Origin of the sequence: Nitrosospira briensis, assembly GCF_900115125.1 — a bacterium.
GTDB classification, from domain to species: Bacteria; Pseudomonadota; Gammaproteobacteria; order Burkholderiales; family Nitrosomonadaceae; genus Nitrosospira; species Nitrosospira briensis_A.
In genome coordinates, this window is record NZ_FOVJ01000008.1 from 1 (window position 1) to 55,520 (window position 55,520).

Here is a 55,520-nt window from a genome sequence, read left to right on the forward strand (position 1 = left end):
GAGCAAGCCCGACCTGCTGGGCCCGCCGACGGTGCCTCCGCACATGGAATTCCTGGTGGACCGCTTCGGCTATCTGCGCGCACGCTGGATTCCCAGCGCGGACGGCCCCGGATGGTCCAGCGCCGATATGCTGATGCAGCAGGTCGCACAGCTCAATCGGGAGGGGGAAATACTCCCGCCCCCGGGGGATCATGTGCATTGAACGGGCAGGAGCGAGCAGATTATTAAACAGGCAGCAGGCAGCAGGAAGCAAGAGCAGCAAAAGCAATATGGGGTGGGATCGGATGCCCCATTACAACAGTTTGTTCAATGAGTTTTACAAGGAGAAGATAGAAATGATTAAATCGATGGCCGTGGTCTTGGTTAGTGCTACGCTGGCCGTGTCATTGTCCGCTTCAGCTCATACCGAAGAATATTTCGATTCCCATGCCGCACCACACGGCGGGCAGATGCGGATGGCTGGACCCTACCATCTCGAGCTTGTTTCAAAAGAAAAAGAAATTGTGCTCTACGTATCGGATCACGCGGATAACAACATCAGTACTGAGGGAGGCGTGGGTAAGGCAACCTTTCAGGATGGCAAGGCCAAGCCCAAAACGACGATCCAGCTGGAACCGGCAGGCGACAATATGTTTAGTGGTACCGGAGATTTCACGATCACTCCCGAAACAGTAATTGTCGTGTTCATAAAGCTACCGGAACAGGAAGCGCAATCCGTCCGTTTTGCACCACTCAAGCCCAAGGCAAAACCCGGCAAGCAGGATGGCAAAAAGCCAGCGGACGATCATAGCGGGCATCATATGCATCAGGATGACAAAAAACCGGCAGCGGATGAGGCCGGGCATAACCATCACATGCATCATTAATTCCAGATCAAAAACAGCATCGAAAATAGCAAACAGCGGAGTCGCCAGGATAGGCAAGGCCAATCGAAACCTGTTTTTATAGCCTGGCTTCAGCGGCTCCGCTAATCGTCCCGCCTCGCAGCGCAGCTTCACGACCTCTGGCCACATTTATGCCCATTAATATTGCCAACCCGATAATAAAATAAATGCCCGTGATCAGCATGGCTAATCGATGATCGCCTCCCGATATCCAGCTTACCAATCCGTACGTCACCGGCCCTAATATGGATGACAGATTAACTGCCAGTCCCCATAATCCAAAAAACTCAGCGCGTCTGGTGTCCGGGCTGAAATAGCCGATCAGCGCACGCCCTGCCGATTGAGAAGCCCCCAGGCACAGGCCGGCCAAGTTGGCGGCAAGCCAGAACAAGGGCCTGTCTTCAGCCATCCAGGCCAGCAACACCATAACAATCCAACCGCCAAGAGTCAGTGCTATCGTCGGGATATGGCCAATTCGGTCCTGTATGCTGCCGAACGCAAAGGCTCCCGCCGACGCAGTGACATTAACCACCAGAACCAGAAACATCGTATCCCCCGTATCGAACCCCATCGCCTGCTGCGCATATATCGCCGCTAGCGTAATGACCGTTTGAATGCCTGCCTGATAAAACACGATACAGCTGAGAAACCGCGCAAGATCGCGGTAGTCTCGAACATGAGCAATCGTTTCCCCCAGCCGCCCAAATGCCTCCCGTATTACCGTACGTCCTGAAACATGCGGCTGAGGAACTGCACGCTCCTTCAAAAAAAGAAAGGTGGGAATGCTAGATAGCGCAAACAAACTTGCGGTAATCAGCATCGTCACGGGAACGAACTGCTCGGCCGGTTTCCCTTGCCCCTGTGCCCACGTCACATACGCGAGTGATAAGCCCAGACTTAACAACCCGCCAATGTATCCGAAGCTCCAGCCCCAACCCGATACTTTTCCAAGTGCCCTGCCCCGCGCCAATTCCGGTAAAAAGGCGGAAATAAGATTTCCACCGCAAGTAAAGAAGAAATTGGAGAGCACTATTAGCACAACCGCCAGCCATAGATCACCCGGGCCTACAAAGTAAAGCAGGGCGGTAAACAATACACAGCCTATTGTGCTCAGAAGCAGCAAGCGCTTTTTAACCGCGTATGCATCGGCATAAGCTCCGAGTACAGGTGCTGTAAGAATTATGAGCGCATAGGAAACAGCAAGCGATGCTGTCCAGGCGAACGTTCCCCACTCCTCATTTCTCGCTACCACCGCGACGAAATACGCATTAAAAATAGCCGTGACTACAACGGTGGTATAGCCTGAATTGGCAAAATCGAACATCGCCCAAGACCAGACTTCCCGCCGGCTCACGCCGGGGGCGAGGTACTGAGGCTGGTCTTCTATGGGCATGAGGACATGAATGAATCCAGGCAATCAGCTATCACATCTTTGCTACCCAATCTGATCCTACGCCACATAAACCAGTCCCAAATTGTCCATCCTGCCTGTAGCAGTAAGCGTTCACTTTTGAAGTCCGACGGTACCGGGGCTATATCAGCTCAAGCAAAGCAGCGATTGCAGAACGGCAATTATGCTCAATGTTTTGTCTGGATCACACCGCCGCTAACATTCACGAGGACACCTATCAGATTAAGCATGCCTTCCATCAACAAGTTGAAATGTTCCTCGCTCCGCTCGAATGAACGCAGTAAAGCCAAGGTCTGGTCCACCGGTATTTCCCCCTGTTTAATCTGATGATGCGCAAGATTCAAGGCCAGCAATCGCGCGCACTCCGCGAGTTGAGCCTTCGTAGCTTTATTAATCAGCATATCCGTCAGTTCATACGCCTGATCGAACGTTAACCGATCCACCATGATAACTACCTATTATGAAGTATTTTATTATTAATCTTACGCCCTCGGATAATCCCCCCGTGAAAGTCGTATTCCATATTCAGTTAGCGAACATCCAGCAGGACGGTGGTTAGCCTCTCGCATGTTAACCGTGTTGCCTACGTTTATACCATTGGACTTAAGTACCAATTCGCAGCAAAAGCCCTAAGCTCAATCAGTCGGCTCAAGAATGATTTGACAGGAGACGGGGCAAGAAAGCGAAGGACAGCAATGCTTCAGAGCAACTTCAGAAGGAAAACGAACGTCTAAAGAACCAAGACCCTCGCGAAACCGAGCCGGGACAAGGTGATAATCTCTGAAAACGCCATAAAAAACATAAAATACCGCGCCCAAGCACCGTTGCGGGCAACATCAAAACCCACGCGACGTCCGAGGGCAAGGGTGCCGTTCAACCGGTTTTTGCCCTGATCTCTACGGCTTAAGAGTTGCAGGAACCGGCAAGCGTCCGGGAGCTGGGCGTGAAGGAGCTGCCCCGGCGCGAATGCTACCCGGTTCAGCTACGCTGAGATGTAGCTACCTAATAGTAAACTGGTGATTATGGTGCTGTTGAGAGGAGTCGAACCTCCGACCTACTGATTACGAATCAGTTGCTCTACCAACTGAGCTACAACAGCCCGAGGGGAATTGAACACCAGAATTATAGAGGTTTGGGATACATCGGGCAAATTCCGAAGTGAAGTAAATATGCTTCAGTCCCGCCTATCCGTTAAGGCCACGTGCTTCGAAAAATATGAGACGTGGAGGGAGTAAAGGTTAGCGCTCCAGATTCGTCTAATTCTATATTGCCAAAGCTCATTTTTTCCTGCCGAAGTGCCGATGGATGACCACTTGGTATCGACTCTATCGCCAAACTCTTAATTCCACGCAATGTTCCTTATTTTCGCCGATAACCATCAATAACTGGACTTTTGGCCTGGATTCAGTCAAACTCGCGCCGATGAAAATTGATGTAACTCATACCGGAAAAATTCTAGTCCTGCATGGTCCCAACCTGAATTTGCTGGGAACCAGAGAACCAGAAACTTATGGAAGGACGACGTTAGCCGAAATTAACGACAATTTGACCGACTTGGCGCATAATGATGGGATAAAGCTAACTCACTTTCAAAGCAATGGGGAATCGGAGCTGATAGAGCGCATTCAACGGGCAATTGGCGAAAATGTTCAATTTATTATCATTAATCCCGCTGCCTACACTCATACCAGTATTGCCTTACGTGATGCCCTCGCCGCAACAGGAATTCCCTTTATTGAGGTTCACCTTTCAAATATTTTCGCTCGCGAATCTTTTCGGCAAAAGTCCTATTTTTCCGATCTGGCGCGAGGCGTCATTTGTGGGTTAGGTGCAAAAGGATATGAACTGGCGTTGGAATATGCGCTGGCAGCCCTATCAGGCGGGAGTTCTCAGAATTCGGAAAATACGGGCGTTACCGCTAAATGACGATATTTGAAAGATGGAGTTAACTTTGCCAACCAACGTCAACGGCAACAGGATAATTCGAGGATACTATGGCTGAGAAGCGTCAGTCGGCTGAACGAAGGCCGCGCCGTAATAATGGCAACGTCGGTAAAAACACCAAAAGGGGAGCCGCCCCGGGAGACCTAATATGGATCTGAGAAAGCTGAAGAAATTGATCGATCTGGTCGAGGAATCTGGCATTGCTGAACTGGAAATTACCGAAGGTGAGGAGAAGGTGCGTATCAGTCGATCCACATCTTCAATGCAGAGCCCGGTAACGCTAGCACCGCCCTCGCAACAACTCGTGCAACCCGCCGTTTCCCAATCCTCGGTCCCTGGGCCCGCAGCCGCCGCGGCGGCTGAGGTGCTGCCGGAAGGCCATGTTGTGAAATCGCCCATGGTGGGCACATTTTACCGTAGCTCCACGCCCGGCTCGAACCCATTCGTCGAGGTGGGCCAGACTGTCAAGGAGGGCGAAACCCTCTGCATTGTTGAGGCAATGAAGCTGCTCAACGAAATCGAATCGGACAAAAGCGGGGTGGTAAAGGCAATTCTGGTAGAAAACGGTCAGCCGGTAGAGTACGGCGAGCCTTTATTCGTGATCGAATGATCTGCATCCAGCAAAGTTTTGCGCACACCGGCGCCTTCGCAGCGCGAAGACGCAACGGCAAATTCTCTCCCGCCTGTAAAAATAACTGGTTCCGCCAAGCATGTTTGAAAAAATTCTAATAGCCAACCGTGGGGAAATCGCTCTGCGGATACAACGCGCATGCCGTGAAATGGGTATCAAAACCGTCGCTGTGCACTCTCAGGCGGACGCAGAGGCCAAATACGTAAAACTTGCAGATGAGTCCGTCTGTATCGGGCCGGCACCATCGGCTCAAAGTTATCTTAACATCCCTGCAATCATCAGCGCTGCGGAAGTGACCGATGCGGAAGCAATACATCCCGGTTACGGGTTTCTGTCTGAAAACGCTGATTTTGCGGAGCGAGTGGAAAAAAGCGGCTTTGTCTTTATCGGTCCGCGTTCCGATACGATCCGTCTCATGGGCGACAAGGTCAGCGCGAAAAACGCCATGAAAAAGGCGGGCGTGCCCTGTGTTCCGGGATCGAATGGGAGCCTGCCGGATTCACCTGAAGAAGTCAGGGCTATTGTTCGTGCCATTGGATATCCTATTATCATCAAGGCGGCTGCAGGCGGCGGGGGCCGCGGGATGCGTGTGGTACATACCGAAGCTGCTTTGTCGAACGCGGTGATAATAACCCAGAACGAGGCTCAGGCAGCATTCGGCAACCCCACCGTTTACGCGGAAAAATACCTGGAAAACCCTCGTCATATCGAGTTCCAGGTTCTGGCAGACGAGCACCGGAATGCCATTTATCTGGGCGAACGGGATTGTTCCATGCAGCGCCGGCACCAGAAAATTATCGAGGAAGCGCCTGCTCTGGGCATCCCCCCCCGGCTGCGAGACAAAATGGGCTCCCGCTGCGCCGACGCCTGCCGCCGCATTGGCTATCGGGGGGCAGGCACGTTCGAATTCCTGTTCGAGAAAAATGAATTTTTTTTCATTGAAATGAATACACGCCTGCAAGTGGAACATCCCGTTACTGAATTAATTACCGGAATTGATCTTGTGCAAGCGCAAATTCGTATTGCCGCCGGTGAAAAGCTCGGTATTCGCCAGCGAGACATTGTAATGAGAGGGCATGCCATCGAATGCCGTATCAACGCGGAGGATCCTTATAAGCTTACGCCGTCCGCAGGCCGCATTACCCAGTACCACGCTCCGGGTGGCCCCGGCATTCGTGTCGACTCTCACATCTATCATAACTATATGGTGCCGCCGTATTACGATTCCATGATCGGTAAAGTTATTGCTTATGGCGATAACCGCGACCAGGCAATTGCCAGGATGCGAATCGCGCTGTCCGAAATGGTGATTGAAGGCATCAAGACCAACACGCCGCTACATCTTGATCTGTTGTCCGACGCCGCTTTTTTGAATGGGGGCACCAGTATCCATTACCTGGAGCAAAAGCTGGCCAATTATCATAAATGAGTGCAAGGCATGCCATAAAAGGAAATTAATACACCAATTGTGGAGAGGCCATCGGATCGAAGTCCAGCCACTCCCCGTTACCCCACTTGCCTTTTGCGATTTCGATGTCTGCAGCTCCGTGTCGCCTTAAGCGATCGATTATCTCTTGCTTGTTATCAGCATTCGCGACGCGTATCGCAAGCATCATCCCGGCCAGCCGCGAACGCGGAGCTTTCTTGGCCTCACCTTCGGTTAAACCGCCTGCAGTCCCCGCGAGTGAACCGGTATATCCACCAACAGCAGCCGCGACTGCACCGGCAGCAGGTCCTCCAGCCACCGTGCCGGCGGCGCCGGCGGCAATCGCTCCAGAAGCCGCGCCTGTTGCAGCCCCTTTTGCGCCGCTTTCCGCAGCACGTTCGTCGCCGGGGCTCCTGTCGGAATCATGGGCGCCGGGCTGATTGTTAAAAAAGATGAACATATCGCTCTCGCTTACTAAATCAGTAAGCGATGCCGCCGCTGATCGGGCTTCATCGTCCGTTTCAAATCGTCCTGCGATAATATCTTCCATGCTTTCCCCTCGGAATAATGAATAGTCATTTCATCATCATTCGTCAAGCACTTCTGTACGGTACCTTACATCAAGCGCGAATCGTTCGGCCACCGGTCCAACTTTCTTGAAAGGGTTTCTTGAGAGAGAGAAATACTTGATCGTGTATTTTCTGCTTCAGTGAGAGGATTATCACTTTCGCGATAACGTTTTATCAATGGCGTGTGATAGCCTGTCCATGCGCTGAAGCCGTTTTATAGTTCACGGGTCTTGATAATGTCCTGGATTTCGCTCACCATAAAAACCGATAACGTGCGCGCCGAAATTTTGAGCGACGCGATGCTCGAATTGGGCGCGTTGTCAACGGATATACATGATGCCGGCACGGGAACCGAACAGGAGCAGGCCTTGTTTGACGAGCCCGGGGAACCCTCGGGCGGACTCTGGTTCGCATCGGAACTCACGGCCCTATTCCCTCCGAACGTTGACATTCCTTCTATTGTAGAGGCTGCGGCGCAAGCGGCCCAGCTTCCCACCCTGCCGGGCTACACCATCACCTACGTGGAAGAGCAGGATTGGGTGCGATTGACTCAATCTCAATTCAATCCGATCCAGATATCGCACCGGTTGTGGATTGTACCCAGCTGGCATCAAATACCCGATCCCGCCGGCGTCAACCTGATACTCGACCCCGGACTGGCTTTCGGTACAGGTAGCCATCCTTCTACCCAATTGTGCCTGGCCTGGCTTGACGAAAACCTCGTGGGCGGCGAAGATGTTCTGGATTATGGTTGCGGTTCAGGCATACTTGCCATAGCCGCCTTGAAGCTGGGCGCACGCCATGTGGTCGGTATTGACATAGATCCCCAGGCGGTTGCGGCAAGCCGGCAAAATGCGGTGCTTAATCGATGCAATGAAACGGAACTGGAGTTCTTTACGATTCCTGACGCGGCTCAGCCTGATGCGGAAAAAGGTGCGGTGGACCTCGTTGTAGCCAATATTCTCGCCAATCCTTTGATCATGCTGGCGCCTATATTATCGAACGCAACCCGCCGGGGCGGGCATATTGTGCTTTCCGGCATACTCGCCGAACAGGCGGAAGATGTGATAAAAATCTATCGGCAATGGTTCGATATGCGTATCGCACAAGAGGAAGGAGGTTGGACTTTGCTCACCGGAAGGAGGCACTGACTTGGACATATTTCAAAAACCACAACCATGGCGCTTGTAACCCGCTGTCCTGATTGCGCGACCGCCTTCCGCATCACGCCTTTGCATCTGCAGGCGCACGGTGGGAATGTGCGCTGCGGAAATTGCGCACGAGTATTTAACGGCTTTACCGCCCTGGCAACGATGCAGGAGCCAGAAGCCGGAAATTTGGCAGAAACAAAAGCTGAGGAAACGCAGAGCGAGCCTGAAATTCCGCATGGCGATGATTCCGCCGGCCCGAACGCATCAGCTCTACCCGATCAGCAAGGTTCACCTTCTGCTCCCGGCAGTAAAGTTACCCAGGATGAGACCGTTCCAGGCAGCATAATCCAGGACGAGGCAATTCAGGACGAGGCAATTCAGGACGACGTAAGCCGGGAGGGGGCGGCGCAGGAAGAAACAACCTGGGAGACGTCGGCGTCCGCCTCCCTGATTGTAGAAGAACCCCTTCCTGAAACTGCAACTGACACCAGCAACAATTCCACTACTGCGAACCTGGACAGGAAAAAATCTCCTTCGAAATTTTCCGACACACTCCCCCCGGGGTCTGAAAACCATGCCTTCGAAAATTATCCGCCGGAGAATTACGCATTCGACGAGGCGCAACCGCCCGCAATGTCCCTTGCCGCATCGTTCGCCTGGGGTTTCGCCAATCTGCTTTTGCTTGTCTTGCTGGCAGCGCAGGTTGTTTATGCCCTTCGCAGCGAGATTTCCGTTATGATGCCAGACGCCAAGCCCTACCTCGAGCGATATTGTGAATTACTGCAGTGTTCTCTTCCCGCGCCTCAGTACGCGAAATTGCTGAATATCGAATCATCCGAAATGCAAGCGGATGCGCAGCGACCCGGCGTCATTACGCTTAATGCCACTGTACGTAATTATGCTTCGTACTCCCAGGCGCTGCCGTCATTCCAGCTTACGCTCATCGATACGAAGAACCAGCCTCTTGCCAGCCGTACCTTTCCTCCCGATGCATACCTTGAAGAAAATTCAAACCTCGAAAGGGTGGTTGCGCCCGAGGCGGAATTCAACGTGAAACTCCACCTCGATAGCGGCGACCTGAACGCGGCCGGATATCGGCTGCTGCTACTTTATCCCAGCTCCTAGTTTCTTGCAGCCTGTGTATTAAGCCTTCTGCGCACAGCAGTTGGGGACCCGTTATGCCGCGAATTCATGGGAGAAGTTCATTAGACAGATACCTGCGGAATAAGGACATTGTCCCCAGCTCACGGTACAATTATGGTCTTTGCTGAAAGTGCATTTGGATTCAACCTAGATCCGGCAGTTGACCGCTTATTTTTCAGTTTAGCGTAATGATGCAGGAAGATTCTTTGCATCACATGGCTTTCATCTTTCTGGTGAGTTCCCTACAGATTGGATTGAACAGTTTTTGTGGCACATGGCTGCGTTGCAACTCCTTGGAATGAGGCGCCTCGAAGCGTTGCACGAGGCGCCCTGCGAAGCAAGGATCGGGCAGCGTAGGGGATGCGGCGACTGCGTTTTGGGCGCCCGCATTCCGCTACAGGGTCGCACTTTCCTTCGGAAGGCACTGCTCCACCCTGCGCGATCGCGCCATTCCGCGTCGTTGCGCCTTGCCCTGCAGCCCCCAAACCGCTCACTCCACTCCGTCCAACTACCGGATTTAGGTTAAAATCGACATCCCAGTCAAATCACGCTTTGACCCAGCAGAATGGCGCATGAATTAATAGAAATCAAGGACTTGCATTTTTCCTACGGGGACCGTGCAATTCTGAAGGGAATCAACATGACCATGTCTCGCGGCAAAGTCATCGCCATCATGGGTGGCAGTGGCAGCGGCAAGACCACGCTGTTGCGCCTCATCGGCGGAGCGGTGCGGCCATCCTCGGGTTATGTCAAAGTGGCTGGCAAGGTAGTGCATGACCTGAAAAGGGACGAACTGTTCCAGATGCGCCGGAAAATGAGCATGTTATTCCAGTTTGGCGCGCTCTTTACTGATCTGTCGGTATTCGATAACGTAGCCTTCCAAATGCGCGAGCATACCGATTTGCCCGAATCCATGATTCGCGACCTTGTATTGATGAAGCTGGAAGCTGTCGGCCTGCGCGGCGCCCAGGACCTGATGCCGGCGGCACTTTCCGGAGGCATGGCGCGTCGCGTCGCCTTGGCGCGTTCCATCGCGCTTGATCCGCTACTCATCATGTATGACGAGCCCTTTACCGGCCTTGATCCCATTTCACTCACCGTAATCGGAAATCTGATACGCCGGCTTACCGATGCGTTAGGCATGACCTCCATTGTCGTCACGCACGATGTGCAGGAATCCCTTAAGATTGTTGACCATGTATATTTCGTTGCCGATGGCGTGATTGCAGCATACGGCACGCCTGACGAAGTGCGTGGATCAGTCGCGCCTTTCGTCCATCAGTTCGTGCATGGCGAAGAAGACGGACCGGTTTCCTTCCATTATCCGGCGAATGCCTATGCAAATGACCTGAAACTGGAGGGCCGTTTTGCCTAGGCGTATCGTTAGCGGGATTCAGGGCGTCGGTCATCGGGTGATAGACAGTATTTGGCGGCTGGGCTATGCAAGTCGCTTTTTTCTGTTGACATTGCTGAAGTCCGGCACAAGCTTGCGTCGTTTCGGCCTCGTTATCCGTGAGCTTTATTTTACCGGCGTCCTGTCTCTGATTATTATCGTTGTATCGGGCTTGTTCGTCGGTATGGTGCTCGGTTTGCAAGGATACGAGACCTTGCAGCGATATGGGGCCGAATCCGCAGTCGGGACCATGGTGGCGTTATCGCTACTGCGGGAACTGGGGCCTGTGGTGGCGGCCCTGCTGTTCGCCAGCCGCGCGGGTTCGGCCATTACCGCGGAAATCGGCTTGATGAAGGCTACGGAGCAATTGGCGGCGATGGAAATGATGGCGGTGGATCCCATTGCACGTGTGGTAGCTCCACGATTCTGGGCGGGCGTGATTTCAATGCCCCTGCTGGCCGCTCTATTCTCCGCCGTCGGCATTTTTGGCGGCTACCTGGTAGCGGTGGTACTTATCGGTGTAGACGAGGGCTCTTTCTGGTCCCAAATGCAGGGTGCGGTGGATTTCCATTACGACATTGTCAACGGCGTCATAAAAACCTTTGTTTTTGGCATAGCGGTAACGGCCATAGCGGTGTTCGAAGGTTATGACGCCTCCCCCACTGCCGAGGGCGTGTCCGGCGCCACTACCCGTACCGTCGTAACCTCGGCGTTGGCGATTTTGGGCCTCGATTTTGTTTTGACCTCGTTCATGTTCAGGGGAATGGGCTGATGCAGCGAACAACAATGGATTTGTGGGTAGGACTGTTCATCATGGCGGGAATCGGCGCTTTGCTTGTTCTGGCACTGAAAGTCGGAAATCTTGGCACCTACAGTGCGGGTGACAGCTATACGCTGGTAGGAAATTTCGAAAACATCGGTGGTTTGAAGGTCAGAGCGCCAGTAAAAAGCGCGGGCGTGGTAGTGGGGCGGGTGACAGATATCCAATTGAGCACCGAGACATTCGACGCACTGGTGATCATGAGCATAGACAGCCGTTACAAATTTCCCAAGGATACTTTTGCCAGCATTCTTACATCGGGCCTTATCGGAGAGCAGTATATCGGTCTTGCGGCTGGCGGTGACGAGGCCGTGCTGAAGAGTGGCGACAAAATCATGAAAACCAATTCAGCGCTCGTTCTGGAAGAGATGATCGGGCGATTCCTGTTCGACAAGGCGTCCGAGAGAAAAGAGGATGGAAATGCGGACAGCGACTGAGCAATTCCCGAACCTGTCCCGTGGGCATGGCAGCATCCCTTGCACCACGCATGCGGGGCATTGAAAGGCGAGGACGTGGATAGCCGTATTTCGAGGCACGGCGAGCGTCCGGTTTGTCAAGCAGCAGTTTAAATAATTTTTAGCGAGGAAATCATGAAGAAATATCTAGGTATCACAGTATTGCTGGCGGCGTGGGGACTTGTACTTCCCGCATGGGCAGTGGCTAGCAGTCCCGATACTCTGGTGGACAATACCGCGCAGGAGGTGCTGACCATCGTCCGGCAGGATAAAGACCTGCAGTCGGGCAATACCGCGAAGATTCTCGCTCTGGTTGAAGCCAAGATACTGCCGCATTTCAATTTTACCCGGATGACCCGGTTGGCAATGGGCAAGAACTGGGGCAAGGCGACGCCTGAGCAACAGCAGGAATTGGTGAACGAGTTCCGCACTTTGCTGGTCCGTACTTACTCCAATGCGCTGACCACCTATAAGGACCATACGATCAAGGTAGAACCGTTGAAAAATAACGCGACCGATACTGATACCACAGTCAGGACAAAGGTAATAGATGGCGGTCAACAGCCCGTACCCATCGATTACAGCATGGAAAAAACCAGTGACGGCTGGAAAGTCTACGATGTGACCGTGGCCGGGGTAAGTCTGGTAACCAATTACCGCAGCACTTTCAATAGCCAGGTGCGTGACGGTGGCGTGGATAAGTTGATTAAAACCCTGGTAGAGAAAAATCGCTCCCTGGTCGCCGCCGATAAAAAAGCATCAACCAATTGATGATTGCCGGAAGCGTCCAGCGTGGCTGAGGTAGTGCGGAATGAGGACGGACAACTGGGCGTCGAGGGATCAATAACCATCGATAAAGTTGTCACCGTGGCTGCGCAGGGCGTTGCGTTGTTCAATAGCGGTGATCTGGTAATCGATCTGGCGTGTGTCGCTGAAGTGGATTCTACGGCTGTCAGCATGTTGCTTGAGTGGAGACGCGAGGCTAACCGCCGCAACTGCCAGTTGTCTTTTATCAACATACCGCAAAAGCTGCAAAGCCTCGCCCAGCTTTATGGTGTCTCAGATTTGATGCGTTTCGCATAACTCGAACCGGTAGGCATCATCCCGGCCATACTGCTTAATTCGATCGGCTTTTTCCCATTACCCGCGGCGGCCACTTCAACATCAAGACCGATGTACCGCGTAGTGGATCAGGAGCATCTTATCTTATTTTCTCCATGACCCCGGCAATCGAAGTCAAACAGGTGTACAAGTGCTTCGGTAGGCTGCAAGCCCTGGGCGGCGTCGATCTTGAAATACGGGTTGGCGAATTTTTTGCCTTGCTCGGCCCAAACGGGGCGGGAAAAACTACCCTTATCAACATAATTGCCGGGCTGACTCGTGCCAGTCGTGGCAGTGTCAGGGTAATGGGGCACGATGTCGTCATGGACTACCGCGACGCCCGGCGGGTCCTGGGTGTGGTACCGCAAGAGCTTGTGTACGATCCATTCTTTACTGTTCGTGAAACGCTTGAAATTCAGTCGGGATATTACGGCCTGAAGAATAACGGGGCCTGGATAGACGAGATAATTCACCACCTCGATCTTGCGGACAAGGCTCACGTCAATATGCGCGCGCTATCCGGTGGCATGAAGCGGCGCGTGCTTGTGGCTCAGGCACTGGTGCATAAGCCCCCGGTGATCGTGCTTGACGAACCCACTGCGGGCGTTGACGTGGAGTTGCGCCAGGGGCTATGGCGTTTCGTCAAGCAATTGAATCGAGAGGGCCACACCATTGTGCTTACGACTCATTATCTTGAGGAAGCAGAAGCCTTGTGCAGTCGTGTGGCAATGCTGAAGAAGGGTAATATCGTCGCGCTCGACAGCATCAGAAACCTCGTTAACAGCGTTACGGGATGCAGGGTGCGGCTGCGCCTGTCGCCAGACGTGCTACCTTCGACGTTACAGCCACTGTTGAGCAGTGCCGAGGAGGGATACTATATTCTGGCGCTCGAAGGATACTTTCTGCTTGAGCATGTGATGGAGGCATTGCGTGCTGCGGGTTCCCAAGTGCTGGAAATGCAGATATTGCAACCTGATCTGGAAGAGGTCTTTATTAAAACAATGGCCGGAACTGAAATCGCAAAATCCGCGAGGATTGCGGAAACTACCGCCCTCCCTACATGACGGGTTTTCTTACGCTACTTTACAAGGAATTGCTGCGATTCTGGAAGGTGGGATTTCAAACCGTATTTGCGCCGATGGTGTCCACCCTGCTTTATCTCATGATTTTTTCCCATGTGCTGGAAGACCATGTCGAGGCATATCCGGGGGTCGCATACACCGTTTTTCTGATTCCCGGCCTGATAATGATGGCGATGCTGCAAAACGCTTTCGCAAATTCCTCATCAAGCCTGATTCAATCGAAAATTACAGGAAACCTCGTTTTTGTCCTGTTAGCGCCGCTTTCCTACCAGGAAATATTTTTGGCCTACGTCCTGGCTTCGGTAGTACGCGGACTGGCCGTGGGGCTGGGCGTGTATTTGGTGACACTATGGTTCTTCGATGTGCCGGTGACGTCCTTTCTGTGGGTGTTCATGTTCGCCTTGATGGGTAGCGCCTTGCTTGCTGCGTTAGGTATCATCGCCGGCATCTGGGCGGAAAAATTCGATCAGCTTGCCGCATTCCAGAACTTCATCATTCTGCCGCTGACGTTTTTGTCCGGCGTATTCTATTCAATCCACTCCTTGCCACCCTTCTGGCAGGGCCTGTCTCACCTGAACCCGTTTTTCTACGTAATTGATGGTTTCCGCTACGGTTTCTTCAGCGCGTCCGATATCTCTCCCTACCTCAGCCTCGGGATTGTAGCGAGCTGCTTCTTGGCGGTATCATGGCTGACGTTGCAAATGCTGAAGATGGGTTACAAGATCCGCCATTAAGTAAGTAGCGGGTAGAATCCAGCCTTTGGCAAAGATTATTCATAAAAGGACGGGAAGTATGGTTACAGCAGACAGCATTAAAACCCATATCGAAGCTTCCATGCCGTGCGAACTGGTGCACGTGGAAGGTGATGATGGCTACCATTTCAACGCCATCATTGTCAGCCCTGAATTCCGCGGAAAGAACATGGTGCAACAACACCAGCTGGTTTACCGCGCCCTCGGCGACAGGATGAAGCAGGAGATTCATGCTTTATCCATGAAAACCCTCACACCGGAACAATGGGCGGAAAGTAACCAGAGCTAATGTGCGGCTGCAACCTGATTGAGCGGGCAAAGAAATAAGGAAGATCAGTTAATAAAACTGTCCCGGTATTCATAATACTTCGGGAGAAGTCTTCGCCGCGTTCATTCAAGCAAGGTTATGCGGGCTCCGGCGCCATGGCTGTTCGCATCTTCTGCATTGCTTTCGCTTCAATTTGCCTGATCCGCTCGGCCGAGACGCCAAGCTCGTCAGCAAGATCATGCAGCGTTGCGGAATCTTTTTCACGTAACCAGCGAGCCTCGATGATGCGGCGGCTACGGGCATCCAGGATAGATAACGCCTGTTGTAATCCTTCGCCCCGCAGGCGGCTGGTTTGTTCGGTCTCCAGCACCTGCGAAGGTTCGGAACCGTCTGTCAGATAAGCGATGGGGCTGAATGCCTCATCATCATCGTCGTCCGACAGGGGCTCGAGTGAAATGTCCCGTCCACTGAAGCGCGTTTCCATTTCCACCACTTCTTCGGCTTTAACGCCCAATTGCGTTGCTATGGCGTTCACTTCTTCCGGATTCATGGTGTCAAGCACCGGCTTCATGCTGCGCAGATTAAAGAACAGTTTACGTTGCGCCTTGGTCGTGGCAATTTTTACCAGTCGCCAATTGCGCAGTATGAATTCGTGGATTTCCGCCTTGATCCAGTGCACTGCAAACGATACCAGCCTGACGCCCCGCTCGGGATCATAACGCTTGACGGCTTTCATCAAACCGATGTTTCCCTCCTGGATAAGGTCTGCCTGGGGCAGCCCGTAGCCCTTGTAGCCGCGAGCAATGGCGACAACTACACGCAAGTGTGACAGCACCAGTTGGCGGGCGGCATCAATGTCACCTTCATTTCGGAGGGACCGCGCCAGGCGGATTTCTTCCTCCTGAGAAAGAATGCGAAAGCGATTGACCGATTGAATATAGCTTTCGATGCTACCGCTGGTTGAAGGTATCGCTAAAGCGAAATTCATGTGTCCTCCTGGATTTTCCACCAAAGTTAACCTTTTTCGATAAGAGCGTCAACAGTCCAGAAAGTTCCTGGTACCGCTGAGTAAGCCGCTGAATTATCAAGGTTCTATTCGCCACAGGTGATTTGTCACCGATAACCATGCTCCTGCCCAGCCGAGCAGCGCCGAAAATAGCAGCAGGCTCAGGCTGTCTTCCATTGAAAGGTGATAGGCCTTGAAATTCACCTCGTATAGTTCCATGAGGTCCTTCAATTGTTCTTCCGTCAGATGGATGCCCAGAGAAATGATGAGCCATGCCGCCGCGCCTCCAACCATGCCCTGTATTGCTCCAAAATACAGAAAAGGCCGGCGAATGAAGCCCTTGGTCGCACCGATCAATTTTGCTACTTCTATTTCTTCCCGCATGGTCAGGATTTGAAGACGTATTGTGTTGAACGCCACGGCTATCAGCGAAAAGCTCAGCAGGGCGCCAAGCATAAACACTGCCAGCCGGCCCAGTTTGAGTATGGAGTCAAGCCGCTTGGCCCAGGCTGAGTCCAGTTGGATATGTTCTACCTGGGGCAATTGCCCCAGCTCCGCATGTAACGTATCCAACGCTTCCGGCGAGAGGTCTCTCGCGACGATCACAAAAGCATCAGGCAAGGGGTTTCGCTCAAGTCCGTCTATCACGTCCGAGAGCCCACTGCCCTGCTTGAACTGTTCAAGCGCGCTGTCGCTGGAAATGAACCTGAAGCTCGCCACCTGCGGGTCTTGCTTCAAGCGGGCTTCGATTTCAGCAACCTCGTCCTCGTTTGTGTTCAGTTTTAGAAAAAGGCTAAACTCGGGTGCTCCCGAGAATTGCCCGGAGAGAGCCTGGAGGTTTTCCAGAAATACATAAATACCGGCAGGCAGGCTGAAAGCAATTCCGATCACGGCAATGCTGAGCAGGCTGCCGAGCGGAGCGCTGCCCAGGCGCTTGAGCGCCAGGACAAAAGCGTGCAGATGATGGGCAAACCACACCGTCATGCGGTCAATTTACCATGGCTCAGCGTGAAAATACGCTGCTGCATATTGCCGAGCAGTTCGACGTCATGGGTTGCTATCAGTACCGTAACGCCAACCTGATTAAACGACTTGAACATATCCATGATATCTCTTGCATAGTCGGCGTCCAGATTGCTGGTCGGCTCATCCGCGATCAGTATGGAGGGCCGGTTTACTATTGCCCTGGCGATGCACAGGCGCTGCTGCTCTCCCCCTGAGAGCGTGATCGGCTGCGCCTTTTCCCTGCTCAGCAACCCCACTTTGTCGAGTGCGGCGCGAACTCGTCCGATTGCGGCCCTGCGACTGAAGCCGCTGATTTGCAAAGGCAGCAGCACATTCTGGAACACGGTGCGATCGAACAGGATCTTCTGATCCTGGAACACCAGGCCGAGATTCCGCCGCAGGAAAGGAATTGCACCCCCTTTAAGCGTGCCGACATTCTGGCCGTTAACGATAATGCTGCCGGTAGTGGGACGCTCAATGGCGGCAATAAGTCGAAGCAGCGTACTCTTTCCCGCTCCCGAATGCCCGTTGATCAGGGCCATTTCGCCCGCCTCAAGGATGAAACTGACATCCCTGAGCGCTTCAAAGCCGTTAGGATAACGCTTGCAAACCTGGCTAAAGCTGATCATTGGAGTGCCACGACTTCAACAAAAATCAATATTCTGCTCTTGCTCTGTTCTTTCAATCAAACAACGCCTCGACAAATTCACTTGCGACAAATGGCCTCAAATCATCCAGATCCTCGCCTACGCCGATAAAGCGTATTGGTAATGGCGATTTTTGCTGGCGTTGTCGCGCAATGGCGGCGATGACGCCGCCCTTCGCCGTTCCATCCAGCTTGGTAACGATGAGACCTGTGAGACCGAGCGCGTCGTCGAAGGCCTGCACCTGGTTAACCGCGTTCTGGCCGGTATTGGCGTCGAGCACCAGTAGTGTCTCATGAGGTGCACCGGGCTCGGCCTTGGCGATGACGCGCTTCACTTTTTTTATTTCTTCCATGAGATGTAGCTGTGTGGCAAGCCGTCCCGCTGTATCGGCCAGCACAATGTCTGTTCCACGCGCCTTCGCTGCGTTGATTGCGTCAAATATGACCGCTGCGGGATCTCCTTTTTGCTGCCCGTTACTCTCATGGGCAATGACGGCGATATTGTTACGCTCGCCCCAGGCCACGAGTTGCTCGCGCGCCGCGGCACGAAAAGTATCGCCGGCAGCGAGCAGCACCGTTTTGCCCTGCAGCTGAAAATGATGCGCAAGCTTGCCGATAGAGGTGGTTTTTCCCGCGCCGTTCACGCCAGCCAGCATAATGATAAAGGGCTTGTTTTTCTCTGTGTCGAGGAGCTGCGCCAGTGGGTCAAGCAGCGCGGTCAAGGCCTTCTGCAAGGCCTCCTTGAGTTGCGCCGCGTCGGTCAACCCGTTACGCTTGACCTGCCTGCGCAGTTCATCAAGCAGCCAGGCTGTTGCGCTTACGCCGGTGTCGGCGGTCAGCAGTACGGTTTCCAGTTCCTCGTAGAGGTCTTCATCTATCTTGCCCCCACCGAACAAACCGGATAGTTGCTTACCCAGGTTGTTCCTGGTGCGGGAGAGGCCCTGCCTGACCCTTGCTGCCCAATTCGTGTTTGGCAATGGTGACGGTTCGTCCGTGTCAGGGCTTTTTTTGGATTTGAAGAAACTTGGCATTCTGGTAGGCTGTCACATTGTCGAAATTCACGACTGAAATCGAAAATCAGAATCTTATTCCCGATTTTAGCTGTTTACTCAAATTAGGTTGCTAAAAAAAATGATGCCTTATCGTCGTGTTACCGCCCTTTCACCCGATCTTCCAACAGTTGCGATGATACTGGTTTCGCTGGCTTCGCTGTTCTCGGCATCTGCCTTTGCCACTACGCATGAGTATACGCTTGGCAACGGCCTTAAGCTGGTCGTCAAGGAAGATCATCGCTCCCCCGTGGTCATCTCGCAAATCTGGTACAAGGCAGGAAGCACCGACGAGGTGAATGGCCGCACAGGGGTAGCCCATGTGCTGGAGCATATGATGTTCAAGGGCACGGAGAGAGTGCCCGGAGACGAGTTTTCACGGCGTATTGCTGCGGCGGGTGGGCGCGAAAACGCTTTCACCAGCCGTGACTACACCGCTTATTATCAGCAATTGCATAAATCCAGGTTACCGCTGGCGATGGAACTGGAGTCCGACCGGATGCGCAATCTCGTGCTGACGGAAGAAGATTTCGGCAAGGAAATCAGAGTGGTGATGGAAGAACGCCGCTTACGAACCGATGATCAACCCCGGGCGCTCGTGCATGAGAAAATGATCGCCACATCTTACCAGTCACATCCGTACCGTCACCCAGTGGTAGGCTGGATGAACGATCTGGAGAACATGACTTTCAGCGACGCGAAGGCATGGTATGACACTTGGTACGCGCCCAACAACGCTATCCTGGTCGTGGTTGGTGACGTAAATCCCGACCAGGTCTTCGTTTTGGCACGAAAATATTATGGTCATGTCGAACCTCGAGCGGTGTTGCAACTGGATGAGCGCAAGCCGCAGATTGAACCGAAGCAACTCGGCATCAAGCGCCTTATCGTAAAGGCCCCCGCACAGTTGCCATACCTCGCGATGGGCTACCACGCGCCGGCATTGCGCAAGCCCGACACGGACTGGGAACCTTACGCCCTGGAAATGTTGGCGGGCGTGCTGGATGGCAACGAATCCGCCCGGCTCAACAAGTCGCTGGTGCGCGAACAGCGTATTGCCAGTTCCGCAGGCGCGGGCTACGATTCCACCGCGCGGGGTCCAGGCATGTTCTATCTCGACGGCACGCCAAGCGAAGGCAAAACAGCGGCTGACCTGGAAGCGGCTTTGCGTGAGGAAGTAAAGAAGCTCGTGCGTGATGGCGTGACCGAAGAGGAACTGGCTCGCGTCAAGGCCCAGGTCGTGGCCAGCCATGTTTTTCAGCTCGACTCGATGTCTTTCCAGGCGATGCAGATCGGTCAGCTGGAGAGTATCGGGCTTTCATATCGTGACGAGCAAACGATACTAAAAAAACTTCAGACGGTGACCGCCGAGCAGGTACGCGACGTGGCAAAAAAATATCTGAACGATGACAGCCTGACAGTGGCGGTACTCGACCCGCAACCGCTGGAGCAGAAAGCACCGGCAGCCCCACCCACAGGTTTACGGCATTGAGCAATACCAGAGAGGTTCCGATGCATGTGATGCGCTACGTATTTTTCCTGCTCCTGGGCATGTATTCCCAGTGGGCTTTAGCTACTCTGCCAATTCAGCACTGGCAGGCTTCCTCGGGTGCGCAAGTCTATTTCGTCGAAAGCCGGGAGTTACCGATACTCGATGTCAGCGTGGATTTCAGCGCCGGCAGCAGTACTGACACACCCGATAAATCCGGGCGCGCCGGCCTGACTCTATATCTGCTGACCCTTGGCGCGGGTGGGCTGACCGAAGACCAGATCTCCAGATCGATAGCCGATGTGGGCGCTCAGCTCGGTGCACACTTCGATGAGGACCGCGCGGGTGTCACGCTACGCACGTTGAGCAGCGAGCGGGAGCGCAGCCAGGCCCTGGATATACTTGCTCGCGTCATACAGCAACCGGCCTTCGATATAAATGTGCTGGAGCGGGAAAAGGCGCGGATCGTGTCCGGGTTAAGGGAAGCCGACACCAAACCGGGTACTATTGCCGACCGCACCCTCATGAAAATGCTCTATGGCAGCCATCCGTATGGTTTGCGCGGCTCGGGTGAAGTTGATACCGTCAGTGCGTTACAGCGCAAAGACCTGGTGGATTTACACCGGTCGCGCTATTCCGGTACCGATGCGGTGGTGTCTATCATGGGAAATGTGAGCCGGGCCGAAGCGGCGGCCATTGCTGAATCGCTCACCCGGGAATTGACGCGGGAAAAGGCCGGACATGATGTGCCGGAAGTGACGCCACCGGTTGCCGACACTAAAAGAATCTCCCATCCCGCCACGCAAAGCCATATTCTTCTGGCCTATCCGGGGCTTCGCCGCGACGATCCCGATTATTTTCCGCTGCTTGTTGGCAACCATATACTTGGCGGGGGTGGATTCACCTCGCGTCTGATGGAAGAAATCCGCCAGAAGCGGGGATTGGCCTACAGTGTTCACAGCCATTTTTCACCGCTCAAGGAACAGGGGCCATTCGAAATCGGCCTACAGACCAGAAAAGAGCAGTCGGAAGAAGCGCTCACACTGACACGCAAAGTCCTGTCCGATTTTGTCGCCGGCGGGCCGACAGAAAAAGAACTTGTAGAAGCCCGGCAAAACATCATCGGCAGTTTTCCGTTGCGCATAGACAGTAACAAGAAAATTATCGGTTATCTTGCGATGATTGGATTTTACAAACTGCCGCTGAGTTACCTGGATGACTATGTGAAGGCAGTGGCAAAAGTAACTGTCGCCCAGGTCAAGGAAGCTTTTCAACAGCGAATCAATCCCGCGGGGATGGTTGCCGTTGTCGTGGGAGCCGAGAGCAAAAAATAGAAAAGTTTCGAAATAACGGTCATCGTTCCCCGCAGCGCTTTTCCATTTCTCGTCACTGGCCGGATGAGAAATAAGATCCGTATCATAGGCGGGCAATGGCGTAGCCGCATACTGACCTTCCCGGACGGCGCAGACCTCCGGCCGACGTCTGATCGGATTCGGGAGACAGTATTCAACTGGCTGGGGCAGGACATGAGCGGCAGAAGCTGCCTGGATCTGTTCGCGGGTAGCGGAGCGATGGGTTTTGAGGCTGCGTCACGCGGGGCAGAGAGCGTAGTAATGGTCGAATCCAACGCCGCCGTGCTACAGGCGCTGAAGTTCAACCTGGGCAAACTCGGAGCGGAGCGCATCGAGCTGGTGGCAATGGACGCGTTGAAGTTCGTTGATTCCGACCGGCGGCGCTTCAATGTGATTTTCCTTGATCCGCCCTATCGGCTGAACCTGTTACCTAAGCTGCTACCCAGGCTGGATTCGAATCTTGCCGAGGAAGGATTGGTTTATCTGGAGAGTGACAGCTTTCGGGAGCCCGATGAGGACTGGCTCGTATGGCGCAAGGGTCGCGCAGGCACGGTACATTACGAACTCTTGAAATCTAAAAAAAATGGATAAAGCGATATATCCTGGTACCTTTGACCCCATCACCCGCGGTCATGAAGATCTGGTCCGGCGGGCGTCGGGTTTGTTTGATCGCGTAGTGGTAGCGGTGGCTGTGAGCAGCGGGAAAAAACCCTTCTTTACTCAGGACGAGCGGGTGAAAATGGCAGGTCAGGTACTGGCCGATTGCGGCAACGTCGAGGTCACGGCGTTCTCGGGCCTGTTAATGGAATTCGCGCAGCAGCAGAACGCACGAGTCATTTTACGCGGACTGCGCGCGGTCTCCGATTTTGAATATGAATTTCAAATGGCGGGGATGAACCGCAGTATATATCCCGGGGTCGAAACCATGTTCCTGACGCCATCGGAGCAATACATGTTTATTTCCGCCACTATCGTGCGGGAAATCGCGCTGCTCGGTGGAAACATAGAAAAATTTGTACATCCGCTGATTGCGGAGCAGCTTCGGATCAGAATCGAAGCGTAATTCTTGAGGTTGAAATGGCTTTAATCATCACTGATGAATGTATCAATTGCGACGTGTGCCAGCCGGAGTGCCCCAATGATGCCATTTCGCAGGGCGAAGAGTTCTACGTGATAGACCCGGGCCTCTGTACGGAGTGCGTAGGCCATCACGAAGAGTCTCAATGCGTGGAAGTATGTCCCGTGGATTGCATCATCCTCGACCCGGACATCGTCGAGACAGAAGAGCAGTTGTACGAAAAATACCTTACCCTTGCCGGGCAGCAAGCTCCTCGGGGATAGCGTACCGCCTCGGGCCGAAAATTGCCGTACCGACACGAACCATGGTAGCGCCTTCTTCAATGGCGATATCCAGATCTTCCGACATACCCATCGAAATTGTGTCAAGCTCATAGCCCGCCCGCTTCAGCTCGTCGTAGGCAGCTTTGAGCATCTGGAACTGGCTGCGCTGCAGTGCGGTTGCTTTCGTAAGCTCGGGAATGGCCATTACGCCCCTGAGCTTTAGCCGGGGCAGCCCGGCGACATGCGCCGCCAGATCAGAAACCTCCTCGGGCGCTACCCCGCTCTTGCTGTCCTCTCCGCTTACGTTTACCTGCAGGCATATCTGGAGGGGGGGCAATGACTCAGGTCTGTCTTTCGACAAGCGATCGGCGATTTTTTTGCGGTCTACACCGTGCACCCAGGCAAAATTCTCCGCGATGCGTTTTGTTTTATTGCTCTGTATGGGGCCGATGAAGTGCCATTCGATCGGCAGATCATGAAGTGCGGCGATTTTAACCAGCGCTTCCTGAAGATAATTTTCGCCGAAAATAGTTTGCCCGGCATCAAAGGCCTCACGTAACCGCTCGTGTGGGTTGGTCTTGCTGGCAGCCAGCAACGTGATGGATTCAGCTTGCCGCCCTGCTTTTTCAGCAACCTCCTTGATACGGGCTTTCACCGTCTGCAAACCCGACTCAATGGTTGTCGTATTGGGTTCCATTTTCTATGCCTTGTCTTTATTTACTTGTTACTCGGGCCGCTTGACCGATGAGATAAAATAGCTCGCCGGCGCGCGGACATAGTAGAGCTACTCATCTGTGCGGTCAAGAAACGGACTTCTAAAATATCGAATTTCATCAAGCTGTAAATCCTGTCTACAGACCTTCACGGCTTTCACCGGTAATCCCTGTAATCAACAGACGAATCAGTAGACGACTCTGACATTTTCCTCTTTGAAATGCGCATACAAGGATTCCAGCAAGTTCTCTTCAAGGCTGACCCGCCAGGCATCACCCAATTCAAGTTTGCAGGCAGCGTCCTGATTGCGATAAAACAGCAGCACGGGGCAAGACCAATTGTTGTTGCTTTTGGCTTTACCGGCATTGCCGGCATGATTATCAGCACGGTGGGGTGCGAGCAATTCCTTCAATCGTGTTGCATTGGATGTGCCGTTGCAGTGGAGTTCCACATATTTTGCGTAGCGTGAGCGGGCGGTTCCCAGATTATATAGCTGGTCGGCAGTAATGCGCAGCCCGTTGCCATATTCGTCGTCACCGCCCCTGTTGTTCACCCTGGCTTCTACGATGAGCAACTGGTCCTCTTTCAGCCAGCTACGGGCAGACTCGAATAATTCGCTGTACACCACCAGTTCCACCCGCGCGCCGCTCCCGTCATCCAGTACGACCACTGCCATTCTGCCGCGTCGCGTCACTTGCATGCGTACAGCATAGACAATGCCTGCGAGGAGCTGTGGTTCCCGCTGGGGATTCAGGCGATCGAGGCGGGTGCGTACGAAATGTTTCAGTTCTTCTGCATATGCATTGAATGGGTGCCCGCTCAGGTAGAACCCCAGCGCCATCTTTTCGTTTTTCAGCTTTTCCTTCTCCGGCCATGAAGGAACGTTTATCAAGCTTGCTGGCTGGATAGAGCTGTCACCTTCGCCGAACAAACTTACCTGATTGACGGCACGTCCCGCCTGCTCGGCGGACTCCAGTGCGATGCCCACCGATGCCAGCAGGCCGGCTCGATGACTGTTGACAGAATCAAAGGCCCCTGCCCGGATGAGCGATTCAATCACGCGCCGGTTGACGATGCGTTTGTCCACGCGGTGGCAGAAATCGAACAAGTCCGTATAAGGCCCATCCCCGTCCCGCGCCCTGATAATTGCCGCAATGGCGGATTCTCCCGTTCCCTTTATCGCACCCAAGCCATACCGTACGGTTTTTTCGTCTACCGGAACAAAGCGATAACCCGACAGGTTGATATCAGGCGGCAGCATGCCGAGCCCTTGGGAAACGCTGTCCTCAAAAAATGTGTGGACCTTGTCCGTATCATCCATATCGGCCGATAAAGTGGCAGCCATGAATTCAGCCGGATAATGCGCCTTCAGGTAGGCAGTCTGGAAAGCAATCAGGGCATAAGCCGCGGCGTGCGACTTGTTGAATCCGTAACCCGCGAACCTCTCCATCAAATCGAAGAGTTCAGCTGCATCGCGTTCGGTCAAACCGTTCTTGACCGCCCCTGCAACGAAAATGTCGCGCTGCAAGGCCATTTCCTCGGGCTTTTTCTTACCCATTGCACGCCTAAGCAGATCGGCGCTACCGAGGCTGTACCCACCTATCACCTGGGCAATTTGCATCACCTGCTCTTGATAAACCATCACGCCATAAGTCGGTTCGAGTATGGGTTGCAAACGGGGATCAAGATATTCCACCCTTTTTCCGTGCTTGCGCTCGGTAAACTCGGGAATGAGCGACATCGGCCCTGGCCGGTACAACGCCACCAATGCAATGATGTCTTCAAAACGGTCTGGCTTGGCCTTTTGCAGAAGATCCTTCATGCCGCGCGATTCGAACTGGAACACACCTACAGCGTTACCCCGCCTCAACAGTGCGTAGGTAGCCAGATCATCCAAAGGAAGATTTTCCAGGGAAAAGGATGCAGATGGTTGCATATCCGACTTGGCACTTTTACTGCGCTGCCTGATGTATCTCACAGTCCAGTCGAGTATGGTCAAAGTGCGCAAACCCAGAAAATCGAACTTCACCAGGCCGATTTTCTCCACATCATCTTTATCCAACTGGCTTACTACGGAATCCCCGCCATCGGTGCAATAGACCGGGCAAAAATCGGTGATCTTTCCAGACGCGATCAGTACGCCACCCGCATGCATGCCAACGTTGCGCGTAAGCCCTTCGAGGCGCTCCGCCAGTTCGAGCAGGGTGCGCACCTCTTCTTCCGCTTCCGCGCGTTCATTCAGCTGAGGCTCTTCCACACGGGCTTTTTTCAAGGTCATGCCCAGTTCAAAGGGCACCAGCTTCGCCAACTGATCGACAAAGTTATAAGGCAGGTCCAGCACGCGGCCCACGTCACGCACCACCGCTTTCGCCGCCATCGTGCCGAAAGTCGCGATCTGGGAAACGCTTTCCGCGCCGTATTTCTGCTTCACGTATTCGATGACATGCTCGCGCCCATCCTGACAGAAATCGATATCGAAGTCGGGCATGGAAACGCGTTCCGGATTGAGGAAACGCTCGAACAGCAAGTCGTAGCGGAGGGGGTCGAGATCGGTAATGCCGAGCGAATAAGCGACCAGTGAACCCGCGCCGGAACCCCGGCCCGGCCCTACCGGGACACCGTTGTGCTTGGCCCAGTTAATGAAATCGGCGACAATCAGAAAATAACCGGCGAACCCCATCTGCACGATGATGTCAGTCTCGAACTCCAGCCGCGCGCGATATTTCGGCATCTCGGTGGCGCGCTCCGCCTTGTCTGGAAAAAGCGCTTGCATGCGCGCCTCCAGCCCCGCCTCTGCCTGCTTGCGCAAGTAGAGCTCCAGACTCTCGTTATTCGGGGTGGGAAATAATGGCAGCCGGTTAACGTTCAATTCCAGCGGGAGATTACAGCGTTTGGCGAGCTCGGCAGTGTTGGCAATTGCTGCCGGTATGTCGGCGAACAATGTAGACATTTCGGCCTGCGTTTTGAAATACTGCTCCTCGGTGCAATTCTTCGGGCGGCGGCGATCGCCCAGCACGTAACCTTCCGCGATGCATACCCGCGCCTCATGCGCGCGGTAGTCTTCGGGGTTCAGGAACTGCACCGGTTGTGTCGCTACCACAGGCAAACGCAGGGTGGAGGCCAGCATCAACGAGCGCTGGACGAGAGTCTCCGCATTGACATGGCCCGCCCGCTGCACTTCGATATAAAAACGGCCAGGGAAGAGGTTGGCCCACTCCTGCGCGAGCATATTCGCCTGGGCCGGGTCGTCCTGCATGAGCGCCAGGGCGATATCCCCAAGACCCGCGCCCGAAAGCGCAATCAGCCCACCGGTGCCCATTTCGCTGTCTTTTAACCAGGATTTCCGGATTTCCGCCCGCCCCCGGTGCTGGTTTTCCCGATAGGCGCGTGACAGCAGGCGGCACAGCAGCAGATAGCCCGGATAGGACTGGCACAGCAGCAGGACGCGCACCGGCTTGTCGCGGTCGGTCTCGTTACTGATCCATACATCGCAGCCGATAATCGGCTTTATGCCCTTCTCGCGCGCCTCCTGGTAAAACTTGACCAACCCGAACAGATTGGAAAGATCAGTCAGCGCCAGCGCCGGCATCCCGTCGCCCACGGCCTTTGCGACCGCCTCGTCGATACGCACGATGCCGTCCACGATGGAATACTCGCTGTGCAAGCGCAGATGGACAAAAGTTGGAGATGTGGGCATGTTGTTGCAAGACTGACTGAGGCGGGGATCAGTATTTCATTTCGGTCAAACCAATGCGTGGGAGCAATCGGCTCAATCGCGATGAGTATGAAAATCAGCCTTCCATTTTACCATCAATCACACCCCGCCAAGTCTTCCCTGGCCAGCCGTCAGTCTATACTGCAAGCGGACACAAAGTTCAATCCGCGTATATCAGGAAGCCTCCAGGGTGCGCAGTTCATCTGTGGATTGCGCCGCCGCCCGGCCTCCCAGTTCAGCAAAAAAACCGATAATCCTTTCCGGCAGCCATGTCAGTCTGCCGGGAAACGGCGAATCCAGAAATCCCACATGCCCACCTTCCTCCGAAAATTCCAGAACGACGGCGGACGAAACATCGGATAGTCCGGGCAGTGCTTGCGCCGGCATGAAAGGGTCATTGAAGGCATTGATGAGGAGCGTAGGCACTCCGATATGTTTGAGCCACGGTTTGCTGCTTGACCGCTTCCAGTAGTCTTCGGTATCGCGAAAGCCATGCAGCGGCGCAGTGACCAGATTATCGAACTCATATAACGTGGTGCATCCAGCCAACGCAACCGGATCGAACAGGCCGGGAAAGAGGTCGAGTTTTCCCAATGCCTTCCGCTTCAGCGTATCGAGAAAATGGCGCGTGTAGAGCAAATTGAAGCCCGAAGCCAACGCCTTCCCCGCCGCCGCCAAATCCAGGGGCACGGAAACTGCTACGGCGCCGTCGAGCAGCTGACTTGCCTGGTCGCCGCGCTCGCCCAGCCATTTCAATAATGCATTGCCACCCAGCGATATCCCTACCGCATAAAGTGGCGCATCGCACCCCAGCCGTTTATTTTCTTCGCCTAAGCGGCGTAGTATCCCATCGATCTCGGTTGAGTCGCCTGCGTGATAGGCTCGCGGCAGCCGGTTGGGCGAGCCGGAACAGCCGCGAAAATGCACTACCGCTCCACGCCAGCCCAGTTCGCGCACCATAGTCATCAGGCTCACGACATAATGGCTGCATGAGCTGCCCTCAAGCCCGTGAAACATCACCACCAGCGGTGCTTCGGGAGCATTATCCATCCAGTCGGTATCGATAAAATCCCCATCGTCCAGCTCCCACCGCTCGCGCCGGTAGGGGATCAGGGGGCGGGACAGAAGGTAGGGATAAATGGTTTGGGCATGGCCGCCTCGCAGCCATGCAGGCGCTACATAGGGTCTGCTGCGCAAAGGGAAAGGAGCGATTTTCACGCCAGCTTTGGGCACGTCATGCCATTTAAACTGGCAACCGGAGAATTAGGGCACGCTACCATAAAGTGGCAATTTGGTTGATCGATCAGTGGGCGTGATTGCCAAATACTCATGTGGTCCGGCGGTTAGTACGGGAACGCGGTTTGCGTGTTATTATAAACTACTCGACTTTGCGTAGTTAGCCGCGTTCGCTGATAGAACCGGTGCCCACTCCTGCATCAAGCAGGGGCTATTCAAGTAAATCTCTGGTCATCCATCATTACCTGGCTCGTTCGCGCCTTATAGCAATCAGGGTGTTTGTGAGCAAGAGCGCCCCCTCTGCCAGTTTACTTGTTTGCCAACTCGAAAAACCTCGGTCGAGGAGGACAGCACTATTTCCTGTCATTAATACGACTTTTGATTTACTCCGTAAAAATTGCGGAAGAAACCAGGAGGAAGAATCGTAGCCAATAACTCGCCTCGCTGGGTTTTTCATTATTGTTATGCTGACGCCAACGACTGACGGGCCTGGAATTCTTCCCGTTACTTTAGCTATGATTGAAATCAAACATTGATATTAAGGATCATCATGAGAATTAATTGCTTAGTAGTTATGTTTTTTATGGGCTTCGCGGGCCCTGGTGTTGCGAGCGAAGAGGATTATAAATTTTGTACCGTAGGTGGCTATTTTTCCGGGACCAACGACAAATTCTTGAGTGGATTGGCTGGCCATGTCGCGGAGAAGAAAAATGTTTTCGGGACTCCCATATGCAAGGCCGCGTGGGAAAATGGCTACAGAATAGGAGAAAAATTATCCAGAACAGGAAAGATCGAAGGATCGGCAGAGAGGGAAATCATTCACCAGGCAACCGCATTCAGCGCAAAGATATATGAGACGATCAGTTCTCGTATCAACTTTTCACTTCCATGAGTTTTTACGTCGCCTATTTTCATCTGTGCTGTGCAGAATAATGGCAACTAGAAGACATCAATTGTAAGCAAGAACACAAGCGGCGCAACGGGATCATCCTCTGTATTTTTTGGAAGGTGCCGATGGTAAAACTTACGGCGGGAGATGAAGTATTGCGCGAACCCTTAGCCTAGCTGGAAGCCGCCGGAACTTCCGTCAGTAGCAATCGTGTCCGACGCTCCGAAATGCCCTTCTTCTCGCTCGACTAGGAGAGATAAACACAATTAAGAAGTCTCGGGTTCGGAGAGCGGAACCGGTGCGGGCTTTCCGGTAATCTTTGTTTTCTTGGTAGGCCGTGCCAGATTCGAACTGGCGACCAACGGATTAAAAGTCCGCTGCTCTACCGGCTGAGCTAACGACCCATTGATATCCAAGGGACGTGCATTATACCGGCTCATCCCTTCGATATAAAGTTTTTTAGGATCAGGCTCGGCTGCAGGGACGTTGTCCTGCTGCTCGCACGTTTCGCTGCAGTTGCTTTAAACTGCCCGCATGAGGGAGGGTTATTTTTGAGCAGCGACGTTGTTGTCATAGGCGGCGGGATTGCGGGACTTGCCACGGCGTCTGAATTGTTGCGGATGGGGGCGAGCGTTACCGTACTGGAGCGTAATCGCTGTGGCAAGGAAGCGTCCTGGGCTGGGGCGGGCATATTGTCGCCACTGCTGCCATGGGATTACTCCGATTCGGTGACGCAACTGACGCAGTTCAGCAACAGGCTGTTTCCACAATTCATCGAAGGGCTGCGAACGAAGACCGGTATCGACCCGGAATATCAGGCTAGCGGCATGCTGGTGCTGTCCGATTTTCCCGCTGAGCCGCAAGAAGAGACGCGCGGAGAGAGTGAAGACGAGCTCGATCCTGCGGTGGAAGCCTGGTGTATACGCCGCGGTTTTCCCATGAAGAGAGTTCGCTCTCATGAAATTGCGCCCATGCTGGCACGTGACGAAGCCGCGCTTTGGTTGCCGGAGGTCTGCCAGGTGCGCAATCCCCGTTTGTTGCAGGCACTCGTAAAGGATGTGGAGGGCTCCGGTGGCGTTATTGTCGAGCATGCCGAAGTTACAAGCTGGAAGATCGAGCGAGGTCGAGTTCAATCTATCAGCACGAGCCGAGGCGAGGAATATTCCGCAGCCAATTTTATCGTTACGGCTGGAGCATGGAGCCGTCAACTTCTGGGTCAGCATGCGCTAAAGCTCAATATCTGGCCCGTGCGGGGCCAGATCCTGCTGTTCAAGGCACAGGCCGGTCTGCTCGGCACGATTGTGCTACAGGGGCAGGATAATTTTTATCTGATACCGCGTCGAGACGGACATATTCTTGCCGGCAGCACGATAGAGGAAGCCGGCTTCGACCATCGCCCGTCTGCCACGGCGCGCAACGCACTACTGGCCAGGGCGCATACGCTCGTGCCTGTATTGACCGAAGAACTTCTCGCCGGTCATTGGGCGGGGCTGCGTCCAGGTTCGCCTCACAACATACCCATAATCGATCGCCACCCCGACATCTCCAACCTTTATCTCAACAGCGGTCATTACCGTTACGGCGTTACCATGGCGCCGGGAAGCGCGCGGCTTGTGTCCAACATGATCCTGAACAAGGTTCAGCCACTGGATATAGCGCCTTACCGATGGCCGGTATGAACAGCGGCGAGACACGGCCTCTGCCGGGGCTGCGCTGTTTCCGCTGAGTCTGGCAGCCTCTCGCTTTATCCTGGAGTTGGGGGGTGATAACATTGCACCACTTCAACACAGGGACAGGGCAAACGCATTATGGCTGGTCACAGCAAGTGGGCTAACATCAAACACAAGAAAGCTGCGCAGGATGCCAAGCGCGGCAAGATTTTCACACGCCTCATCAAGGAAATTACCGTCGCCGCCCGGCTCGGTGGAGGCGATCCCAACAGCAATCCTCGGCTGCGTCTGGCCGTTGACAAGGCTTATGAGCAGAACATGCCCAAGGACAACGTCGAACGCGCGATCAAGCGCGGCAGTGGCGATCTGGAAGGTGTGAATTATGAGGAAATACGTTACGAGGGTTATGGCATCGCAGGCGCGGCCGTATTGGTCGATTGCATGACGGATAACCGCGTGCGTACCGTCGCGGATGTGCGCCATGCTTTCACCAAGTACGGCGGCAATCTCGGCACGGACGGCTCGGTTGCGTTCCTGTTCAAGCATTGCGGGCAGCTGCTTTTCGCGCCTGGCACGGATGAAGACAAGCTGATGGAAGTGGCTTTGGAAGCGGGCGCGGAGGATATCGTCAGTAACGATGACGGCAGCATTGAAGTCATCACTGCACCATACGAATTTGTCGCGGTCAGGGAAGCGCTGGAAAAAGCCGGGTTCAAGGCAGAGCTGGCCGAGGTGACGATGAAGCCGGTCAATGAGACGGAGTTGGCTGCGGATGATTCGGTAAAAATGCAGAAACTGCTCGATGCGCTGGAAAATATTGACGATGTGCAAGAGGTTTACACGACTGCATTAATCGACTGAGTAGCTGTGTATCCAGCAAGAAAAGGTAAAAAAATCCGTATCCTTGGCATAGACCCCGGCTTGCGCATCACGGGTTTCGGGGTCATCGAAAAAATTGGCGGCAAATTGGTGTACGTCAGCAGCGGCTGTATCAAAACTCTGGATGGCGAGTTGCCGTCGCGCCTGAAGTCCATCATGGACCATCTCAACGAAGTCATCGCGGAACATCGCCCCGATCAGGTCGCGGTGGAGCAGGTGTTCGTCAACATCAATCCAAAATCCACGCTGATGCTCGGGCAGGCCCGGGGCGCCGCCATTTGCACGGCGGTGCTTAACAATCTTGTTGTTGCCGAGTACACCGCGCTACAGATCAAGCAGGCGGTCGTTGGCCAGGGGCACGCAAAAAAGGAGCAGGTGCAGGAAATGGTCAAGCGGCTGCTGCAGCTCGCCGGAAGCCCCGGCGCGGATGCCGCCGACGCCCTCGCCTGCGCAATATGCCATGCCCACGGCGGACTCGGCCTGGGCGGGATTTCGACAGCGGGGTACCGCATGAAGCGGGGGCGGCTAGTATGATCGGCAGAATAACGGGCCTGCTGCTGGAAAAGTTTCCGCCGCTGGTGCTCGTCGACGTGCAAGGCGTCGGTTATGAGATTGACGTGCCGATGAGCACGTTCTACAACTTGCCCGCCATCGGTGGACAAATCACGCTCCATACCCACCTCGTCGTGCGCGAGGACGTGCATCTGCTTTTCGGGTTCGGCACTGAAGCGGAGCGGCAAGCCTTTCGTCAGCTTGTGAAGATTTCCGGCGTGGGTGCGCGCACCGCCCTGGCTTTGCTGTCCGGCATGAGCGTAGCCGATTTGCATCACGCGGTTGCGGCTCAGGACAGCGGCAGGCTGATCAAAATCCCCGGCATCGGCAAAAAAAGCGCCGAACGTTTACTGCTGGAATTGCGAGACAAGCTCGGGCCCGGCATTGCTGGCGTCCCGGACGCAACGGGCGCCGCGCGTTCGTCGACAAACGAAGGCGACGTGCTCAATGCCCTGTTGTCACTAGGGTATAATGATCGGGAAGCCAATTGGGCAGTCAAGCAATTATCCCCAGACCTTTCCGTGTCGGACGGCATACGGCAAGCGTTGAAACTCTTGTCAAAAGAAAAGTAGCCAGGATAATGCAGCACGAAAGGCTACGCTCAAGAGCCATTAATCTACCGCCTACGAGATCCTGCAATCGCACCGCCACTGAGCCACGCTTGCCTTGATGATTGAAACCGACCGATTAATTACCTCCGCGCCCGTTTCTCCCAAGGAAGAGGAGATGGAGCGGGCGCTGCGCCCGAAGCATCTGTCCGAATACGTCGGCCAGGAAAAAATTCGCGGCCAGTTGCAGATATTCATCGAAGCGGCAAGGCGGCGCAGGGAAGCACTCGACCATGTACTGCTGTTTGGTCCGCCGGGTTTGGGCAAAACCACCCTTGCTCATATTATTGCCCGGGAGATGGGCGTGAGCCTGCGCCAGACTTCCGGCCCGGTGCTGGAGCGTCCGGGCGACCTGGCAGCCCTGCTGACCAACCTTGAGCCCAACGACGTACTGTTTATAGACGAGATTCACCGCCTGTCACCCGTAGTGGAAGAGATCCTCTACCCCGCGCTGGAGGATTATCAGCTCGATATCATGATCGGCGAAGGCCCGGCGGCAAGATCGGTCAAGCTCGATTTGCCGCCCTTCACCCTTGTGGGCGCAACGACTCGGGCGGGCATGCTGACCAACCCGTTGCGTGATCGCTTCGGCATCATTTCGCGCCTCGAATTTTATTCAGTTGAAGAGCTGACCAAAATCGTGACCCGCTCGGCGGCTTTGCTGAACGCCGAGATTTCCGCTGATGGAGCGATAGAAATTGCGCGGCGTTCGCGTGGCACGCCCCGTATCGTCAACCGCCTGCTGCGGCGGGTGCGCGATTTCGCGGAGGTCAAGGCGGACGGCCATATTACCCGGCCTGTGGCGGATGCGGCACTGGTCATGCTGGATGTGGACATCATCGGCCTCGATGTGATGGACAGAAAGTTGCTGCTCGCCGTGATGGAAAAATTCGGCGGGGGGCCGGTTGGAGTGGATAACCTTGCCGCCGCCATCAGCGAAGAGCGGGGCACCATCGAAGATGTGCTGGAACCCTACCTGATCCAGCAAGGCTACATGAAGCGCACGCCCCGCGGCCGCATGGCTACGACTATTGCCTATCAGCATTTCGGCATGGCGCTGCCGAAGAACGGGTTGAGCGGCGATTTATGGGGAGATGATTAGTTGCGGTGAATACGCGGCGCTGGCGCGAGCCTGCCAGTAATCCGGACGCCGGCGCGTCGCTCAACAATGCGCAGAAGCGGGCCTGATGGCGGGACTTGTATGGGCTCAACCCGGAGCATGCATCTACCTCGCCGTCGTTAATCTGAAAATATGAACTCAACAGAAGCTGATAAATTCGCCGTTAATTCGGATAAATCGCCTTTTTCATTGCCTGTCCGGGTTTACTATCAGGATACCGATGCCGGCGGTGTGGTTTATCATTCCACTTATCTCGATTACATGGAGCGCGCCCGCTACGAATGGTTGCGGGAACTGGGCTTCGATATTCATTCATTGGTTCAGGTGCACAAGGTGGTTTTCATGATTCGTTCGCTCAGTATCGAATACTTCAGGCCGGCGTTGCTGGACGATTTGCTGCACGTGACCGCTCAGGCTGCGGAGCTGGGCAGAAGCCGCATCGCTATTTCACAGCATATTCTGCGCGGCACGGCCACGTTGGTCAGCGCCGCTGTCCAGGCGGTGTGCGTGGGATCGGATAGTCTCAAGCCGGTAAGCATCCCCTTGCCGTTGCGCCAGAAACTGGGAAATCTGTCATGAGCCCGGCACTTACCCAGGATATGTCTCTTTTCCACCTCATCGGTAGCGCCAGCTTGCCGGTGCAATTGGTGATGGCCTTGCTGTTGCTGACTTCATTTCTATCGTGGTGGTATATTTTTCGCAAGCTGTTCGTCATCCGGCAGGCGATAAGGCAAAGCGACGAATTCGAGCATGTTTTCTGGAAAGGGCCCGATCTCAACGCACTTTTCCAAAGCGCCGCCGCATCCCGCCATACCGCAGGAAGCATGGAACGTATCTTCGAGGCAGGCTTTCGTGAGTTCATCAAACATAAGCGCCAGCCGGGAATGGACATCAACGCGGTAATGGATGGTACTCGCCGGGCAATGCGGGCTACTTATCAGCGTGAAATGGACAACCTGGAATCGCATCTCTCGTTTCTGGCCACGGTAGGATCGGTTAGTCCGTATGTCGGCCTGTTTGGCACGGTATGGGGAATCATGAATTCCTTTCGGGGTCTATCCAACGTTACGCAGGCTACCATTGCCCACGTAGCGCCTGGCATCGCGGAGGCGTTGATAGCGACAGCGATGGGCTTGTTCGCCGCAATTCCGGCTGTTATCGCTTATAACCGTTATGCCAATAATATGGACCGGCTGGCAACCCGGTTTGAAAGCTTCATGGAAGAATTATCCAATGTCCTGCAGCGGCAAGTGAACGGATGAGGATGATTTTGAAGGATACATCCTGTGACTGAGCGCCGCGCCAAACGCCGTCTGATGAACGAGATAAACGTCGTGCCGTACATCGACGTAATGCTGGTGCTGCTTGTGATTTTCATGATCACGGCACCCCTCATCACTCCCGGCCAGATTGAATTGCCGCAGATCGGCAAATCCCTCGCGCCTCCGGTAGCCCCGCTGGAAGTGATCATCAAGGCTGATGGCAGCCTGGGCTTGCATGACCGCTCCAGCACAGGGGGTGAACAAAAAATCAGCCGCGAAGAACTGGTCGAGGCGATCAAACAGAAGCAGTCGGTAAATATCGAGCAGCCAGTGGTGATTGCGGGTGATAAAAGCGTGCGCTATGAAGAAGTAATGAAGGTGATGGATATTCTTCAACAGCAACAGGTAAAGAAAGTGGGGCTTCTGGCAAGACCCAACATCTGATGAGCGCAATGGCAAGGTGGGATTCCGAGTACCAGGAACCGGGCCGGATGCAAGCCGGCGTGTTTGCGGTATTGGTCCATATCATTTTTTTTGCTTTCATGATTTTCGGACTCAATTGGAAAACATATCCGCCCGAAGGCATGATAGTGGATGTGTGGAGCAGCCTCCCTCCTCCCCCGCAGCCAGCCCAGCCCGTCATTAAAGCAGCGCCGCCCGCGCCCGAGCCGCCCCAGCCTGCCGAGCCGCCCAAGCCGGTCGAACGTCCGCCCGAAGCAAAGGCCGTACCGCCCAAGGTGGAAACGCCGCCGCCTCCCGCCAAACCGGATATTGCCCTCAAGGAAAAAGTCGAGAAACCTAAACCAGTGGAAAAAAAGCCGGCTGAAAAAAAACAGCCATCACAGAAAGAACTGAAGGAGCAGAAAGAGAAGGAAGAGAGGGAAGAGAAGAAGAAGGCGCAGAGAGAGAAGGAGCAGAAAGAAAGGATTGCGGCTGAGGTGGAACAGCTTCAACGAGAACAGCAGGCCGCGAATGAAAAGCTCAGGGCTCAGGCTGCGCAGGCAGCGGCGCAGTCTCGCCTCGCGAACGAGATAGACGAATACAAGGCAAAAATCCTTGCGAAAATCAGGAGAAATATTGTCATGCCGCCCGATCTGCCAGGCAACCCGGTTGCGGAATTCGACGTCACGCTACTCCCCGGCGGGGACATCCTCGACGTGAAACTGCGCACAAGCAGTGGATTTGCCGCTTTCGATAGCGCTGTGGAGCGCGGCATTTTCTTGTCCAAACCGCTTCCACTGCCGCCCGATCCCGCACTTTTTTCTAAATTCCGTAATTTGAGCGTAAAAGTGCATTACCACGAATGACTGGTATAATTTATTGTTTTGCGAATTCCTTGAAGGTCACCCCCATGCTGCCCGTTCACATTCGCTTGCGCAAATTTTGCCCCTATGCTGCCGTCTTGCTTCTGTGGCTGGCTAGCGCGCCGCTCCACGCTGCCCTCAACATAGAAATTTTTGGCGGCGGCGCCACTCAAATTCCCATCGCTATTGTTCCCTTTGCTGCCGAAGAAAGGCTTGCGCAAGGCATCACGCCGGTGGTGTCCTCCGATCTGCAGCGCAGCGGATTGTTTCGATTGGTTGATCCAGGTGGTCTCAGGCCGCACGAGCCCGTCGAAGTGGTTTATCCGGATTGGGCCAACCGCGGAGCTGGCGCCGTGGTTATCGGCAGCACCACAGCTATTCCTGGGGGTCAGGTCGCCATACGCGTCCGATTGCTGGATGTGGCGAGGCAAACGGAATTGGCGGTTTATACCGAAACCGTTCCAGCCACGCAATTGCGCGCCGCAGCCCACCGCATCGCGGACATAATCTATGAAAAGCTGACCGGTGACGTGGGGGTATTCAGTACCCGCATTGCCTATGTGATAAAGCAGGGAAAAAAATATTCCCTGCAGGTGGCGGATGCCGATGGCTTCAATGCCCAGCCGGTAATTGAGTACACTGAGCCGATCATATCCCCTGCCTGGTCGCCCGACGGCAAGCAACTGGCATATGTGTCCTTCGAGAACAAGAAACCCGTTGTGTACGTGCAGACACTCGCAACAAGAGCCCGCAAGGCCGTGGCCAACTTCAGGGGAAGCAACAGTGCGCCGGCATGGTCGCCGGACGGAAAAAAACTTGCGGTGACGCTGTCCCTGATGGGCGGTTCACAGATTTTTCTGGTGAACGTGGATGGCAGCGGATTGCAACGGCTAAGCCAAAGTTCAGGAATCGATACCGAGCCTAATTTTTCACCCGACGGTCAATCCATCATTTTCACTTCCGACCGGGGCGGCAGTCCGCAGATTTATCGCATGCCGGTTTCAGGACGCGCCTCCGGCACGGCGGAACGCCTTACCTTCGAGGGCAGTTATAACGTAAGCCCCGATTTCAGCCGGGATGGAAAAAGCTTCACCTTCATTCACCGTAATGGCGACAGATTCAATGTGGCGATACAGAATCTGGCGACCCGTCAGGTCCAATTGCTCACTGACTCGCAGTTCGATGAATCTCCCAGCTTTGCCCCCAACGGCAAGATCATCCTTTATGCAACTGAAGTAAGGGGCCGTGGTATATTATCGGCCGTGTCAAGCGACGGCAAAACAAGACAACAGCTTTCGACGCAAGCCGGCGATATAAGAGAGCCGGCATGGGGGCCTCTGTCAAGGTAAGCAATAATTGTAGTTATGAATTTTGGTCAACTTTAAAGGAAATGGACATGAAAAAAGTTTTTGGCGTGTTATTGATCAGCTTATTATCCGCTTGCGCAAGCCAGGGTACCCAGCCGTCTGCCGAAGTGGAAGACAAATCCAGAGGCGTCACCGCGCCATCCGAGGAAAGCACACGAGGCACGGAGGCGACGCCGACGCTCAATCCGCTTACGGATCCCAATAACATACTTTCCAGACGCAGCGTTTATTTCGATTTCGACAGCTACGTGGTGAAGGATGAATACAAGTCTCTGGTGGTGGCTCACGCCCAGTACCTCCGGGACAACGGTAATGCCAGAGCGCTAGTGCAGGGCAACACAGACGAGCGCGGCAGCAGGGAATATAATCTCGCGCTGGGCCAGCGACGTGCAGACGCGGTGAAGTACGTCATGACGCTCTCGGGCGCCAGGGAATCACAGGTTGAGTCGGTCAGCCTGGGGGAAGAGAAGCCAAGGGCGACAGGACATGATGAGGCTTCCTGGGCCGAGAACCGCCGCGCTGACATCCGCTATCAGGGCGAATAACAGTGCTGTTGCGCGCATTCTGGCTGTTGTTGCTGATTGGCGTTAATTCAGCTCACGCCGGGGTTTTCGACGACCAGGAGGCGCGCAGGCAGATTGCGGCGCAACAGGCGCTGATAGGAGATGTGCGCAATCAGGGGCAGGCGCTGGAAACCCGTGTCATTAAGCTCGAAGAAACGCTCAGTGCTCAACCGCTGCTGGACCTTCACTCTCAAATCCAGACCCTGAGGCTTGACCTGAACAGGTTGCAGGGTCAGATCGAAGTGCTGGTAAATGAAAACGAGTTGACACAGAAGCGGCAAAAGGATTTCTACATCGACCTGGATACACGGTTGCGGCGGATAGAGCAGCCTGACGAACAGGGTGCTTCCCAGCCCGCCAAGCCGGAATCGGACGGGCCGGAAGCCGGCGCTGCGGAATCCGGAGCATCGTCCGGTACCCTCGCCCCCACCGCTCAAGAACCGGGCGCAGCGGCCGGTTCTGCTATGGCTGCAGTGTCCCCCGCAAGCGCGCCTGCTGGGCCTAACGGCGCTAACCTCGCCGATAGTAGCGAGAGCCGCGTCTATGAAGCCGGCTTTACCCTATTCAAGGCGGGCAGGTATAACGATGCAATTTCCCATTTCAACAAATTTATCAAAGACTATCCCGATTCAAATCTCACACCCAGCGCTCAATACTGGATCGGCAATTCCCATTACGCCCTGCGGGATTTCAAGAATGCCATCAGCGCGCAGGAAAAACTGATCGGTGCTTTCCCGGATAGCGCCAAGGCGCCTGACGCCATGCTCAACATTGCCAGCAGCCAGCAGGAAATGAACAGGAAACCTGCCGCCAGGAAAACCTTGCAAGGCATCATCGCCAAATATCCCGGCAGCGACGCGGCTGAAAAAGCCAAGCAGCGTCTGGCCAATGTAAGGTAGCCTTCGTAGCGGGACATCTCCCCTCGTCGGCTTACACATCCAGGATATGGTTCAAACCTTATCTCCATTTCCATCCCCAATTATGCGGCCCTCTGAAGCCGGGTATTTGCGCGTCAGCGAGATCTTCTTTTCCCTGCAGGGGGAAACCAGTCGCGTAGGGCTGCCGACCGTGTTTGTCCGTCTAACTGGTTGCCCATTGCGCTGCGGTTACTGCGATACTGAATATGCTTTCCAGGGAGGGGATCGGATATCGATCGTCGACATTCTGACGAAGGTTGCTTCCTACGGAACCCGCTATGTCACGGTGACCGGCGGCGAACCTCTTGCACAGAAGGAATGCCTCGCCTTGCTCAGCCTATTGTGCGAGGCGCACTATTCGGTATCCCTTGAAACCAGCGGCGCCCTGGACGTATCCGCGGTAGACCCATGCGTATCGAAGATTCTGGATATCAAAACACCCGGTTCGGGCGAAGCGGAAAGGAATCGCTGGTCCAATCTCGATTGTCTTACATCTCAAGATGAAGTGAAGTTTGTGCTGTGCGATGAAACCGACTACTTGTGGGCGGTCGAAGTGCTGCGTGAGCGGCGGCTGGATCGCATCTGCCCGGTTTTATTTTCGCCGGTTTACGGCAAACTCGACCCTGCGGCGCTGGCTGCATGGGTGTTACGGGATCATCTCCCCGTGAGAGTGCAGGTCCAGTTACATAAACTATTGTGGGGTGAGGGGCCAGGACGGTGAATGCCATGAGTTTTTTCACCTGAATTCATGGAAAAGGCGGTCGTACTGTTATCGGGCGGACTGGATTCCGCCACCACCCTTGCCATTGCCTGCAACAGAGGATACGAGTGTCATGCCTTCAGCGTCGATTACGGCCAGCGCCACCGGTCCGAACTTGAAGCGGCGAAAAAACTGGCCCGTTCACTTGGCGCAAGTGACCATAAGACGATTCACATTGATCTGTCCGCGTTCGGTGGATCAGCTCTTGTCGACAAGTTCAGCCCCGTCCCCGCCGGGGGAACCGATACTGGCATTCCTGTCACTTACGTACCGGCTCGCAATACCATCATGTTGTCCCTCGCGCTGGCATGGGCTGAGGTACTCAAAAGCCGCGACATCTTTATTGGGGTGAACGCTGTGGACTACTCCGGGTATCCGGATTGCCGTCCCGAGTACATCGCGGCATTCGAGCAAATGGCAAACCTTGCCACCAAAGCCGCGATTGAAGGCGCCAGGCTACGTATCCATGCGCCACTGATGGAGATGTCCAAGGCACAAATCATACGGCAGGGAGTCGTGCTCGGCCTCGATTACAGCTTGACGGTATCGTGTTATCAGGCGGATGAAGCTGGACGGGCTTGCGGGGTATGCGATTCGTGCCGAATACGCCGAGCGGGATTCGAATCCGCGGATGTTCCCGATGTGACGCGTTATCGATCCTGGGTTCGGCTATGATTGTCCCTTGGAGCTGTCAAACGTAACCATGTAACCACCCGATTGAAGTTGCAAAGGCTGACCCAATGATCAACTATCAGCTGGGAAGCGTATTCGACTTATCGTCATGGCATGATTCCCTGGCTTACTCCTGAATCTCCTTTCCCCCCATTGCACACCGCATGCGTCGAGCCTAACGGCCTGCTTGCTGTTGGCGGCGATCTTTCGCCGCGGCGGCTGATAGAGGCCTACCGCTCCGGAATTTTTCCCTGGTTCAACGAGGGCGAGCCGGTGCTATGGTGGAGTCCGGATCCGCGCATGGTGCTGTTTCCCGGCGAACTTAAAATATCCCGGTCACTGGGAAAATCCCTGAAGAAAGGCAATTACGAGATTCGCATCGACAGCGCCTTCGATCAGGTCATGCGAGGATGCGCCACTCCCCGTAAAGAGCGACCTGGCACGTGGATCCATGAAGAGATGGTATCCGCCTACACTGCGTTACATGACATGGGGATGGCTCACTCCGTTGAAACCTGGATAGAGGGCGAACTGGTGGGCGGGTTGTACGGTGTTGCTCAGGGAAAGATGTTTTATGGGGAATCCATGTTTTCGCGTGTTCCCGATGCGTCCAAGATTGCATTGGTACATTTGGTAAGACAGCTTGAGCGCAGGGGTTTCAAAATGATTGACTGCCAGATGAAAACAGCTCATCTCGCTTCCCTGGGGGCGCGGGAATTGCCGCGTAAGGAATTTAGTCAAAGACTGAAAGAATTGGTAAACTACCCCGAACGAGTCGAAAAATGGTGTTTCGATCATGAGTCGATTGAATGACGTTCCTTCGTCAGCGCTACAGTTCTACACTACCGCTTCTTATCCGTGCAGCTACTTGCCGGAGCAACTGGCGCGGTCTCAGGTGGCGACCCCCAGTCATCTGATCGATACCAATATCTATGGTGAGCTGGTACAGGCGGGTTTTCGCCGTAGCGGCGCCTTCACCTATCGTCCCTACTGCGACAACTGCCGTGCATGCATGCCAGTCCGGATCGTGGTGGATGAATTGATTCTCAGGCGCGCTCAGCGCCGCTCCTGGAAGCGCCACCAGAATCTGGTTGCAACGCAACACGACCTGTATTATCACCCGGATCACTATTCGCTCTACCTGCGCTATCAGGCGCAACGCCACAGCGGCGGCGGGATGGACCGCGATAGCCGGGAGCAATACCGTCACTTCCTGTTGCCAAGCAATGTCAATTCCCGTCTTGTGGAGTTTCACGAAGACGGCCGGCTGCGCATGAACAGCATCATTGACGAACTACCTGACGGCATATCGTCTGTATACACTTTTTTCGATCCGGATGTGCCCGGGGCCAGCTTCGGCACTTACAATATCCTATGGCAAGTGGAATTGTGCCGGGCGTTGAGACTGCCTTATCTTTACCTGGGCTACTGGATCAAGGAAAGCCAGAAAATGGCCTACAAAGCCGGTTTCAGGCCGTTGCAGGGCCTGGTTGATGGGCGGTGGGAACAGCTGAGCAACATCTAGCGGCCTTCAACCTCGTCCTGTCGGGCAATGAGGGGCCACGAGGTCCCTCGCTTCAACGTTCAGTTTGTTGCTGAGCTGTCCGTATTGCGGCCGCCCGTTTATCCAGAGGTTCCGCTTTTTCCGCATGACCGATATCCCGGTAAAGCTGTGCCAGATTTTCCAGACTGGTCGCCACATGCGGATGATTCCGGCCAAGCGCTTTTTCTGAAATCACCAGGGCCCGTTTGAAAAGGGGCTCAGCATGCGGATACTTGCCCTGGTCTTTATATAATCCCGCCAGGTTATTCAAACTCAAGGCTACGGCCGGGTGGTCCGGACCCAGCGCTTTTTTGGAAATCGCGAATACACGTTTATAGAGCGGCTCTGCTTTTGCGTACTGTTTTTGCGCGCTGTAGAGCAAGGCAAGATTGTTCAGGCTCACAGCCACATTTGGATGGTTGGGACCCAGCGTTTTTTCCAGTATCGCCAATGCCCGCTGGAGGAGCGGTTCAGCGTCTGCATACTGTTCCTGTGCCTGATATAGCTGAGCCAGGTTATTCAAGCTTATGGCCACATCGGGGTGATCTTCACCAAGCACCTTCTCGTCAATTGCCAGCGCGCGCCTATGAAGGGGTTCGGCCTGCGCATAATCCCCTTGCTTTCCGTAAAGCATCGCAAGATTGTTCAATGTGGCAGCCACCTCGGTAGATTCTGCGCCGGTCGACTTTTCAAAAATCGCCCGGGCGCGTTTGAGAAGCGGCTCAGCCTGTGTATATTTACCTTGGGCGTTATACAGCAGCGCAAGACTATTCAGGCTGCTGGCAATGTCGGAGTGATTCGGTTCCAGCGTTTGTTCCGCTGTTTGCAACGCTTGCCTTGCGACCACCGTTGCGCCTTTATAGTCCCCCTGTTGATAGAGGGATTCCAGTTCCTGATTGAGGGCTTCCCACTTGGTCAGGGCGTGAGCGAAACCGCAAAACGTCATGAGAGCCAAAACCAGGGCATAGTAGGACAACTTCATGAATACTCCTATCGACGGTCAAATATTGATGACAGCGAATTGTTCATAATTATCAACAAATCCTTCATTATGCCAAAAATAAACCTCGAGCGAGCAATATCGATTCGCCCAGGAAATACCATGAATCCTGTCTTTCCGGACTTGCCCCCGAATCCAGTCCCGGGGCAGCCACTGTATGTTTTGAACGTCGCTGGATATGGGCTTCCCTGGTGTGACGTTTATGCTGCTTGCCTGCCAATCAATAACACGGCGACCCGCTGCGACTCGCGGTTTCCTTGTCAGGCGCTGCTGGTTGGCAGCAAGTTGCTTTCCTGAAGACCATTACATTTTCGAATGTTAAAATGGAGTCATGCTTTATTCCTTACTCCGGCCGTTGCTATTCGGCCTTGCGCCCGAAACAGCTCACGGAGTCACGTTCACTGCGATTGAAAAAGCGTATCGGCTCGGTCTGCTTGGCAAGGGTTCGGTATCGTGCCGGCCTCGCAATGTCATGGGGGTGAGTTTTCCCAACCCCGTGGGTATGGCCGCCGGGCTGGACAAGAATGGCGAGCATATCAACGCGCTCGCAGCGCTCGGCTTTGGTTTTATCGAAATCGGTACGGTAACACCCCGTCCCCAGCCGGGTAATCCAAAACCGCGGCTGTTTCGTATTCCTGAGGCAAGGGCCATCGTCAACCGCATGGGCTTCAACAATCAGGGCATAGACGAACTGGTGGCGAACGTCCGGCATGCGAACTATCACGGTATACTCGGCATCAACATCGGAAAGAACTTCGATACGCCCGTGGAAAAAGCCATTGATGATTACCTGATTTGTCTGCAAAAAGCGTATCGCCACGCCGACTACATTACTGTCAATATTTCTTCGCCCAATACGCCCAACCTTCGTCAGTTGCAGAATGCCGGGGAACTGGATCGCCTGTTGGGCGCGCTGAAGCTCAACCAGCAAAAACTGGCCGATGAACACGGAAAATACACGCCTCTCGCTGTAAAGATCGCCCCCGATCTGGAGCCGAAGCAGATCGACTCCATCGCGGCGCTGTTGATGAAACACAGGATTGACGGTGTTATCGCCACCAATACCACGCTCTCAAGGGTGGGCGTGGAAACACTGCCCCACGCGGCCGAGGCGGGCGGGTTAAGTGGAGCCCCGCTCACTCAGCGCGCCACTGCCGTTATTCGCCACCTCGGTAATATGCTGCAAGGAGCGCTACCCATCATTGGGGTGGGCGGAATCATGTGCGCAGCGGACGCAAAGGAGAAAATCGAGGCTGGAGCAAGCCTGGTACAGATATACAGCGGCCTGATTTACCGCGGGCCTCGCCTCGTACGCGAGATTGCGCAAGCTTTATGCGTATCCGGTGAGTCGCATTTGTCTGGCGAAGTTTGAAATGAATGAAGATTTGCTGGTAGCGGAAATCGACGCAATTCTGCCTCAAACCCAATGCCGCCGATGCGGATTCTCCGGTTGCCTGCCTTATGCAAAAGCCATTGCGGAAGGGCATGCGGAAATAAACCAGTGCCCTCCCGGCGGGGAAGAAGGCATTCTTGCGCTGGCCCGATTGCTGGGAGTGAGCCCGGTACCTCTCAATACCGCCCACGGTGTCCCCAAGCCTGAAGCAGTGGCGTTGATCGATGAACAGCTCTGCATAGGTTGTACCTTGTGCAGTCAGGCTTGTCCTGTGGACGCCATTGTGGGCGCCGCCAGGCAGATGCATACGGTGATCGCAGCGGATTGCACAGGCTGCGAACTATGTATCGAACCGTGCCCGGTAGACTGTATCAGCATGATTCCGCCGCGGCATGAGGCCGCAGGTCTGGGGGATAAGCCCCCTGCCTGGACGGGTAGCCACGTGGCGCACGGGGACGAAAAGAAGGCAGCCGACCGCGCACGTGAACGTTACCAGTTCCGGTTGCAGAGGCTCGAGCGTGAAAAACAGGATCGTGAAAAAAGGCTGGCGCGGAAAGCTGGAACAATGACGACAAATGTCTCGTCCGCCGCAGCCGCGAATCTAAAAAAAGTAACCATCCAGGCCGCGCTGGAGCGGGCACGAGCCGCTCAGGCCAAGGTATCGAAGAAAAACAACGATGCCAGCCCATTGCCGGACACTTCTCATCCCTGATTCATGAATTCAACCATACGCCGCGAGATTTTTACACGCTTCAGGTCTGCTAATCCTCACCCCACTACGGAACTGGAATACAAATCACCCTTTGAGTTGCTGATAGCGGTAGTGCTCTCGGCTCAGGCCACCGACAAGAGCGTGAACCTCGCAACCCGGAATTTATTTCCCAAGGCGAATACGCCCGAGAAAATGCTTGAGCTGGGAGAAACAGGATTGCGGGAAGCCATCAAGAGCATAGGCTTATATAAAACCAAGGCAAGGAATATACTGGCAACCTGCAACATGCTAATAGAGCAGCATGGTGGAAGCGTGCCGCGAACCCGGGAACAATTGGAGAAACTTCCGGGCGTGGGACGCAAGACAGCCAATGTGGTGTTGAATACTGCATACGGCGAACCCACGATGGCAGTGGATACCCACATTTTTCGCGTTGCAAACCGTACCGGAATCGCTCGCGGAAAAACGGTGCTGGAGGTGGAGCTCAAACTCCTGAAATGCATACCAGGAGAATTTCGCCACGATGCCCATCACTGGCTGATTTTACACGGGCGTTATGTCTGCGTGGCAAGGAAGCCGAAATGCGCCATATGCCTTATCAACGACTTGTGCGAGTATGAGGAAAAGAATCTTTGAGGGAAAAATACAGGAAAGCATCAGGAACGGCTGTTTTTTCATGTCTTTGCATTGGCACGATAAATGTTTAACCCATCCCGAGAAGAGGCGCGCCAGTTCTTCTTCGACACGTGGCGCAAATACCGGCAGCGGGAAATGCTCTCCGCGATGGAAAACATGGCGCTTGAGGTCATTTTGCTTCATCCGGAATACCACGCCATGCTCGACGATGCGGAGCGACATCAGACCAGGGACTATCTGCCCGAAATGGGCGATACCAACCCTTTTTTGCATATGAGCATGCATATCGCCATCAAGGAGCAGCTTTCCATAGACCAGCCTCCCGGCATTCGGCAAAGATTTGAATGCCTGCTGAAGAGCACCGGCGATGAGCATGACGCCATGCATCAAGTCATGGAATGCCTGGCCGAGATGATCTGGCAGGCGCAACGCAATCAGACGGGATATGATGCCTCGGTTTACTTTGAGTGTCTGGATCGGCGTAAAGCCTGATTTGTAGTCAGCCTGGCGAATCAGGCATGAAACGAGAGAACGCCGGCATCGGTGGCTTCGAAGCGTTGCTGGCTCGGCTATTCGCCGTATGTAGTCAGTTGCGCGCCTGTCGGCGCGATGATAGTGGCAAGGAGGCGTGCTGGAACCGTCTGACTAGGATTCTCCATATACGAGTGTACGGTTCCGGGCGGCTCGCTCCAGCTTTGGCCGGCGCGATACTCGATTATTTCGCCCCTGTTCAGCTGTGAACGAACGATACCGTCAAGAACATAAACGAAGACGATGCCCGCGTGACGATGACTGCCGGTTTTGGCTTCAGGCGCCAGGTTCACGACAAACGCCGTCAGGGTCTGCGCTGGATCATCTGGAAGAGCTTGTGATGCGACGGACGCAAGCGTCACGCCCGTCGAGTTGCTCGAATTCCTGTTGGGCAGGTCGGTTGCACAAGCAATGCCCCCGGCACTCAAGAGAACACCCGCGAGGAATAAGGTAACGGAACGCGCCTTCGGTCCCTTTGAATAGAGATGCAAATACCTGATCACCGGTAGTCTCTTGCGGATACAAGCACGGTAAGGCGGGACCGGGAGCGCCGGAGATGCAGCGGGCACCTTTGGACGTCCATGTCCTGTCCCGCAAATCTGCGTCGCGCTGGGCCGAGCTTATTCAGAGCTTCCTGGATCAATATTTTGTTTTCAGACCGGATTGGCTGGCGTAATAGGCCGACACATCCTCAATGTCTTCCTTGCTCAAGGCGGCGGCCATGCCTGCCATGATGGGGTCCTTGCGAACGCCCGACTTATACTCATTCAGGGATTTCATCAGATAACTTGCATGCTGCCCGGCCAGCTTTGGAAAAGCGGGAGCGGGACTATTACCGTCGGGACCATGGCACGCAGCACAAACCTCGGCCGCTTTTTTCTTGCCAGCTTCTATATTAGCCGCCATCCCCTGGCTGGAAATAAGCAGCATTGCGCCGCTCGCCGCGGCAATAACAAATTTTTTCATGAGGCTTTCCTTGCGTAATGGGGTGGTTATTTTCCGCTGGATTGGGCGTAATAGGCAGCCAGGTCTTCCATATCCTGCTGGGACAGCGTGTCGGCTATGGCCTTCATGGTGGGATGGTTGCGGGTGTCGTTTTTATATCCCTCCAGCGCTTTGACCAGGTATTCAGCGTGTTGACCGCCCAGTCTCGGGACGTTATATACTGTCGGATAAGACGTCCGGTATCCTTCTATTCCGTGACAACCAATGCACATGGTATTCTTTTTCTTCCCCTCGGCCGGATCACCGGCTGCCTGAGCGGTGCCGGCTAATGCCAGAAGCATACCGCACGCAAATAAAAAACTCACTGTTGCTGGTGGTTTCATTATTAGTGCCCTCTTTTTACAAAAAGAGCGACTCTAAACGATGTGCCATTTCTGGTCAATGAATAAAAGATCAGGAGGTGAGGAACTTATCGTCATATCTTCTGTCCTGTCGACGCACGCTTTATTTCCAGTTCTTCCCATCGAGCCAGATAATCCATAAGTTCCTGTTCGATTAAACCAAAACGTTCCTGCAGGACTTTAGCGTTTTCCGGGAAATCACGATAAATATCAGGGGAACCCAGCTGGTGGGTGATGGCAGCCTGCTCCTCCTCCAGAACCTTGATCTTTCCCGGCAGCTCGTCCAGTTCACGGACTTCCTTATAACCCAACTTGGCGCGAACGGGCGAATCAGGCGCCTTTATGGGAGTCGTCTGCTGAGGTTTGGCCACCTGCTGCCTTGCCGCCGACGTCAGGTAACTCTTTGCCCGCACCCAATCCTCATAGCCTCCGACATATTCCTTCAGCATGCCTTCGCCTTCGAATGCGATAACCTGGGTAACCACGTTGTCGAGAAATTCCCGGTCATGGCTCACCAGAAACAATGTGCCGGCATAGTTTTGAAGCAATGCCTCCAGCAGTTCCAGGGTTTCAATATCCAGGTCGTTGGTTGGTTCATCGAGAACCAGTACGTTGGCTGGGCGAGTGAACAAGCGCGCCAGCAGCAGCCGGTTACGCTCGCCGCCGGAAAGCGACTTTACCGGGGAGCGCGCGCGTTGTGGCGAAAACAGGAAATCTTCCAGATAACTGATGACATGCTTTCTTGCGCCGCCGATATCGACAAAATCGGCGCCTTGACTGATCGTATCTATGAGCGTCGCTTCCTCATCGAGTTGTTCGCGCATCTGGTCAAAATAGGCCACCTCGAGTTTCGTGCCCAGCCGCACGTTTCCGGTATCCGGCGGTAGCTCGCCCAGTATCAGCTTCAGCAACGTGGACTTTCCCGCGCCGTTGGGTCCCAGCAATCCCACGCGGTCGCCCCTCATGATCCGGCAGGAAAAGTCCTTGATGACAACTTTGTCTCCATAGCTTTTGCCGACGTGTTCCAGCTCGGCCACCATCCGTCCCGATTTTGCGCCTTCGTCCACGTTGAGGCTAACTGTGCCAGGCCTCTCACGACGGGAGGCACGCTCGATCCGTAACGCTTCCAGACGCCTTACCCGGCCCTCGTTGCGGGTGCAGCGCGCTTGAATTCCCTTCCGTATCCAGATCTCCTCCTGCGCCAGCGCCTTGTCAAACTTTTGATTGTGGACAGCCTCAATTTCCAGCATTTCCATTTTCTTTCGCTGGTATTCGTTAAAATCACCGGGAAAGCTCGTCAAATTTCCTCGGTCAAGTTCGATTATCCGGGTCGCTACATTGCCCAGAAAGCGACGGTCATGGGTGACGAACAGTACGCTTCCGGCAAAATCCTTGAGTAGTCCTTCCAGCCATTCAATGGAATGAAAGTCCAGATGGTTCGTCGGCTCATCCAATAGCAGGACGTCGGGTGACACCACCAGCGCGCGCGCCAGCGCAACGCGTTTTTTCTGCCCCCCCGAAAGTTGTCCCACCAGAGCCTCCGCGGAAAGATCAAGCTTGTCGATGGCAGTTTCCACTTTGGCCTGGATGCGCCATCCATCCTGCGCTTCCAGCTGGGCTTGCAAATCCTCGAGGCGCGCCAGGAGAGCTTCGGTGTCGCTCGCACCATCACTCAGGAGATGAGACGTCTCATGGTAAAGGAGCAGCACATTACTGACGACGCCCAAGCCCTTCGATACTTCCTGGAATACCGTGAGGGCCGAGTCCAGTTCCGGCTCCTGCGGCACGTAAGCCAGCCGCAAACCGGGAGTGCGCCACAGCCTGCCATCATCCGGCCGTGTTTCCCCCGCAAGAATACGCAGCAAGCTCGACTTGCCGCCGCCATTCCTGCCGATCAGAGCGATGCGCTCCGCGGAATCAAGCTGCAAATCCACGTGGTTGAGCAGCGTATGATGGCCGAAGGCGAGGCAGGCGTTTTCGAGAGTGAGAAGAGGCATGGTTGCGAAAGTGCGTTTAGCAAGATTGACGAGGGGCGCAATTCTGCCATGGCTGGCAGGGCTTGGCAAAGAATCTGGAGTGTGATTTCGATATCACCCGCACAGACCCTGCATCAGAACGACAACGTCAGAAGGCGGGCGGTATTCCCGGCCACCCACGTCTCAGTGGCCTGGCGCGTGCCAGCGCATGGGATGAATCGCACCAGCCGTCGCAAGCGTTTCGTCCGCGCCGGCCTCGCCATACATTCAGCAATCCTTTGCATTTAGCGTAAAGATGGAAAAATTGCAGTATCTTGCGGCGCTCCAGTGCATCCGGACAATAGTCGCCACAGACAAGCTTGTCGTCTATGAGACCGCCATCGGTCATTGTTACGGCACCCCACGCCTTGGCCCGTATCCTCGTGCCAAACGGCAACCGCGGGCCGAGCACCAGCGCGTCCAGCAGATCGCCGTCAAGGCCGAGGTAGTCCGGCACCGAGCCATAATTGAAGGGGCATGGCAGGGGTGAGATAAAATCGACTCTACCCGTGGATCCGCGCTTGAGAAAACTTCCCCGGGGAACTTCCACTATGATCTCCACCACCAGAGGCTCGGATGATTCCTGCCGCCCGACGCATCGGCTGCTGTAGTGGGTATCGTTCAACGTCTCATGCCATAAGGAATCTTTAAGCAATCTTCGATAAGCGCGATCCTTCCAAAAACCCGGCCAGGGCTCCAAATAGACATTGCCGGTTTTTCCAGGCCCCCTTTCAATCCTGCCGCATTACTGCTCGGCCCCACCGCTATTTTTTTCGACCAGCAACGTATACAACCTGCGGCTGTCGGCGCGCAATACCGTAAACAGGAAAGCGCCCACGGCTACCGATTCGCCCCGTTTGGGCAAGCGGCCGAATTCATGGAGCACCAGCCCCCCCATCGTGTCGTATTCCACGTCGCTTAATTCCGCACCAAGCCTTTCATTAAAATCCGCGATTTCAGTGACAGCCTTGACGCGGTAATGACCGTTCGAATCCTGCACGATGTTGTCTTCGGCCTCATCGAAATCGTGTTCATCCTCGATTTCGCCGACTATTTGCTCCAGCACGTCTTCAATGGTCACCAACCCCGCCACGCCACCATATTCATCCACTACGATAGCGATGTGATTGCGGTTGCTTCGAAAGTCCTTGAGCAGTACGTTGAGCCGCTTCGATTCGGGAATGAATACGACGGGCCGCAGCATGTCGCGGACATCAAATTCCTCCTCTCCCGCATAAAAACGCAACAGATCCTTCGCCAATAATATGCCGATCACATTATTTTTATCATTTTCGGTTACCGGGAAGCGCGAGTGCGCCGTTTCGATAACCTGCGGAATGAACTTGTCGGGCGTTTCGCTGATGTCGATAACGCTCATCTGCGAGCGCGGCACCATGATGTCGCGTGCCTGCATTTCGGACACTTGTATTACCCCTTCAATCATGCTCAGGGCATCCGAATCGAACAGGTTGCGCTCAAAGGCGGAATGCAATAATGCGATCAGTTGCTCGCGATCGCCAGGTTCACGCAAGAGCAACGCTCTGACGCGCTCAAGCCAGCCAGGATTGGGAGGGTCATCCATATGTGGTTGACGTAGGCATGTAAAAATCAAATCAACTTGTAATAATTAAAAGGGAGGCAGCGGCGCTGATAAAACACGATTTTTCCATGTTCACTGCGATTCCGTGGCGGTCTGATGCTGGTCATATGGGTTTTGGTACCCCAGCCTGCCCAGGATTTCGATCTCCAGTTGCTCCATTACCGCTGCATCCGCGTCGTTTTCATGATCATGGCCCTGTAGATGCAGGACGCCATGCACGGTGAGATGCGCGTAATGCGCAGGCAGGTTTTTGTGCTGCTGAGTGGCTTCATTTTCTATCACCGGCGCGCACAGCACGATATCGCCCGTTAATGGCGGGGCATCGTCAACCGCAGGCCGAGTACCGGGCTGAATCTCGGGCTGAGCATCAGCGTAAACAAAGGTCAGGACGTTGGTAGCGTAATCCCTGCCGCGAAAGTCCCGATTTAGCTTCCGGCCCTCTGCTTCATCAACGATGCGGAGAACAATTTCTGCATCCCGCATCAGAGCAGCGTTGACCCATTTGCGAAATGCCGGTCGCGCCGGTATTCCCGTTATACGAGTAGCGTATTGCATCGTCAATTTCAACCGCGATCGCTTCCTCTCCCCGGCCCGAACGCTTCCCGGGGAATTGGAAGGGCTACTCTTTCTTTCCATATTTTTCGTAGGCATTGACAATTCTTTGCACCAGCGGGTGACGTACTACATCCTCTGCATCGAAATGGGTGAATGCGATGCCACGCACTTTTTCCAGAACCTGTTTAGCTTCAACCAGGCCGCTTTTCTGATGCTTTGCCAGATCAATTTGAGTAATATCGCCGGTCACCACAGCCTTGGAACCGAAGCCGATACGAGTGAGGAACATTTTCATCTGTTCCGGCGTGGTGTTTTGTGCTTCGTCGAGAATGATAAAAGACTGGTTCAAGGTGCGTCCACGCATGAAAGCCAGCGGCGCAACCTCAATTGCGCTTCGCTCAAACTGCTTGCTGGTTTTGTCAAACCCCATTAGATCGTAAAGCGCATCGTAGAGAGGGCGTAAATAAGGGTCCACTTTCTGAACCATGTCACCCGGGAGAAAACCCAGACGCTCCCCGGCTTCCACGGCCGGGCGCACCAGCACGATGCGAGCTACGATATCCCGCTCCAGCGCATCCACTGCGCTTGCCACGGCAAGGTAAGTCTTGCCCGTACCCGCCGGCCCGATGGAAAATGTGATGTCATGCATCTGGATTTGCTGCAGATATTCGATCTGGCGTGGGGTGCGGCCCCGCAGATCGCTACGCCGGGTAAGCAGCGCAGGCTCGACTATTTCGCCATCTGCAGGGAAGTGCTTTTTCGAATGATGTGGATTCATCGCTTCGATCAAGCCCAACTGGATCTGCTCGATACTCAGATGATGTTGCGCCTGATCGTAAAAATTCCGCAATGCTTCTACTGCAAGTAAAGTCTGGGCTGATTTGCCGTGCACGCTGAAATGTTCCCCTCGGCGTGCGATGGTGACATCAAGTACGGTTTCAATCTGCCTGAGATTCTCGTCCAGCACACCGCACAGATTGGCAAGGCGCTGGTTATCGACTGGGGAAAAAGAGATTTCTACGGGTTTGGGATTCAAAGGCGCGGTGAAGCGACGCAGTAAGTCGATTGTAAGGTCTTAATTCTGGCAGCGACAGACGTATTTTGCAAGAAGTGAAGGCCCGAGGGTCTGCAGAAATTCTTCATGCGGCGTTTGCGGATAGTTTGCCATCCCAAGATATGCCAGGATATGAAATGAAGGTCCAGCACCGCCTGCGTTGCGGAAGCAAAAAGGCTGAGAGCCGCGGGCGGCTTTTCCCGCGAGCTGAATGTGATGACGCCTTGGCGGCATCGGGCCGTCGCCGTTGGGGGAAGTTCCGAATTTACCTGGAAGCCTGGTGACATCCATCCTCTACCATTTCACCACGCAAGGAATGCGATAGTGCCGAAGTGATTTTTACACCGATGAAACGGCCGATCTTTTCCGGGTGTCCGGGGAAATTTACCATACGGTTGTTATCCGTGCGCCCGCAAAGCTCGTGGGCGTGCTTTCTGGACTGGCCCTCTACCAGGACGCGTTGTGTCGTCCCGATCATGCTGTGGCTGATCACTTGCGCCTGCTCCTCGACTTTTTCCTGCAACCGCTGCAAGCGCTCAAGCTTGACTTCATGGGAAGTGGTATCCACCAACCCTGCGGCGGGCGTACCGGGACGTGGACTATAAATGAAGCTGAAGGAGCCGTCAAAGTTCATCGCCTCGACAAGCTTCATCGTAGCCTCGAAATCCGCCTCGCTTTCACCCGGAAACCCGATGATGAAATCGGAGGTAAGCGAGATGTCAGGCCGGGCGGCCCGCAATCGACGGATGATCGATTTATATTCCAGGCTCGTATAGCCACGCTTCATCGCAGCCAGTATCCGATCTGAACCCGACTGGACCGGCAAGTGCACGTGGCTCACCAGCTTCGGCAGTGTTTCGTAGGCTTTGATCAGCCGTGGCGTAAATTCCCGTGGATGCGAGGTAGTGTAGCGGATGCGTTCGATACCGGGAATCTCATGGATATACTCAAGCAATAGCGCCAAATCCGCAAACTCGCCCTCTTCCCCGTACTTGAGCACGCCACGATAAGCGTTGACGTTCTGCCCGAGCAGCGTTACTTCCTTGATGCCTTGGCCGGCCAAGCTTGCGATTTCCGTCAGTACGTCATCGAGCGGCCGGGAAATTTCCTCGCCCCGGGTATAAGGCACAACGCAAAAGCTGCAATATTTGCTGCACCCTTCCATGATGGAAACGAAGGCGGTTACGCCCTCTGTACGCGCAGGCGGCAGGTGGTCGAACTTTTCGATTTCGGGAAAGGAGATATCCACCTGCGGGCGGCCGGTTGACTGCCGCGCCGAAATCAGTTGTGGCAGCCGGTGCAGTGTTTGCGGGCCAAATACCAGATCCACATATGGCGCGCGCTTCACGATCGCTGCGCCTTCCTGGCTCGCGACGCAACCTCCCACGCCTATAAGCAGGTTCGGGTTGGAAGTTTTAAGATGGCGGACGCGTCCAAGATCATGAAACACCTTTTCCTGAGCCTTCTCCCGCACCGAGCAGGTGTTGAACAAAATCACATCGGCTTCAGCAGGATTGTCCGTTTTTTCCATGCCCCCGGCGTCGTGAAGCACATCGGCCATCTTGTCCGAGTCATACTCGTTCATTTGGCAGCCAAACGTTTTAATGTAAAGTTTTTTTACCATGCATCTATCCAGGTATACGCAAAGCGTTGCGTTGAGTTATCCCCGGAAATAACCGGAATTCCACTATCGCTTCCATTCGACACGCCTGCCGCTCCACCATGCCGTTGCCCGGCGTACTATATACGAGAGGATAGGCGAGAGCTTATCCGCTGTTTCGCAGCCCTGCCGCTACACCGTTAATGGTCAGTTGTATTGCCCGCTTCACTGCATCGGTGGCGTCACCGGATCGATAACGGCGCAACAGTTCTACCTGCAAGTGATTGAGCGGATCAATATAGGGTGTACGATTACGGATGCTTCGGGCGAGCGTCGGATTGTCCTGTAGCAGCTCGGTTCGGCCCGTAACGGCAAATAGCCACTTCACA

62 protein-coding genes and 2 tRNA genes (1 of these 64 running past the window's edge) are annotated in these 55,520 nt (G+C 54.5%); 41 read left to right on the forward strand and 23 right to left on the reverse strand.

Annotation, left to right across the window (positions count from 1 at the left end; translation table 11 throughout):
* The coding region (locus tag BMZ14_RS12745; RefSeq protein WP_143072002.1) for a hypothetical protein at positions 1–202 on the forward strand (202 nt) is incomplete at its 5' end.
* Positions 203–335: 133 nt separating this feature from the next.
* On the forward strand, positions 336–866 hold the full coding sequence (locus BMZ14_RS12750) for a hypothetical protein (RefSeq protein ID WP_074798383.1): 531 nt from the start codon (positions 336–338) through the stop codon (positions 864–866).
* Between the two features lie 76 nt (positions 867–942).
* Here the strand turns inward: BMZ14_RS12750 and BMZ14_RS12755 are convergent, their stop codons facing one another.
* The 3 genes from BMZ14_RS12755 to BMZ14_RS12765 all read right to left on the reverse strand — a co-directional run bounded on the left by BMZ14_RS12755 (position 943) and on the right by BMZ14_RS12765 (position 3,394).
* A complete protein-coding gene (locus tag BMZ14_RS12755; RefSeq protein ID WP_083396789.1) occupies positions 943–2,277 on the reverse strand; it encodes an MFS transporter in 1,335 nt (444 codons plus the stop codon).
* 185 nt (positions 2,278–2,462) lie between these two features.
* Positions 2,463–2,741, reverse strand: coding sequence for a hypothetical protein (locus tag BMZ14_RS12760; RefSeq protein ID WP_074798224.1), 279 nt, complete (start codon positions 2,739–2,741; stop codon positions 2,463–2,465).
* Between the two features lie 577 nt (positions 2,742–3,318).
* Positions 3,319–3,394, reverse strand: a tRNA-Thr gene (locus BMZ14_RS12765).
* 323 nt (positions 3,395–3,717) lie between these two features.
* On the opposite strand from BMZ14_RS12765, the gene aroQ reads away from it, so the two are divergent.
* The 3 genes from aroQ (at position 3,718) to accC (ending at position 6,299) form a co-directional block, all read left to right on the forward strand.
* Positions 3,718–4,221 (forward strand): type II 3-dehydroquinate dehydratase, encoded by a 504-nt coding sequence (aroQ, locus tag BMZ14_RS12770; RefSeq protein WP_074798386.1) that lies wholly within the window; start codon positions 3,718–3,720, stop codon positions 4,219–4,221.
* 166 nt (positions 4,222–4,387) lie between these two features.
* Entirely contained in the window at positions 4,388–4,849 is a 462-nt protein-coding gene (gene accB / locus BMZ14_RS12775) for an acetyl-CoA carboxylase biotin carboxyl carrier protein (protein ID WP_074798226.1), read from the forward strand.
* A 100-nt stretch (positions 4,850–4,949) separates the two neighbouring features.
* Positions 4,950–6,299 (forward strand): acetyl-CoA carboxylase biotin carboxylase subunit, encoded by a 1,350-nt coding sequence (gene accC, locus BMZ14_RS12780; protein WP_074798227.1) that lies wholly within the window; start codon positions 4,950–4,952, stop codon positions 6,297–6,299.
* Between the two features lie 25 nt (positions 6,300–6,324).
* On the opposite strand, the gene BMZ14_RS15190 is transcribed toward accC, so the two are convergent.
* A complete protein-coding gene (locus BMZ14_RS15190; RefSeq protein ID WP_074798229.1) occupies positions 6,325–6,846 on the reverse strand; it encodes a hypothetical protein in 522 nt (173 codons plus the stop codon).
* Positions 6,847–7,101: 255 nt separating this feature from the next.
* Between BMZ14_RS15190 and prmA the strand changes: the two genes are divergently transcribed.
* The 10 genes from prmA (at position 7,102) to BMZ14_RS12835 (ending at position 15,051) form a co-directional block, all read left to right on the forward strand.
* Entirely contained in the window at positions 7,102–8,016 is a 915-nt protein-coding gene (gene prmA / locus BMZ14_RS12790) for a 50S ribosomal protein L11 methyltransferase (RefSeq protein ID WP_074798231.1), read from the forward strand.
* A gap of 27 nt (positions 8,017–8,043) precedes the next feature.
* Positions 8,044–9,141: a zinc-ribbon and DUF3426 domain-containing protein gene (locus BMZ14_RS15195; protein WP_074798232.1), complete on the forward strand. Its 1,098-nt coding sequence runs from the start codon at positions 8,044–8,046 to the stop codon at positions 9,139–9,141.
* Positions 9,142–9,724: 583 nt separating this feature from the next.
* A complete protein-coding gene (locus BMZ14_RS12800) occupies positions 9,725–10,534 on the forward strand; it encodes an ABC transporter ATP-binding protein (protein ID WP_074798234.1) in 810 nt (269 codons plus the stop codon).
* Positions 10,527–11,324: a lipid asymmetry maintenance ABC transporter permease subunit MlaE gene (gene mlaE / locus BMZ14_RS12805; protein WP_074798236.1), complete on the forward strand. Its 798-nt coding sequence runs from the start codon at positions 10,527–10,529 to the stop codon at positions 11,322–11,324. The genes BMZ14_RS12800 and mlaE overlap by 8 nt, the downstream gene beginning before the upstream one ends.
* Complete coding sequence (mlaD, locus tag BMZ14_RS12810) at positions 11,324–11,809, forward strand: outer membrane lipid asymmetry maintenance protein MlaD (protein ID WP_074798238.1); 486 nt, start codon at positions 11,324–11,326, stop codon at positions 11,807–11,809. Before mlaE ends, mlaD begins: the two co-directional genes overlap by 1 nt.
* Before the next feature lie 153 nt (positions 11,810–11,962).
* A complete protein-coding gene (locus BMZ14_RS12815; protein WP_074798240.1) occupies positions 11,963–12,598 on the forward strand; it encodes an MlaC/ttg2D family ABC transporter substrate-binding protein in 636 nt (211 codons plus the stop codon).
* Positions 12,599–12,619: 21 nt separating this feature from the next.
* Entirely contained in the window at positions 12,620–12,910 is a 291-nt protein-coding gene (locus BMZ14_RS12820) for an STAS domain-containing protein (RefSeq protein WP_083396790.1), read from the forward strand.
* Between the two features lie 134 nt (positions 12,911–13,044).
* Positions 13,045–13,992, forward strand: a complete 948-nt coding sequence (locus BMZ14_RS12825) for an ABC transporter ATP-binding protein (protein WP_074798242.1) — start codon at positions 13,045–13,047, stop codon at positions 13,990–13,992.
* Positions 13,989–14,744, forward strand: coding sequence for an ABC transporter permease (locus BMZ14_RS12830; protein ID WP_074798244.1), 756 nt, complete (start codon positions 13,989–13,991; stop codon positions 14,742–14,744). Before BMZ14_RS12825 ends, BMZ14_RS12830 begins: the two co-directional genes overlap by 4 nt.
* A gap of 58 nt (positions 14,745–14,802) precedes the next feature.
* Complete coding sequence (locus tag BMZ14_RS12835; protein ID WP_074798246.1) at positions 14,803–15,051, forward strand: BolA family protein; 249 nt, start codon at positions 14,803–14,805, stop codon at positions 15,049–15,051.
* A 115-nt stretch (positions 15,052–15,166) separates the two neighbouring features.
* Here the strand turns inward: BMZ14_RS12835 and rpoH are convergent, their stop codons facing one another.
* The 4 genes from rpoH to ftsY all read right to left on the reverse strand — a co-directional run bounded on the left by rpoH (position 15,167) and on the right by ftsY (position 18,718).
* Positions 15,167–16,018, reverse strand: a complete 852-nt coding sequence (gene rpoH, locus BMZ14_RS12840) for an RNA polymerase sigma factor RpoH (RefSeq protein WP_074798248.1) — start codon at positions 16,016–16,018, stop codon at positions 15,167–15,169.
* A gap of 96 nt (positions 16,019–16,114) precedes the next feature.
* Entirely contained in the window at positions 16,115–17,020 is a 906-nt protein-coding gene (gene ftsX / locus BMZ14_RS12845; RefSeq protein ID WP_074798250.1) for a permease-like cell division protein FtsX, read from the reverse strand.
* Positions 17,017–17,670: a cell division ATP-binding protein FtsE gene (ftsE, locus tag BMZ14_RS12850; protein WP_074798252.1), complete on the reverse strand. Its 654-nt coding sequence runs from the start codon at positions 17,668–17,670 to the stop codon at positions 17,017–17,019. The genes ftsX and ftsE overlap by 4 nt, the downstream gene beginning before the upstream one ends.
* Positions 17,671–17,722: 52 nt before the next feature.
* A complete protein-coding gene (gene ftsY, locus BMZ14_RS12855) occupies positions 17,723–18,718 on the reverse strand; it encodes a signal recognition particle-docking protein FtsY (RefSeq protein WP_074798254.1) in 996 nt (331 codons plus the stop codon).
* Between the two features lie 100 nt (positions 18,719–18,818).
* Between ftsY and BMZ14_RS12860 the strand changes: the two genes are divergently transcribed.
* The 5 genes from BMZ14_RS12860 (at position 18,819) to BMZ14_RS12880 (ending at position 22,918) form a co-directional block, all read left to right on the forward strand.
* Positions 18,819–20,228: a M16 family metallopeptidase gene (locus BMZ14_RS12860; RefSeq protein ID WP_371265775.1), complete on the forward strand. Its 1,410-nt coding sequence runs from the start codon at positions 18,819–18,821 to the stop codon at positions 20,226–20,228.
* Positions 20,229–20,248: 20 nt separating this feature from the next.
* Positions 20,249–21,559, forward strand: a complete 1,311-nt coding sequence (locus tag BMZ14_RS12865) for a M16 family metallopeptidase (RefSeq protein ID WP_074798391.1) — start codon at positions 20,249–20,251, stop codon at positions 21,557–21,559.
* A gap of 63 nt (positions 21,560–21,622) precedes the next feature.
* Complete coding sequence (rsmD, locus tag BMZ14_RS12870) at positions 21,623–22,168, forward strand: 16S rRNA (guanine(966)-N(2))-methyltransferase RsmD (protein WP_074798256.1); 546 nt, start codon at positions 21,623–21,625, stop codon at positions 22,166–22,168.
* A complete protein-coding gene (gene coaD / locus BMZ14_RS12875; RefSeq protein ID WP_074798258.1) occupies positions 22,161–22,640 on the forward strand; it encodes a pantetheine-phosphate adenylyltransferase in 480 nt (159 codons plus the stop codon). Before rsmD ends, coaD begins: the two co-directional genes overlap by 8 nt.
* A 14-nt stretch (positions 22,641–22,654) precedes the next feature.
* Positions 22,655–22,918 (forward strand): YfhL family 4Fe-4S dicluster ferredoxin, encoded by a 264-nt coding sequence (locus BMZ14_RS12880; RefSeq protein ID WP_074798259.1) that lies wholly within the window; start codon positions 22,655–22,657, stop codon positions 22,916–22,918.
* On the opposite strand, the gene BMZ14_RS12885 is transcribed toward BMZ14_RS12880, so the two are convergent.
* From BMZ14_RS12885 to BMZ14_RS12895, 3 genes are all read right to left on the reverse strand, one after another.
* Positions 22,884–23,615, reverse strand: a complete 732-nt coding sequence (locus BMZ14_RS12885) for a YggS family pyridoxal phosphate-dependent enzyme (protein WP_074798261.1) — start codon at positions 23,613–23,615, stop codon at positions 22,884–22,886. The two genes, BMZ14_RS12880 and BMZ14_RS12885, sit on opposite strands and share 35 nt — an antisense overlap.
* Before the next feature lie 204 nt (positions 23,616–23,819).
* Positions 23,820–27,329, reverse strand: a complete 3,510-nt coding sequence (gene dnaE, locus BMZ14_RS12890) for a DNA polymerase III subunit alpha (protein WP_074798263.1) — start codon at positions 27,327–27,329, stop codon at positions 23,820–23,822.
* A gap of 192 nt (positions 27,330–27,521) precedes the next feature.
* A complete protein-coding gene (locus BMZ14_RS12895) occupies positions 27,522–28,565 on the reverse strand; it encodes a YheT family hydrolase (protein WP_074798393.1) in 1,044 nt (347 codons plus the stop codon).
* Between the two features lie 568 nt (positions 28,566–29,133).
* Here BMZ14_RS12895 and BMZ14_RS12900 point away from each other — a divergent pair.
* Positions 29,134–29,475 carry a hypothetical protein gene (locus tag BMZ14_RS12900; protein WP_083396791.1) on the forward strand — a complete coding sequence of 114 codons (342 nt, stop codon included), beginning with the start codon at positions 29,134–29,136 and terminating at the stop codon, positions 29,473–29,475.
* 325 nt (positions 29,476–29,800) lie between these two features.
* Here the strand turns inward: BMZ14_RS12900 and BMZ14_RS12905 are convergent.
* Positions 29,801–29,876 (reverse strand) — tRNA-Lys (locus BMZ14_RS12905).
* A 147-nt stretch (positions 29,877–30,023) separates the two neighbouring features.
* Here BMZ14_RS12905 and thiO point away from each other — a divergent pair.
* The 16 genes from thiO (at position 30,024) to BMZ14_RS12985 (ending at position 42,671) form a co-directional block, all read left to right on the forward strand.
* A complete protein-coding gene (thiO, locus tag BMZ14_RS12910; protein WP_074798266.1) occupies positions 30,024–31,151 on the forward strand; it encodes a glycine oxidase ThiO in 1,128 nt (375 codons plus the stop codon).
* 129 nt (positions 31,152–31,280) lie between these two features.
* Positions 31,281–32,003 (forward strand): YebC/PmpR family DNA-binding transcriptional regulator, encoded by a 723-nt coding sequence (locus BMZ14_RS12915; protein WP_074798268.1) that lies wholly within the window; start codon positions 31,281–31,283, stop codon positions 32,001–32,003.
* A gap of 33 nt (positions 32,004–32,036) precedes the next feature.
* Complete coding sequence (gene ruvC, locus BMZ14_RS12920) at positions 32,037–32,555, forward strand: crossover junction endodeoxyribonuclease RuvC (RefSeq protein ID WP_074798394.1); 519 nt, start codon at positions 32,037–32,039, stop codon at positions 32,553–32,555.
* Positions 32,552–33,145, forward strand: coding sequence for a Holliday junction branch migration protein RuvA (gene ruvA / locus BMZ14_RS12925; protein WP_074798270.1), 594 nt, complete (start codon positions 32,552–32,554; stop codon positions 33,143–33,145). Before ruvC ends, ruvA begins: the two co-directional genes overlap by 4 nt.
* Before the next feature lie 97 nt (positions 33,146–33,242).
* Positions 33,243–34,283, forward strand: a complete 1,041-nt coding sequence (ruvB, locus tag BMZ14_RS12930) for a Holliday junction branch migration DNA helicase RuvB (protein ID WP_074798272.1) — start codon at positions 33,243–33,245, stop codon at positions 34,281–34,283.
* A gap of 150 nt (positions 34,284–34,433) precedes the next feature.
* Positions 34,434–34,880: a tol-pal system-associated acyl-CoA thioesterase gene (gene ybgC / locus BMZ14_RS12935; RefSeq protein WP_074798274.1), complete on the forward strand. Its 447-nt coding sequence runs from the start codon at positions 34,434–34,436 to the stop codon at positions 34,878–34,880.
* Entirely contained in the window at positions 34,877–35,563 is a 687-nt protein-coding gene (gene tolQ, locus BMZ14_RS12940) for a protein TolQ (RefSeq protein ID WP_074798276.1), read from the forward strand. The genes ybgC and tolQ overlap by 4 nt, the downstream gene beginning before the upstream one ends.
* Positions 35,564–35,587: 24 nt before the next feature.
* Positions 35,588–36,007, forward strand: coding sequence for a protein TolR (gene tolR / locus BMZ14_RS12945; RefSeq protein ID WP_256208623.1), 420 nt, complete (start codon positions 35,588–35,590; stop codon positions 36,005–36,007).
* An 8-nt stretch (positions 36,008–36,015) separates the two neighbouring features.
* Positions 36,016–36,870: a cell envelope integrity protein TolA gene (tolA, locus tag BMZ14_RS12950; protein ID WP_074798398.1), complete on the forward strand. Its 855-nt coding sequence runs from the start codon at positions 36,016–36,018 to the stop codon at positions 36,868–36,870.
* A gap of 44 nt (positions 36,871–36,914) precedes the next feature.
* Positions 36,915–38,216 carry a Tol-Pal system beta propeller repeat protein TolB gene (tolB, locus tag BMZ14_RS12955; protein WP_074798400.1) on the forward strand — a complete coding sequence of 434 codons (1,302 nt, stop codon included), beginning with the start codon at positions 36,915–36,917 and terminating at the stop codon, positions 38,214–38,216.
* 47 nt (positions 38,217–38,263) lie between these two features.
* Positions 38,264–38,779: a peptidoglycan-associated lipoprotein Pal gene (pal, locus tag BMZ14_RS12960; protein ID WP_177186987.1), complete on the forward strand. Its 516-nt coding sequence runs from the start codon at positions 38,264–38,266 to the stop codon at positions 38,777–38,779.
* A 2-nt stretch (positions 38,780–38,781) separates the two neighbouring features.
* A complete protein-coding gene (ybgF, locus tag BMZ14_RS12965) occupies positions 38,782–39,696 on the forward strand; it encodes a tol-pal system protein YbgF (protein WP_074798278.1) in 915 nt (304 codons plus the stop codon).
* An 82-nt stretch (positions 39,697–39,778) separates the two neighbouring features.
* Positions 39,779–40,435, forward strand: a complete 657-nt coding sequence (gene queE, locus BMZ14_RS12970) for a 7-carboxy-7-deazaguanine synthase QueE (protein WP_074798280.1) — start codon at positions 39,779–39,781, stop codon at positions 40,433–40,435.
* A 27-nt stretch (positions 40,436–40,462) separates the two neighbouring features.
* Positions 40,463–41,149 (forward strand): 7-cyano-7-deazaguanine synthase QueC, encoded by a 687-nt coding sequence (gene queC / locus BMZ14_RS12975; protein ID WP_074798282.1) that lies wholly within the window; start codon positions 40,463–40,465, stop codon positions 41,147–41,149.
* 111 nt (positions 41,150–41,260) lie between these two features.
* Positions 41,261–41,959, forward strand: coding sequence for a leucyl/phenylalanyl-tRNA--protein transferase (gene aat, locus BMZ14_RS12980; protein WP_074798284.1), 699 nt, complete (start codon positions 41,261–41,263; stop codon positions 41,957–41,959).
* A complete protein-coding gene (locus tag BMZ14_RS12985; RefSeq protein WP_074798286.1) occupies positions 41,943–42,671 on the forward strand; it encodes an arginyltransferase in 729 nt (242 codons plus the stop codon). Before aat ends, BMZ14_RS12985 begins: the two co-directional genes overlap by 17 nt.
* 52 nt (positions 42,672–42,723) lie before the next feature.
* Here BMZ14_RS12985 and BMZ14_RS12990 read toward each other — a convergent pair whose 3' ends face one another.
* Positions 42,724–43,671, reverse strand: coding sequence for a tetratricopeptide repeat protein (locus tag BMZ14_RS12990; protein ID WP_074798288.1), 948 nt, complete (start codon positions 43,669–43,671; stop codon positions 42,724–42,726).
* A gap of 349 nt (positions 43,672–44,020) precedes the next feature.
* On the opposite strand from BMZ14_RS12990, the gene BMZ14_RS13000 reads away from it, so the two are divergent.
* The 4 genes from BMZ14_RS13000 to BMZ14_RS13015 all read left to right on the forward strand — a co-directional run bounded on the left by BMZ14_RS13000 (position 44,021) and on the right by BMZ14_RS13015 (position 46,922).
* On the forward strand, positions 44,021–45,061 hold the full coding sequence (locus BMZ14_RS13000; protein WP_074798293.1) for a quinone-dependent dihydroorotate dehydrogenase: 1,041 nt from the start codon (positions 44,021–44,023) through the stop codon (positions 45,059–45,061).
* 1 nt (position 45,062) lies between these two features.
* Positions 45,063–45,794, forward strand: a complete 732-nt coding sequence (gene rsxB, locus BMZ14_RS13005) for an electron transport complex subunit RsxB (RefSeq protein ID WP_074798294.1) — start codon at positions 45,063–45,065, stop codon at positions 45,792–45,794.
* Between the two features lie 3 nt (positions 45,795–45,797).
* On the forward strand, positions 45,798–46,430 hold the full coding sequence (gene nth / locus BMZ14_RS13010) for an endonuclease III (RefSeq protein WP_074798295.1): 633 nt from the start codon (positions 45,798–45,800) through the stop codon (positions 46,428–46,430).
* Between the two features lie 63 nt (positions 46,431–46,493).
* Positions 46,494–46,922: a DUF1841 family protein gene (locus tag BMZ14_RS13015; RefSeq protein WP_074798297.1), complete on the forward strand. Its 429-nt coding sequence runs from the start codon at positions 46,494–46,496 to the stop codon at positions 46,920–46,922.
* A gap of 77 nt (positions 46,923–46,999) precedes the next feature.
* Here BMZ14_RS13015 and BMZ14_RS13020 read toward each other — a convergent pair whose 3' ends face one another.
* The 10 genes from BMZ14_RS13020 to ppc all read right to left on the reverse strand — a co-directional run.
* Positions 47,000–47,464: a cupin domain-containing protein gene (locus tag BMZ14_RS13020; RefSeq protein ID WP_177186988.1), complete on the reverse strand. Its 465-nt coding sequence runs from the start codon at positions 47,462–47,464 to the stop codon at positions 47,000–47,002.
* 136 nt (positions 47,465–47,600) lie between these two features.
* The gene (locus BMZ14_RS13025; RefSeq protein WP_074798299.1) at positions 47,601–47,927 is read right to left on the reverse strand and encodes a c-type cytochrome; all 327 of its coding nucleotides are present in this window, start codon (positions 47,925–47,927) and stop codon (positions 47,601–47,603) included.
* A 26-nt stretch (positions 47,928–47,953) separates the two neighbouring features.
* The gene (locus BMZ14_RS13030; RefSeq protein WP_074798301.1) at positions 47,954–48,289 is read right to left on the reverse strand and encodes a c-type cytochrome; all 336 of its coding nucleotides are present in this window, start codon (positions 48,287–48,289) and stop codon (positions 47,954–47,956) included.
* A gap of 92 nt (positions 48,290–48,381) precedes the next feature.
* Entirely contained in the window at positions 48,382–50,304 is a 1,923-nt protein-coding gene (locus tag BMZ14_RS13035) for an ATP-binding cassette domain-containing protein (protein WP_074798406.1), read from the reverse strand.
* A gap of 127 nt (positions 50,305–50,431) precedes the next feature.
* Complete coding sequence (locus tag BMZ14_RS13040; protein ID WP_218145039.1) at positions 50,432–50,977, reverse strand: inorganic diphosphatase; 546 nt, start codon at positions 50,975–50,977, stop codon at positions 50,432–50,434.
* A gap of 90 nt (positions 50,978–51,067) precedes the next feature.
* Complete coding sequence (locus tag BMZ14_RS13045; RefSeq protein WP_074798302.1) at positions 51,068–51,904, reverse strand: HlyC/CorC family transporter; 837 nt, start codon at positions 51,902–51,904, stop codon at positions 51,068–51,070.
* 90 nt (positions 51,905–51,994) lie between these two features.
* Positions 51,995–52,477 carry an rRNA maturation RNase YbeY gene (gene ybeY / locus BMZ14_RS13050; protein WP_256208625.1) on the reverse strand — a complete coding sequence of 161 codons (483 nt, stop codon included), beginning with the start codon at positions 52,475–52,477 and terminating at the stop codon, positions 51,995–51,997.
* A gap of 64 nt (positions 52,478–52,541) precedes the next feature.
* Complete coding sequence (locus BMZ14_RS13055; protein ID WP_074798306.1) at positions 52,542–53,513, reverse strand: PhoH family protein; 972 nt, start codon at positions 53,511–53,513, stop codon at positions 52,542–52,544.
* A 283-nt stretch (positions 53,514–53,796) separates the two neighbouring features.
* Positions 53,797–55,155 carry a tRNA (N6-isopentenyl adenosine(37)-C2)-methylthiotransferase MiaB gene (miaB, locus tag BMZ14_RS13065; protein ID WP_074798310.1) on the reverse strand — a complete coding sequence of 453 codons (1,359 nt, stop codon included), beginning with the start codon at positions 55,153–55,155 and terminating at the stop codon, positions 53,797–53,799.
* Between the two features lie 142 nt (positions 55,156–55,297).
* A protein-coding gene (gene ppc / locus BMZ14_RS13070) for a phosphoenolpyruvate carboxylase (protein WP_074798312.1) crosses the window boundary here: on the reverse strand, positions 55,298–55,520 show its final stretch. It continues 2,588 nt past the right edge of the window; only the last 223 of its 2,811 coding nucleotides appear in the window; its start codon lies off the right edge, out of view; its stop codon occupies positions 55,298–55,300.

What these genes read in the sequence shown, in the direction of transcription:
- BMZ14_RS12750 (WP_074798383.1), top strand. Translation starts at nt 336, where the DNA reads ATGATTAAATCGATGGCCGTGGTCTTGGTTAGTGCTACGCTGGCCGTG.
- BMZ14_RS12755 (WP_083396789.1), bottom strand. Translation starts at nt 2,277, where the DNA reads ATGCCCATAGAAGACCAGCCTCAGTACCTCGCCCCCGGCGTGAGCCGG.
- BMZ14_RS12760 (WP_074798224.1), bottom strand. Translation starts at nt 2,741, where the DNA reads ATGGTGGATCGGTTAACGTTCGATCAGGCGTATGAACTGACGGATATG.
- aroQ (WP_074798386.1), top strand. Translation starts at nt 3,718, where the DNA reads ATGAAAATTGATGTAACTCATACCGGAAAAATTCTAGTCCTGCATGGT.
- accB (WP_074798226.1), top strand. Translation starts at nt 4,388, where the DNA reads ATGGATCTGAGAAAGCTGAAGAAATTGATCGATCTGGTCGAGGAATCT.
- accC (WP_074798227.1), top strand. Translation starts at nt 4,950, where the DNA reads ATGTTTGAAAAAATTCTAATAGCCAACCGTGGGGAAATCGCTCTGCGG.
- BMZ14_RS15190 (WP_074798229.1), bottom strand. Translation starts at nt 6,846, where the DNA reads ATGGAAGATATTATCGCAGGACGATTTGAAACGGACGATGAAGCCCGA.
- prmA (WP_074798231.1), top strand. Translation starts at nt 7,102, where the DNA reads ATGTCCTGGATTTCGCTCACCATAAAAACCGATAACGTGCGCGCCGAA.
- BMZ14_RS15195 (WP_074798232.1), top strand. Translation starts at nt 8,044, where the DNA reads ATGGCGCTTGTAACCCGCTGTCCTGATTGCGCGACCGCCTTCCGCATC.
- BMZ14_RS12800 (WP_074798234.1), top strand. Translation starts at nt 9,725, where the DNA reads ATGGCGCATGAATTAATAGAAATCAAGGACTTGCATTTTTCCTACGGG.
- mlaD (WP_074798238.1), top strand. Translation starts at nt 11,324, where the DNA reads ATGCAGCGAACAACAATGGATTTGTGGGTAGGACTGTTCATCATGGCG.
- BMZ14_RS12815 (WP_074798240.1), top strand. Translation starts at nt 11,963, where the DNA reads ATGAAGAAATATCTAGGTATCACAGTATTGCTGGCGGCGTGGGGACTT.
- BMZ14_RS12825 (WP_074798242.1), top strand. Translation starts at nt 13,045, where the DNA reads ATGACCCCGGCAATCGAAGTCAAACAGGTGTACAAGTGCTTCGGTAGG.
- BMZ14_RS12830 (WP_074798244.1), top strand. Translation starts at nt 13,989, where the DNA reads ATGACGGGTTTTCTTACGCTACTTTACAAGGAATTGCTGCGATTCTGG.
- BMZ14_RS12835 (WP_074798246.1), top strand. Translation starts at nt 14,803, where the DNA reads ATGGTTACAGCAGACAGCATTAAAACCCATATCGAAGCTTCCATGCCG.
- rpoH (WP_074798248.1), bottom strand. Translation starts at nt 16,018, where the DNA reads ATGAATTTCGCTTTAGCGATACCTTCAACCAGCGGTAGCATCGAAAGC.
- ftsX (WP_074798250.1), bottom strand. Translation starts at nt 17,020, where the DNA reads ATGACGGTGTGGTTTGCCCATCATCTGCACGCTTTTGTCCTGGCGCTC.
- ftsE (WP_074798252.1), bottom strand. Translation starts at nt 17,670, where the DNA reads ATGATCAGCTTTAGCCAGGTTTGCAAGCGTTATCCTAACGGCTTTGAA.
- ftsY (WP_074798254.1), bottom strand. Translation starts at nt 18,718, where the DNA reads ATGCCAAGTTTCTTCAAATCCAAAAAAAGCCCTGACACGGACGAACCG.
- BMZ14_RS12860 (WP_371265775.1), top strand. Translation starts at nt 18,819, where the DNA reads ATGATGCCTTATCGTCGTGTTACCGCCCTTTCACCCGATCTTCCAACA.
- BMZ14_RS12865 (WP_074798391.1), top strand. Translation starts at nt 20,249, where the DNA reads ATGCATGTGATGCGCTACGTATTTTTCCTGCTCCTGGGCATGTATTCC.
- rsmD (WP_074798256.1), top strand. Translation starts at nt 21,623, where the DNA reads ATGAGAAATAAGATCCGTATCATAGGCGGGCAATGGCGTAGCCGCATA.
- coaD (WP_074798258.1), top strand. Translation starts at nt 22,161, where the DNA reads ATGGATAAAGCGATATATCCTGGTACCTTTGACCCCATCACCCGCGGT.
- BMZ14_RS12880 (WP_074798259.1), top strand. Translation starts at nt 22,655, where the DNA reads ATGGCTTTAATCATCACTGATGAATGTATCAATTGCGACGTGTGCCAG.
- BMZ14_RS12885 (WP_074798261.1), bottom strand. Translation starts at nt 23,615, where the DNA reads ATGGAACCCAATACGACAACCATTGAGTCGGGTTTGCAGACGGTGAAA.
- dnaE (WP_074798263.1), bottom strand. Translation starts at nt 27,329, where the DNA reads ATGCCCACATCTCCAACTTTTGTCCATCTGCGCTTGCACAGCGAGTAT.
- BMZ14_RS12900 (WP_083396791.1), top strand. Translation starts at nt 29,134, where the DNA reads ATGAGAATTAATTGCTTAGTAGTTATGTTTTTTATGGGCTTCGCGGGC.
- BMZ14_RS12915 (WP_074798268.1), top strand. Translation starts at nt 31,281, where the DNA reads ATGGCTGGTCACAGCAAGTGGGCTAACATCAAACACAAGAAAGCTGCG.
- ruvA (WP_074798270.1), top strand. Translation starts at nt 32,552, where the DNA reads ATGATCGGCAGAATAACGGGCCTGCTGCTGGAAAAGTTTCCGCCGCTG.
- ruvB (WP_074798272.1), top strand. Translation starts at nt 33,243, where the DNA reads ATGATTGAAACCGACCGATTAATTACCTCCGCGCCCGTTTCTCCCAAG.
- ybgC (WP_074798274.1), top strand. Translation starts at nt 34,434, where the DNA reads ATGAACTCAACAGAAGCTGATAAATTCGCCGTTAATTCGGATAAATCG.
- tolQ (WP_074798276.1), top strand. Translation starts at nt 34,877, where the DNA reads ATGAGCCCGGCACTTACCCAGGATATGTCTCTTTTCCACCTCATCGGT.
- tolA (WP_074798398.1), top strand. Translation starts at nt 36,016, where the DNA reads ATGGCAAGGTGGGATTCCGAGTACCAGGAACCGGGCCGGATGCAAGCC.
- tolB (WP_074798400.1), top strand. Translation starts at nt 36,915, where the DNA reads ATGCTGCCCGTTCACATTCGCTTGCGCAAATTTTGCCCCTATGCTGCC.
- pal (WP_177186987.1), top strand. Translation starts at nt 38,264, where the DNA reads ATGAAAAAAGTTTTTGGCGTGTTATTGATCAGCTTATTATCCGCTTGC.
- queE (WP_074798280.1), top strand. Translation starts at nt 39,779, where the DNA reads ATGCGGCCCTCTGAAGCCGGGTATTTGCGCGTCAGCGAGATCTTCTTT.
- queC (WP_074798282.1), top strand. Translation starts at nt 40,463, where the DNA reads ATGGAAAAGGCGGTCGTACTGTTATCGGGCGGACTGGATTCCGCCACC.
- aat (WP_074798284.1), top strand. Translation starts at nt 41,261, where the DNA reads ATGATTCCCTGGCTTACTCCTGAATCTCCTTTCCCCCCATTGCACACC.
- BMZ14_RS12985 (WP_074798286.1), top strand. Translation starts at nt 41,943, where the DNA reads ATGAGTCGATTGAATGACGTTCCTTCGTCAGCGCTACAGTTCTACACT.
- BMZ14_RS12990 (WP_074798288.1), bottom strand. Translation starts at nt 43,671, where the DNA reads ATGAAGTTGTCCTACTATGCCCTGGTTTTGGCTCTCATGACGTTTTGC.
- BMZ14_RS13000 (WP_074798293.1), top strand. Translation starts at nt 44,021, where the DNA reads ATGCTTTATTCCTTACTCCGGCCGTTGCTATTCGGCCTTGCGCCCGAA.
- rsxB (WP_074798294.1), top strand. Translation starts at nt 45,063, where the DNA reads ATGAATGAAGATTTGCTGGTAGCGGAAATCGACGCAATTCTGCCTCAA.
- nth (WP_074798295.1), top strand. Translation starts at nt 45,798, where the DNA reads ATGAATTCAACCATACGCCGCGAGATTTTTACACGCTTCAGGTCTGCT.
- BMZ14_RS13015 (WP_074798297.1), top strand. Translation starts at nt 46,494, where the DNA reads ATGTTTAACCCATCCCGAGAAGAGGCGCGCCAGTTCTTCTTCGACACG.
- BMZ14_RS13025 (WP_074798299.1), bottom strand. Translation starts at nt 47,927, where the DNA reads ATGAAAAAATTTGTTATTGCCGCGGCGAGCGGCGCAATGCTGCTTATT.
- BMZ14_RS13030 (WP_074798301.1), bottom strand. Translation starts at nt 48,289, where the DNA reads ATGAAACCACCAGCAACAGTGAGTTTTTTATTTGCGTGCGGTATGCTT.
- BMZ14_RS13035 (WP_074798406.1), bottom strand. Translation starts at nt 50,304, where the DNA reads ATGCCTCTTCTCACTCTCGAAAACGCCTGCCTCGCCTTCGGCCATCAT.
- BMZ14_RS13045 (WP_074798302.1), bottom strand. Translation starts at nt 51,904, where the DNA reads ATGGATGACCCTCCCAATCCTGGCTGGCTTGAGCGCGTCAGAGCGTTG.
- ybeY (WP_256208625.1), bottom strand. Translation starts at nt 52,477, where the DNA reads ATGCAATACGCTACTCGTATAACGGGAATACCGGCGCGACCGGCATTT.
- miaB (WP_074798310.1), bottom strand. Translation starts at nt 55,155, where the DNA reads ATGGTAAAAAAACTTTACATTAAAACGTTTGGCTGCCAAATGAACGAG.